The organism is Brachybacterium sp. GCM10030268 (assembly GCF_042666305.1).
Classification (GTDB): Bacteria; Actinomycetota; Actinomycetes; order Actinomycetales; family Dermabacteraceae; genus Brachybacterium.
Genome location: NZ_JBHTCW010000008.1, coordinates 113,039 through 154,625 on the forward strand (window position 1 = coordinate 113,039; position 41,587 = coordinate 154,625).

A 41,587-nucleotide genomic window follows, 5' to 3' on the forward strand; every position below is an offset into this window, starting at 1 on the left:
TCCTGTCCTCCGCCGAGGCCGGGGGCCTCCGCGGCGAGACGCTGCGGGTGTGCGGACAGAACCTGGTGGGGAGGTGAGCGCTATGACCTCCGCCTCGTCCGAGCCCTCCCGCGAGCGGGTCAAGGACCTCGCCGACGTCCCCTCGTTCCCCGCCGTGTACGCCGCCGCGCTGGATCCTCGCTCGAACCGCGGCCGCGCGCGAGGCCCGCGGAGCCCCCGGAGCTCGAGGGGCGCGGCGGGCGCGGCCGCCCCTGCGGCTCTCCCCGAGGTCACCTACCGGGTGCGCGGCGTGCGACTGGACGCCGAGCGCGCCCGCGACTTCGACCATCTTCTGGGCGGGCCGGCCACGGATCTCGTCCACCCCGGCGTGCTGCACGTCCTCGCCTTCCCGGTCTCCCTCGCCCTGATGGCCCGGCGCGACTTCCCCTTCGCGCTGCTGGGCCTGGTCCATCTGCGCAACCAGGTCCTCCAGCACCGCCCGGTGCGGGTCGGGGAGCTGGTGGACGTCGAGTGCCGGGTCAGGGACCTGCGGCCCCACCGCAAGGGCCGGACCTTCGAGGCCGTCTCCACCATCCTCGGCCAGGACGGCGAGATCATCGCCACGGACGTCTCGACGTACCTGGCCAAGGGCGACGGCGCCGCGGACGGCGACCGCGACCAGGGCGGCGGGAGCTCCGGCGAACCCACCGCGCGCCGGGACTTCGAGCCGCCGCGGCCGACCGGGCGCTGGCGGCTGCCGGCGGACACCGGTCGCCGCTACGCCGCGGTCTCCGGTGACGTCAACCCGATCCATCTCTCGGCCCTCAGCGCCCGGGCGTTCGGCTTCCCGCGGGCGATCGCGCACGGGATGTACACCGCCTCGCGTGCCTTCACCGAGTCACGCGTGGACCTCTCCCGTCCGCTGCGCTGGGACGTCTCCTTCGACGCGCCCGTCACGCTGCCGGGCACCGTGCTGGTGGCCTACGAGGATCACGACGAGAGCGGCTCGGTCCGCTGCGTGGGCTGGCGCGCGGCGTCCTCGGGGAAGGGGCCGCGCCGCTGCTTCGAAGTGGAGGTCACGACGCTGGGCTGAGCGTTCCGTCCCCGCCGCTCAGAGCGACCGGCTCCCGCCGCTCAGAGCCTCCTGCAGCACGTGGAGCAGGTGGTCGATGAACTCCTCGGGACGCACGTCCGTCAGCACGTCCACGTTCGGTGTGCGTCCCCACCGGCCCAGCTCGTCGCCGACGGTCTGTCCCCTGGTCAGCATGCCGGTCAGCTCCACATCCACCGCCAGCGGTCTCGTGCGCGCGAAATCACCGGTGGCCGCATGAGCGGCCACCAGCGGGTCGTGGACGTGCGCTATCCAGCCGAACCCGTCGGCCTGATGGAACTCGAAGTACCAGCGCAGCGCGTCGACCAGGATCGTGGCCACCGGGTGACCGGTGCGGTCGGCGGTCCCCTGGAGCCGGCTGAGGGTCGCGGAGGTGAAACGGACCGTCTCCGTGGCCTCGAGGGAGCCCAGCACCGGCCGCTGCGGGGCGCCGGTGAACGCCGCGAGCACCTGCTGTGCGGCCTCGGGATCCACGGCGATGTTCCACTCGCTGGTCGGGCCGGTATTGCCGCGATGATTGATGGCCCCGCCCATGATGTGCAGCCTCCGCAGCAGACGGGGCAGCTCCGGGTCCAGTTCCAGGGCGAGGGCGAGGTTCGTGTGCGGGCCGAGCACCAGGCCGACGAGCTCGCCCGGATGCGCCCGCGCCGTCTCGACCCACAGCTGCGCGCCCTCGCGCGGGTCGCCGCTGGTCGTCGGCTCCGGCAGATGCGCATGGCCGAGTCCCTGGGGGCCGTGGGTGTCGTCGGCCGTCATCAGGTCGGCGGTCAGCGGGGCGGCCGCCCCACGGGAGACCGGGGCGTCGATGCCGAGCAGCTCGGCCAGGACCAGGTTGTTGCGGTGGACGGCCGCGACCTCGACGTTGCCGGCGCTCGAGACGACCCCCGCGATCCGGACGTCGGGATGGCCGGCGAGGTAGGTCAGGGCGATCGCGTCGTCGATCCCGGTGTCGCAGTCGACGAGGACGGGGAGAGTCATGGCCTCAGCGTACGGACCCCGGCACGGGGAGCACCGTCAGGGGACTGGATCGGGCCGGGCTCTGTTCGGGCTCCGCCCGCCTAGACTCGACCCATGAGCCCGCTGACCGACTTCCTCCTGCTCAGCCCACGGGAGGTCCCCCTGGGCGGGCCGCGGGGGATGAGCGTGCACCGCACCCTGCCCGCGAAGGAGACCTCGCTGATCGGCGCATGGTGCTTCGCCGACCACTTCGGGCCCGACGACGTCTCCACCGGCGGCGGCATGCAGGTGGCGCGGCATCCGCATACGGGGCTGGCGACCGTGTCGTGGCTGTTCGAGGGCGCGATCACGCATCGGGACTCGATCGGCAGCCACGCCCTGGTGCGCCCCGGCGACGTCGACATGATGGCCGCCGGAGCGGGCATCACCCACTCGGAGTTCTCCACCAACGACACCACCGTCCTGCACGGCGTCCAGCTCTGGTACGCCCTGCCCGAACGCACCCGCTTCACCACCCGCGAGTTCGCGATGCACACCCCCGCCCCGCGCGCCACCGACACGGCTCGGATACGGGTGGGCATGGGGCGCCTGCGAGCGGTGGACGAGGCCGGCGACGTGCTCGAGGACCACAGCCCGCTGAGGACCGACACCGAGCTGTCGATGGCGCAGATCGATCTGGGCGCCGGCGCGTCCCTGCGCCTCGACCTCGAGCCCGGCCACGAGCACGGCGTGCTCGTCGACCGCGGCCGGGCGCTGCTGCGCACCGGGGCGCGCTCCCTCGACGCGGGCCGCGGCGAGCTCGCGGTGCTGCCCGACGGCGCCGATCACCTGGAGCTCCGCGCCGACGACGGGGAGGACCTCCGCGTGATGCTGCTCGGCGGTGAGCCGCTGGGGGAGGACATCATCATGTGGTGGAACTTCGTGGGCCGCACCCATGAGGAGATCGAGCAGTTCCGCGCCCGCTACCAGGCCGAGATCGGCGTCGAGCTCGGTCTGGAGGACGCCCCGATCGCCGGCATCGCCCGTGAGCGCGGCGGCCTCGGCGCCGAGGACGAGCAGTTCGGCCCCTTCGCCCCGCACACCCCACCGGCCATCCCGGCCCCACAGCTGCCGAACGGTCGCCTGCGTTCCCGCGGGCGAGCCGGCCGCCCCACCGCATGACGGAGCACCCCATGACACATCCCGACCCCGACCACGGCGGATCCCGTGCCGACGTGAGCACGCCTGCTCCCGCTGATCGGCCCGCCCCGGCCGCCTCCGGCGGCCCCGACCAGACCGACCGGGTGATCCTGCGGACGGCGGCCGACGAGCAGGGGCTCTCCGGTCCCGGCCCCGTGCTCGTCCTCGACGACGTCACCGGAGAGCTCACTGCGGCGGCGCTCGCCGAGCACGCCGAAGCGGCTGCCGACGGCTCGGCGCCGGTGATCTCCTGGGCCGGCTCGGACGCGACGACCGACGCCCTCCGCCGCCGGTTCCGCGACGAGATCGCCGCGGGCCGTCTCCAGATCCCCGGCGGCGACCGCCCGATCCCGGTCGCCGACGTGGCGGTCTCGGCCCGGCCCCACCTGGCCCTGATGCGACTGCCGAAGGCTCTGGCCGACCTCGAGCATCGCTGCCGTGACCTCGCCGGGGCCGGCGAGGTCACGCTGGTCGCCGGGGGCCGCGTCAAGCACATGACCCGCAGCCAGAACGAGGTGCTCGCCCGCGTCTTCGCCGAGGTCCACGCCTCACGAGGCCTGGGGAAGTCCCGGGCACTGGTCGCGTCCTCTCCCCGCGAGCACATCGAACCGGCCGCGACGGCGACCGGCATCGCGCGGGTCCGGGTGCGCGGCCAGGAGCGCGACCTCGCGGTGCGCGGCATCGGAGGAGTGTTCGGCGGGGCCTCGGCCGATGCCGGCAGCCTACTGCTGCTCGAGGCCCTGGACCGCAGCCTGCCGGGAGCGACGGGCCCAGCCGGGGAACCCGATGCCGCCACCACGATCAGCGCGATCGATCTGGGCAGCGGCAACGGGCTGCTGACCGCCTATCTTGCGGCGGCGCTGCCCGCGGCGCGGGTGCTGGCCAGCGACGACGATGCCGACGCCGTCGCCTCCACGCGGGCGACCCTGGCCGCGAACGGCCTCGCTCGAGAGAGCATCGCGGTGACCTGGGACGCATCCCTGTCCCGGGTGGCCGACGGCACCGCGGACCTGGTCGTGCTGAACCCGCCATTCCACGCCGGCACCGCCATCGACGCCACCCTGGTGCACGGGCTGCTGGATGCGGCGGCACGAGTGCTGCGGCCGGGCGGACAGCTGTGGTTCGTCCACAACTCCTACCTGCGCTATCGGCCGGAGGTCGAGCAGCGCGTCGGGCCGGTGCGTCAGCAGGCCCGCGACCGGCGCTTCACCGTGCTCTCGGCGACGCGCGCCTGAGCATCCCCGGTCTCAGGCGGCGAGGCTGCCCAGCACCGAGGTGAACAGGCCCAGCCCGTCGGTGCCGGTGCGGGTGCCCGCTCCGGGCTCGTCGGGCCCGAAGCCGGCCTCGACGGCGTGCTCGGGGTGCGGCATCAGGCCCACGACGTTGCCCGCGGCATTGGTGATGCCGGCGATGTCGTGGCGGGAGCCGTTGGGGTTGGCCTCGAAACCGGCCGGGCCGTGGGTGGCGCCGGCGGTGTAGCGGAAGACGACGCGCCCCTCCGCCTCGAGCTCGTCCAGGGTGCGCTCGTCGGCGACGTACTGGCCGTCCTGGTTCTTCAGCGGGATCCGGATCACCTCGCCCTGCTCGAAGGCGCCGGTCCAGGCGGTGCGCGTGTTCTCGACGCGGAGCGGCTGGTCACGGCACAGGAAGGTGCGGTGGGCGTTCTTGATCATGGCACCGGGCAGCAGGTGGGCCTCGCACAGGACCTGGAAGCCGTTGCAGATGCCCAGGACGGGCATGCCGCCGCGCGCCGCGTCCACGACACGTTCCATGACGGGGGAGAACCGGCTGATCGCCCCGGCGCGCAGATAGTCGCCGTAGGAGAAGCCCCCGGGCAGCACGACGGCGTCGACCTCGTGCAGGGAGTCCTCGCCGTGCCAGAGCGCGACGGGCTCGCCGCCGGCCAGGCGCACGGCCCGCAGGGCATCGCGATCATCCAGCGTGCCCGGGAAGGTCACCACACCGACGCGCATCAGGCCTGAGCCTCCGCGGCGGTCCGGTCGTCCTCGACCTCGAGGGCGACGACGTCCTCGATCACGGGATTGGACAGCAAGGTGGTGGCCGCCTCGCGGAGGGAGGCGAGCACCTCATCGGTGACCTCGCCGTCGACCTCGAGCTCGAACCGCTTGCCCTGGCGCACCGAGCTGATGGACGTGAAGCCCAGCCGCGGCAGGGCGGCGGCGACGGCCTTGCCCTGCGGGTCGAGGATCTCCGGCTTCGGCATGACATGGACCACGACGCGTGGCATCGGCATTCTCCTGGGGACGGCGGCCGCCGGACGGCGGGCGGAGCGGGGGACCGGGGCCCTCCCGTCCGCAGTGCATGCACCGGGACGGGGCGGCGATGCCGGCAGGCAGCTGGCATCCGGCCCCATCGTCTCCATCGTAGCCGGGTGGGACCTACCGAGCGTCCGGTGCCCGATGCGCGGAGAGGTGAACAATGGCCGCGGTGGCGCGGAGCGGAGAGGGCGAGATGGCCACAACGACGACGGGGGAGACGATGCAGGAGTCCGAGACGTCGGTGCGGAGCACGGCCCGGGACGTGTTCGGCCTGGAAGAGCTGCGCGAGGGCCAGGACGAGGCGATGACGGCCGTGGCCGAGGGCCGGGACGTGCTGGCCGTGATGCCGAGCGGGCACGGGAAGTCGGCGATCTACCAGGTGCCGGCCGTGATGCGGCAGGGCACTGCCCTGGTCATCTCGCCGCTGGTCGCCCTGCAGGCCGACCAGGTCGAGGGCCTCGAGGCCGAGCTCGGTCCGGGCCGAGCGGTCGCCGTGAACTCCTCGCTGCCGGTCTCAAGGGTCCGAGCAGCGTGGGACGCGCTGGCCGACGGCACGGCCACCTTCCTCTTCCTCGCCCCGGAGCAGCTCGCCCGGGAGGACACGATCGAGCGCCTGGCCGGCGCCGAGGTCTCCCTGATCGCCGTGGACGAGGCGCACTGCGTCTCGGCGTGGGGCCATGACTTCCGGCCCGACTACCTCGCCCTCGGGGAGACGATCCGCCGCCTCGGCCATCCGGCCGTGGTCGCGCTGACTGCGACCGCGTCCCCGGATACGCGGGCCGACATCATCGACCGGCTCGGCATGGACGATCCGGTCGAGGTGGTCCAGAGCTTCGACCGCCCCAACCTGCACCTCGCCGCGACCCATCACAGCGACCCCGACGAGCAGCACCAGGCGGTGCTCGAGCAGGTCGCCTCGCTGCCGGGGACCGGCCTGGTGTACACCGGCACCCGCCGGGACACCGAAACCTGCGCCGCCGAGCTCGCCGAGCGTGGTCTGACCACCGCGGCGTATCACGCCGGCCGCCGCGCCCGGGACCGTGACGCGATCCACGAGCAGTTTCTCGCCGGAGAGCTCGACGTGGTGGTGGCGACGTCCGCCTTCGGGATGGGCATCGACAAGCCCGACGTCCGATACGTGGTCCATGCCCAGGTCCCCGGCTCGCTGGACAGCTACTACCAGGAGATCGGTCGCGCCGGGCGCGACGGCGAGCCCGCCACCATCCACCTGCACTACCGCCCCGAGGACCTCGGGATGCAGCGCTACTTCGCCGGCGGCGCCCCCGCCTCCGAGGACGTGCGCACCGTCTTCGCCGCGATCGCGGAGCACGGTCCGATCCGGCCCGCCGCGCTGCGCGAGCACACCGGCCTGTCCGCACGCGCCCAGAAGCGCGTCACGAACCTGCTCGAGCACAGCGGCACCATCACCGTGCGCCGGGACGGGCTCCGCGCCCGCAGCGGGATCAGCGCGGATGAGGCCGAGCGGGCCGCCTCGGACCAGGCGGAGACCCGCGAGGCGATCGACGACTCCCGAATCGAACGCATCCGCGCCTACGCCGAGACCACCTCCTGCCGGCGCCGCGCGCTGCTGACCTACTTCGGGGAGGACGCCGAGGCGTACTGCGGCGCGTGCGACGTCTGCGAGAGCACGGGTGCCGAGGAGCTTCAGGAGGAACAGGCGCAGCGGCCGGACGATTTCCCGGCCGAGACCGCCGTGGTCCATCGGGAGTTCGGCAGGGGCACGGTGATGGCCGCGGAACCGGACCGTCTGACCGTGTTCTTCGAGGAGGTCGGCTACCGCGACATCGCCCTCGCCGCCATCCGGGAGGACGAGGGCCTCCTGGACCGCTCCGAGGAGGGAGCGCGCGGCTGAGGGACCCGCGCGGCCGATGCCCCGGGCCCGGTCGAACGGGTCCGCCGTCGGCCCGACGGGAGCGCCGCGATCTCACCCGGCCCCTGTGCACGGCCCGCGTGCGGCGTTAGATTCGAGGGGTCCGAGGACCCTGATGCCGGGAGGCAGCGATGAAGATCCGTCACCTCGTCCACTCGTGCCTGCTCATCGACGTCGCGGGACGCACGGTGCTGGTCGATCCGGGCGGCTTCAGCGGCGAGGCCGTCCGCGGGCTGGAGGCCGACCTGCTGTCGAGGATCGACGCGGTCGCCATCACCCACCAGCACCCCGACCATGTCGACCGCCGACTGCTCGCGGAGGTCCTCTCCCACGCCTCCGAGGCGATCGTGATCGCCGAGCCCGCGACCGCGCAGCAGCTCGCCGAACCCGCCGAGGACGCCCCGGCGGTCGAGGCGGAGAAGGTGCTGGCGCTGAGCGCCGGTACCGCGCACGAGTTCGGGCCCGTCGGTGATCACGCCTCGCTGCGCGTCCAGGCCGTCGGCGGCGATCACGCGATCATCCACCCCGACATCCCGCGGGTGGGCAACACCGGTCTCGTGCTCACCGCCGACGGCGAGCCGCGTCTGGGCATCACCGGCGACTCCCTGGAGCCTGTCCAGGAGTTCCACGGCATCGACGCGCTGGCCTTCGCGGTCGTCGCGCCGTGGTCGAAGATGGCCGAGACCATCGATTTCCTGCGCGCCGTGCGCCCCCGGCTCGCGCTGCCTGTCCACGACGCCGTGGCCAGCGACGTCGGCCGGCCCATCTACCTGCGCCAGTCCTCGAACCTCGCGCCCGAGGGCACCGAGGTGCGCGACTGGCCCGAGGACGGTGCGGTCGAGGTTCCCGCGAGCTGAGGGCGCTCGCGTGATCCGTATCCATCAGGAGGGAACGTCATGACACCCGACGACGACACCGGCACGGACGGCGCGGAGGCGATGGACGGCACGGGGGACCTGGATCCAGCAGATACCGGCGGTCGACGGGACCGCGTGGACGAGGCGTTCGAGGCCGTGCCGCGCGTCCCCTTCCTCCCCGAGGAGCTGCGCGGGTTCGCCGGTCAGGACGCGCCGCTGCCGATCGGCCACGGCCAGACGAACTCCCAGCCCTACACGGTGGCGGCCATGCTACGGCTGCTCGATGTGCGTCCCGGTCACCGCGTGCTCGACCTCGGTGCCGGGTCGGGCTGGACCACGGCGCTGCTCGCGCACCTGGTCGGCGGCGAGGGGCGCGTGATCGGGGTCGAGCGCCAGGAGGGTCTCATCGAACCGGCCCGGCGCGCCCTCGCCGAGGCGGCCCCGGAGGGCCAGGCGGAGATCCGCCCGGCCCTCCCCGGCGTGCTCGGCGCACCGGAGGACGGTCCGTTCGATCGCATCCTGGTCTCCGCCGAGGCGCAGGAGGTCCCACCGGCCTTGCTCGAGCAGCTGGCCGATCACGGCGTGATGGTGATCCCGGTGCGAACGACGATGCATCGCCTCGAGAAGCGCGGGAAGGACGTGCTGGACACCGAGCACGGCGGCTTCCGGTTCGTCCCGCTGGTCGAGGACTGACCCTCAGAACGTCCGGCCGGTGAGTCTCTCGTAGGCCTCCACGTAGCGTGCCCGGGTCTGCTCGACGACCTGGGCGGGCAGCTCCGGGGGCGGCGTGCTGGTGCCGCGATGCCAGCCGGAGGCGGGCGAGGTGAGCCAGTCCCGCACGAACTGCTTGTCCAGGCTCGGCTGCGGGCGGCCTTCGGCGTAGTCGGCGGCCGCCCAGAAGCGGCTGGAGTCGGGCGTGAGGACCTCATCGCCGAGCATGAGGGTGCCGTCGTGGCGGGAGCGGCCGAACTCGAGCTTGGTATCGGCCAGCAGGATGCCGCGCTCGCCGGCGATGTCGCGGGCCCGCTCGTAGATCGCCAGGGTCAGCGTCTCCAGCTGATCGACGAGCTCGGCCCCCAGCAGGTCGCGCGCCTGGGCGACGGTGATGTTCTCGTCGTGCTCCCCGGCCTCGGCCTTCGTCGAGGGGGTGAAGATCGCCGGATCCAGTCGCGAGGCCTCGACCAGGCCGGTCGGCAGCACGTGCCCGCCGACGGATCCGCCGGCCCGGTAGTCCGCCAGCCCGGAGCCGGTGAGGTAGCCACGGGCCACGCACTCCAGCGGCACCATGTCCAGGCCGCGGCACCGCAGCGCCCGCCCGGCCACGGGCTCGGGGACCTCCGCCGCGGAGAGCACATGGTGGGGGACGAGGTCGGCCAGCTGCTCGAACCAGAACATGCTGATCCCGGTGAGCAGGCGACCCTTGTCGGGGATGCCGGGCTGCAGCGAGTGGTCGTAGGCACTGATCCGGTCGGTGGCGACCACCAGCACTTCGGTGGCGCGCGCCGGATCGGTGCCCGCGGGCACGTACAGCTCGCGGACCTTGCCGCTGAAGGCGTGGTCCCAGCCCTCCAGCGGCGGAGCCTCGAGCAGCGGGGCGGACGAGGCGGCGCTCACGCGGCGGGTCCCTGCGCCTCGGCCGCGTCGCGGGCGATGTCGGTGCGGTGGTACGCGCCCTCGAGCTCGATCGCCTCGGCGCCCGCGAGCGCGACCTCGCGGGCCGCGGTGAGGTCCGCGCCGGTGCCGACGACGGTCAGCACGCGCCCGCCGGCGCTGACCAGGCGGCCGTCCTCGCCGAGGGCGGTGCCGGCGTGGATCACGTGGGCCCCCGCTCGTTCGGCGTCCTCGATCCCGCTGATCACGTCACCGGTGCGCGCCGCCGCGGGGTACCCGGCGGAGGCGACCACCACGGTGACCGCTGCGTCCTCGCGCCACTGCAGCGGGTCCGCGCCGGCCAGCTCGCCGCGTGCGGCGGACAGCAGCAGCGGGGCCAGGGGAGAGGCGAGACGTTCGAGGACCACCTGGGTCTCGGGGTCCCCGAAACGGGCGTTGAACTCGACCACGCGCACGCCCAGCGGGGTGAGCGCGAGGCCGCAGTAGAGCACGCCGACGAACGGGATCCCGCGGGAGGCGAGCTCGTCGATGGTGGGGCGGGCGACGGTGCGCACGACCTCGTCGGCAAGTCCCTCGGGAGCCCACGGGAGCGGGGAGTAGGCGCCCATGCCGCCCGTGTTCGGTCCCTCGTCACCGTCCAGGGCCCGCTTGAAGTCCTGGGCGGGAGCCAGCGCCACCACGTCGGTGCCGTCGCTGAGGCAGAACAGGGAGACCTCGGGGCCCTCGAGGTACTCCTCGAGGACCACGGTGCCGCCGGCGTCGAGAACGCTCCGGCCGTGTGCCGTCGCCTCCGAGCGATCACGGGTGACCACGACGCCCTTGCCTGCGGCGAGCCCGTCGGCCTTGACCACGTAGGGCAGGTCGCCGAGCGGGTTGGTCCGGTCGAAGCCGGCCTCGAGCTGGTCGATCGCGGTGACCGTCACGGAGGCGGCGGTGGGCACGCCCGCGGCGGCCATGATCTCCTTCGCCCAGGACTTCGAGCCCTCCAGGCGGGCGGCCGCGGCCGACGGGCCGAAGACCGTGAAGCCGGCCTCGCGCAGCTGATCGGCGGCACCGGCGACCAGCGGGGCCTCGGGGCCGATCACCACCAGGTCCGGGTCCAGGGTGCGGGCCAGCTCCACCTGGGCCTCGAGATCGCCGACGGCGACGTCGTGGCAGGTGGCGAGCCGGCCGATCCCGGGGTTGCCGGGGGCGGCGTGCAGCTCGGGGGCGGGGCGGTCGGCGGCGAGGCGACGGATGATCGCGTGCTCGCGGCCTCCGGAGCCGATGACGAGGATCTTCACGCGGGTCAGGGTACCCAGCGGGGCCTGCGCCCGGGCCCGTGCCCGCACTGCGACATGGCTGGGTGAGACCCGCCGCCCTCCCGGGGCTCCGGTGCCCGCCCTCGGGCATCGCGCCGTTACGATCGGCTCCATGCCCGCCGCGATCCCGGAACCGACCCGCGCCGCGACGCCGGAGGAACCGACCACCCGGCTGCGGCTGGACCTCTCCTACGACGGCACCGATTTCCACGGCTGGGCCGCCCAGCCCGGCCGTCGCACCGTCCAGGGCGAGCTCGAGGCGGCTCTGGCCCAGATCGCTCGCCGCGAGCTGCGGGTCACCGTCGCCGGCCGCACCGACGCGGGCGTGCACGCCCGCGGCCAGGTCTGCCATCTCGACGTGCCCGACACGGTCCTGGCGACCATGCCCGGCCGCTCCGATCGCAGCCCCGCAGACTCTCTCGTGACACGGCTGGCCGGGGTGCTGCCGCCCGACGTCGTCGTCCACGTCGCCCGCGAGGTCCCCTCCGACTTCGATGCCCGGTTCGGCGCGCTGTGGCGCCGCTATCGCTACCGCATCTCCGACGGTCCCGCCGTCCACGACCCGCTGCGTCGCGACGTGCTGCGCCACCGCCGCCGGCTCGACATCGACGCCATGACCGAGGCGAGCCGGCCGCTGCTGGGCGAGCACGACTTCCTCTCCTTCTGCCGTCCCCGGGAGGGCGCCACCACCATCCGCACCCTGCGGGAGTTCCACTGGGAGCGTCCCGACATCGGCCGGGCCGACGAGGGCCTGGTCGTGGCGACCGTCGTCGCCGACGCCTTCTGCCACCACATGGTGCGCTCGCTGGTCGGTGCGCTGATCGGCGTGGGGGAGGGCCGACGGGACGCGGAGTGGCCCTCGCGGGTGCTCTCCGCGCGCACCCGGGAGGCCGCCCGACGGGACGGCGCCGGGTCGGCGCCGATGTGCCCGCCGCAGGGCCTGACCCTCGACCACGTCGCGTACCCGCCCGATGAGGAACTGGCGGCTCGAGCGGCTCTCGCGCGCGCCCGCCGGGGCACTTCCGCCGGCGCAGCCCGGATGCGTGACGGAGCCGGAGATCACACCCCGGACCAGCCCTCTGTGCGTTGACGCTGCCAGCTGGTTCGCAGTATTGTTGGCGGTCGTTGTGCCTCGATGTGTGCCCGACTCCGCAGCCGATATCTCACGCCCGGCGCGATAAGGGCATCTCACACACATCCAGGACCGCCGTCGCCTCGTGAGCGGAGCGGGACGGGCGCAGCGACAGGGCCATGCTTTTACCCGAAGGAAGCGTGCCCACGGTCCATCGAACCGTGCCTGGACGGCGTCCCGCCGCCTGGGCACCATGACGAGAGAAGAAGGCACGAGTGCGTACGTTCACCCCGAAGCCCGACGATGTCGAGCGTTCCTGGTACGTCATCGACGCAACGGATGTCGTCCTCGGCCGGCTCGCTTCCCAGGCTGCACAGCTCCTCCGGGGAAAGCACAAGCCGGTCTTCGCACCCCACATGGATGCGGGCGACTTCGTGATCATCATCAACGCTGACAAGGTCGCGCTGACCGGCAACAAGCGGGAGGCGAAGCTGGCCTACCGCCACTCCGGCTACCCCGGCGGTCTCCGCGGCATCCCCTACTCCGAGCTGCTCGAGAACCGCCCTGAGCGGGCGGTGGAGAAGGCCGTGCGCGGCATGCTCCCCAAGAACAAGCTCGCCGAGCAGCAGCTCAAGAAGCTCAAGATCTACTCGGGTTCGGAGCATCCTCACAGCGCTCAGCAGCCCGTCCCCTTCACCATCGACCAGGTGGCGCAGTAAGCGGGGGCTCCCGCCACTCCGCCCTGCCGCACGGAAGAACCAAGGAGAACCGTGACTGAGACCACCCCCGAGTCCCTCGAGGCCGTGACCGAGGAGACGGACGAGAACGTCCCGTCGTCCTTCACCACCGAATCCACCGGCGAAGCCCCGGTCGGCAGCGGCCAGTCCGCCACCGCCCCGGGCTACGGCACCGGTCGCCGCAAGCAGGCCGTCGCCCGCGTCCGTCTGATCCCCGGCTCCGGCCAGTGGACCATCAACGGCCGCAGCCTGGAGAACTACTTCCCGAACAAGCTGCACCAGCAGGAGGTCAACGACCCGTTCACGGTCCTCGACCTCCAGGGCCGCTTCGACGTCGTCGTCCGCCTCACCGGCGGCGGCCCCTCCGGTCAGGCCGGGGCCGTGCGCCTCGGCGTGGCCCGTGCGCTGAACGAGATCGACGCCGAGCACAACCGCCCGACCCTGAAGAAGGCCGGCTTCCTCAAGCGCGATGCTCGCATCATCGAGCGCAAGAAGGCCGGACTGAAGAAGGCCCGCAAGGCGCCGCAGTACTCCAAGCGCTGATCATCCCGCGCTGCTGATTCGCGACCTCGCCGCCGGATCCGCGCACACGATGCCCCTCGACCCATGTGGTCGAGGGGCATCGTTGCGTTCGCCCCCGACGAGAGCCCGCCGTCGGACCACAGGCGTCGGGGCCACGGACTATCCTCACGGCATGGAGTTCGTGCCACGGCGATGGTGGAGCGGCCCCTTCGACGTCGAGCATCTCGCCTGGACGGCCGTCGCCCGGGTACGGGACGCGGCGCAGGAGGTCGCCATCACCCGCGGCCTGGATGTCACTGTCGACACCACGCCCGCACTGGTCGCCGCGTCGTTCGCGTCCTTCGAGAATCTGCGCGTCGACGGCCGTGCACCCGAGGCCTGGGCAGAGCTGTCCGGACTTGTCGCCGCCCGTGACGGCTGGGTGCGGCTGCACGGGAACTACCCGCATCACGCGGCTGCCATCCGCTCAGCGCTCTCCGTCTCGGATCGCGCCCAGCTCGACCGCACGGCGCGTCGACTCGGCGCGGAGGAACTGGAGGAGGCTGTCTGCGCGGCCGGGGGGATCTCGGTCGCCGTGCGGTCCCGGGCGGACTGGGCGCGGCATCCGCACAGTCTGGCCACGGCCTCGGCGCCGTGGTCCGAGAGGCACGACCGCGGGGACCGGCCCGTGCTGTCCCGCACCGCCGCCCCGCGGGAACTGCTCCGCGGGATCCGGGTCCTCGATCTGACCCGCGTGATCGCCGGCCCCACCTGCTCGCAGCTCCTGGCCTGCCTCGGGGCCGACGTGCTCCGCGTGGACCCGCCGCAGCGTCCGGAGATCCTCGACCAGTACCTCTCCACCGGGATGGGCAAGCGGTCCGTCGAGATCGATCTCCGTCGCGAGGCGGATCGGGTGCGCGCCCTGGCCTCGTCGGCGGACGTGATCCTCAGCGGGTACCGCCCCGGCGCTCTCGACCGATTCGGACTCGGCGACGAAGCCCTCGAGCAGCTCGCCCCACAGGCCGTCATCGTCACCCTCTCCGCCTGGGGCGAGGCCGGTCCCTGGGGCTCGCGAGCCGGGTTCGACTCCATCGTCCAGGCGGCCACCGGGATCGCGGCCGCCTGCGGCTCGCCGGACCGGCCCGGGGCGCTTCCTGTCCAGGCCCTGGACCACAGCAGCGGGCACCTCATGGCCGCCCACGTGCTCGAGGCGCTCGCCCGGGCACGCGCCCACACGGTGCGCGTGAGCCTGCTCGGCGCCGCCCGCACGCTGCTCGCCGCGACCCCGCCGCCGCCCCGGGAGCCGGCCGCGCTCGACGTGCCGCGGGTGAGGGTCCCGTCGGCCGAGGGCGTCCTCGACGCCGTCCCGCCGCCGCTGCGGATCGACGGTGCCACCCTCGAGCGTCCCGTCGGCCGGTACGGTGCCGCGAGAGCGGAGTGGAGCGACCGGAGCGGGTGAGGCCGTTCCGGCCCTCGCGACATATGGCGAGGCCGTTCCGGCCCTCGCGACATATTCGGACCCCTCGGTCTCCCTCCGTGCACTCTGCGCCCCGGCGCGCGCCCTCCCCGGCCCTGAGCCCGCCCCTGACGTCCACCGCCCACTGTGCAGGCGGCGGCGATGACGAGTCATTCCCACGGCGTCGGGTTACCGGACCGTGACCCCGGTGTCCGCCGCGGCCGTCTCCCGGAGCGGTGGCCGGACGGTTCGCGCAGGATCGGACTCGTGCGCGGAGCGTCCGTGCGCGGATCGTCGATCGCCTGCGCGTCCCGCCCAGGTGCGGGTGCGACGGAGTCGGCGACGTGGGCGGCGGGAGCGGGAGACGCTCCCTCAGGACGAGAGGACATTGCGGTGATGAGTGATCAGACGGAGACCGGCGGCGGAGCGGGGCAGGGGAGCGGGCGCGGACTCGTGAGCAAGCGCGTGGCCGGCGAGCTGATCGACGAGAAACGACGTGAGCTCGGGGTGACCTGGACGGACCTCGCCGAGCGCACCGGGCGGCCGCGCGTCTGGCTGGCCTCGGCCGTGCTCGGCGCCCAGCCCGTCCCCGCCGCCGAGGCGGAGATCCTCGGCGAGGCGCTGGGACTGGAGCCGGACCTGGTGGCAGCCCTGACGCGCCAGCCGTATCGGACCGTCGACCCCGAGATCCTCAGCGACCCCACGATCTACCGCTTCCAGGAGCTGATCCAGGTCTACGGGCCGGCGCTGAAGGCGCTCATCCACGAGGAATTCGGCGACGGGATCATGAGCGCCATCAACTGCAGCATCGATCTCGAGCGCGGGAAGCACCCCGGCGGTGATCGTGTGGTGCTCAGGATCGATGGGAAGTTCCTGCCCTACGACTGGGTCAGCACCGAGGCCTGATCCGGTCTGCCCGCCTCGGCGCGATCTACGAGAGCAGCTCGCGGATGTCATCGGCCGTGATGCCCTCGCGGAACGCCGACCCGGAGTCGGTCAGGGCGTCGAACAGGTCCGCCTTCTTCTGCTGCAGCGCGAGCACCTTCTCCTCGATGGTGTCCTCGGCGACCATCCGATAGACCATCAGGTGGCGCTCCTGGCCGATGCGGTGGGCGCGGTCGACGGCCTGGTTCTCCGCGGCGGGGTTCCACCACGGATCCAGCAGGAAGACGTAGTCCGCCTCGGTCAGGGTGAGTCCGAAGCCGCCGGCCTTGAGGGAGATCAGGAACACCGGAGCGTTCCCCTCGCGGAAGCCGCGGACCGCCGCCTCACGATTGCGGGTGGAGCCGTCGAGGTAGGCGTAGTCCACGCCGCGCTGGTCCAGCTGCTCGGCGACCCGGTGCAGGTAGGAGGTGAACTGGCTGAACAGCAGCACCTTGTGCCCCTCGCCGAGGACCTCCTCGAGCTGGTCGAACAGCGCGGCGAGCTTCGAGCTGTGCACGTCCCGATGCTCCTGCGCATCGACGATGCCCGGATCCAGCGCCATCATCCGCAGCAGCGTGAGCGAGCGGAACACGATGAAGCGGTTGCGGTCCAGATCGTCCTCGATCAGCCCCAGCACCTTCTTGCGCTCGCGCTGGAGCAGGGAGTCGTACAGCGCCCGGTGATCCTCGGCGAGCTCGACCTTCCACACCTGCTCCTGCTTGGGCGGGAGCTCCTTGGCGACCAGATCCTTGGTGCGGCGCAGCATGAACGGTCGCAGCCGGGCACGCAGCACCTCCATCCGCTCCGGATGCTCACCGCTCTCGATCGGCGTCGTATAGCGCTGACGGAACGCGGTGGCGGCGCCGAACAGTCCCGGCGCGGCCAGCGACATGATCGACCACAGGTCATCGAGCGAGTTCTCCATCGGCGTACCCGTGATGGCCAGGCGGAACGGGGCGTGCACGCCGCGCGCCGCCTGGTGTGTGCGGGCACGGCGGTTCTTCACGAACTGCGCCTCGTCCAGCACCATGCCCGCGAACTCCTGCTCGGCGAACTCCTCGGCATCGATCCGCAGCACCGTGTAGCTGGTGACCAGCACGTCGGCGCCGGCGGCCACCTCGGCGAGGTCGGTGCCGCGAGCCCGACGGGTGCGGTCGACGACCCGCAGATCCAGGCCCGGGGTGAACCGCTCCGCCTCGGAGCGCCACACGCCCACCACGGACGCCGGCGCGACCACCAGGAACGGTGGCAGCGCGGAGGAGGCGGCGTCCGAGCCGGTCCCGGCACGCTCGTGCGCATGGGCGATCAGCGCGAGGGTCTGGACGGTCTTGCCCAGGCCCATATCGTCGGCCAGCACTCCGCCCAGGGAATGCTCGTACAGGAAGGCGAGCCAGGCGAAGCCGTCGCGCTGGTACGGGCGCAGATCGGCGGTCAGCCCGCGCGGCGGCTGCGGCGGCGTGAGATCGACGCCCGCCTGCAGGGCACCGACGCTGCGCTGCCAGGCGTCGGAGGACACGGCCTCGTCGGCGATCTCCTCGAGCTCGTTCCAGATGTCGACCTGGTACTTCGAGATCGACTGCTGGTCGGGATCCCACTCGGCCAGCGCCTCGCCCTCGGCGATCAGCTCGCGCAGCGCATCGAAGGCTGGGTTCTCCAGGGAGAAGTACGTGCGATCGGGCATCAGCAGCCGCGACTTCCCCTGGGCCAGGGCCGTGAACAGGGAGGCGAAGGCGATCTGCTTGCCCTCGATGGTGATCTCGAAGCCGAGGTCGAACCAGTCGTTCTTCCCGCGGGACTCGTGCTGGGTGACGCGCACGTGCGGGGCCTCGTCCAGTTCCCGGTAGGCGTGCCGGGTGCCGGTGACCTTCGCGCTGACGTGCTCGAGCTCGTCGAGGGCATCGAGCACGTGGGTGGAGAACTCGGCGGTGTCGACGCCGCTGAGCCGCTCCGGCGTCCGGGAGCCGGCCGTCGGCCACAGCTGCTGAGCGCGGGCGAGGACCGCCTCCTCGTGCTCGTGATCGCGGCGCGGGCCGATCGCCGGGTCCATGGGGACGGTGCGTTCGGGATCGTGGTACCGCCAGGACCAGGTCAGGGTGAGCCGGTCGCCGTCGGCGTAGGCGGCGGTGACCTGCAGCGTCGCCGGCTCGATCGCGGGCATCTCCACGCTGCCGTCGGTACTGGTGACGGTGGTGATCTCCCGCAGCCGGGGGTAGGCCGAGCCCAGGAACTCCTCGCGCTCGGCGGCGGGGATGCGCAGCGGCTCGGGGCGTTGGAACAGTCGTTGCAGGGCGATCGGGACCGGGCTGTCCACAGGGGCGATGCGGGCGTGGAAGCGTTCGCCGCGCCGGCCGGCGTCGTCGCCGTCCCCGTCGGCCGGGATCGTGGAGGCCAGATCGATCACCCCACCGGTGCCCAGCAGCTGCGCAGACGGGGCCGGGTCGCCGCCGATGAGGATTCGGGGGCGCACGGCGAGTTCGGACTCGGCTGCGGGCGCGGAGAGGTCCAGCTCCACCTCGGCCGTCGGCGCGATCTCGACGCTCTCGAGGATGCCGCTGGTCAGGAACTGCACGCCGACGTCGGCGGCGTAGGAGAGCGACTGCCACAGCAGCGGCGAGCCGATCGAACTCAGCCACAGGTGCTCGACCGCCCCCGAGGTGTAGGAGCGCTCGGCCGTGGCCGCGGAGAAGATGCGGGTCAGGGCCTCGGCGTGCGCGGGGACGTAGTCGTGGCCGGGCACGCGGTACTCGAAGGTGCGCCAGGAGACACCGCCCTTGATCCAGCGCCCCTGCTTGCCGCGCACCAGCGGGCGGATGCCCAGGCGCAGCTCGGATCCGGCATGGACGTGCTCCGCGGTGGCGGGCTCGTGCGCATAGCGGGGCCGGCCCGACTCCAGCGGCGAAGCCTCCAGATCGAACCGCAGCGCGAGCGGCTGCGGGCCCTCGCTGCGCTGCTCCTCCTGCAGCAGCGGCCTCAGCACGCTGCGCCACTCGGAGACCTCCCGCTCGGACTTGGTCCGGTCAGCCATGGTGTTCAGCTCATACATCGCGGCCGCGGCATGCTTGCAGTCGGAGCCGACGGGGCACGTGCAGCTCGAGCGCACCGGCCGCCAGACGCCGCCCGGCTCCTCGGGCAGGAACCGGCGGGTGACCGCGGTCTGGTCGTACTCCTCCAGCTGCACGGTCACGCGGTACGGGGTGCTGGCCGCGCCGCGCACCTCTGCCCGGACGGAACGGGCCTCGTCGTCCCATCCCAGCTCCTGGACGCGGCCGCCGCGCGCATAGGCGAGGCCACGACCCGCGGAGCGGTCCCCGACGAACTGGGAGATCGCAGCGGGCAGGATCCGTGGGGGGAGATCGACGACCGGCATCCTCTCAGGTTAACGAGAGCGCAGGCCCCTCGTCCCGTCGCCGGGGCATAGTTCACCTCCAATTCGTCACCCGGGGAGCCACCGATGCCGTGTGCACCGCGGCCGCCCACCGCCGGAGCGTTACAGTTTCCCCGGACCTCAGCCGTGGTTGCTCATCTTCGGCGCCCCCCGACCCCTGAAAGGGCCAGCACATGGCACGACTGTTCGGAACCGACGGAGTGCGCGGACGCGCGAACGGGGACATCACCGCCGAACTGGCGGTCGAGCTCTCCGTGGGGGCGGCCCATGTCCTGGGCACCCTCGGCGCCTTCGGCGGCACCAAGCCGCGCGCCATCGTCGCCCGCGACACGCGGCCCTCGGGGGACTTCCTCTCGGCCGCCGTGTGCGCCGGGCTCGCCTCGGCCGGCGTCGACGTGCTGGACGCCGAGGTGCTCCCCACGCCGGGCCTGGCCCACCTGGTCCAGTCCACCGAGGCGGACCTCGGCGTGATGATCTCCGCCTCCCACAACCCCGCGCCGGACAACGGCATCAAGTTCTTCGCCCGAGGCGGCACCAAGCTGCCGGACGAGGTGGAGGACGCCATCGAGGCCCGCCTCGGCGAGGAGTGGGAGCGGCCCCAGGGCACGGGCGTCGGCACGATCACCCGCTACGAGGGCGCGGTCGAGACCTACGTCGATCACCTGGTCTCGACCCTCGATCAGTCACTGGAGGGCATCACCGTCGTCGCCGACTGTGCGAACGGTGCTGCCTGCGAATCCGGCCCGGAGATGCTCCGTCGCGCCGGCGCGACCGTCCACGTCATCGGTGACCGCAGCGACGGCGGTCTCATCAACGACGGCGTCGGCTCCACCCATCTCGGTCGGCTGCAGGAGGCCGTCCGGGAGAAGGGCGCCGACATCGGCGTGGCCTTCGACGGCGATGCCGACCGCTGCCTGGCGGTCGACGCCGACGGCGAGGTCATCGACGGCGACCAGATCATGGGCATCCTCGCGCTCGACCTGAAGGAGAAGGGTCGGCTGCACGACGACACGCTCGTGGTCACGGTGATGAGCAACCTCGGCCTCAAGCTCGCCATGCGCGAGCACGGCATCATGCTGGGCCAGACCGCGGTGGGAGATCGGTACGTGCTCGAGGAGATGAACCTCGGCAGCTACTCCATCGGCGGTGAGCAGTCCGGCCACGTCATCCTCGCCGACCACGCCACCACCGGCGACGGCGAGCTGACCGCCCTGCACCTGATCCAGCGCATGGCCAGCACCGGCCGCACCGCCCGCGAACTGGCCGACGTCATGACGCGCCTCCCGCAGGCGCTGATCAACGTCAAGAACGTCGACAAGGCCCGCGCCACCATCGACCGCGGCGTGCTCGACGCCGTGGCCGCCGCGGAGAACGAGCTGGGTGAGACGGGCCGCGTGCTCCTGCGCCCCTCCGGCACCGAGCCCGTCGTGCGCGTCATGGTCGAGGCACCGACCGACGAGCAGGCCACCGACGTCGCCGAGCGCCTGGCCGCCCTGGTCCGCGACCGCGTCGGGCTCTGACGGGGAGCGGGCAGGCGGCGTCGGGCTGTGACCGGGCCTGGGGCGCTGCGACCGCGTCGGGCTCTGCCGGGGAATCGCGCCTCGGCGGGGCCTGGGGCGCTGCGACCGCGCCGTCGTGACCATCGGCGGTAGTTCATTCGAGGGTGCCCTGCGATATGCGGGGCACCCTCGAAACACGTCCCGTTCGGGGACAGTAGCTCCACGAGCCCGAACAGCTTCTCCGTGCCGCGCGGCCGCCGGGGACACGCGCAGCGGGCCGCCGGGGACGTGCGCAGCGGGGCCGGCAGTGGGCGGCGACGGACGTCCGCGCTCACACCTTGCGCAGCAGCACCGAGTGCACGCGGTGCATCCCGTCCTTGCGCAGCACCAGGTCGGCGCGGCCGCGGGTGGGCAGCACGTTCTCGGTGAGGTTCGGCCCGTTGATGGTGCGCCAGATGCGCAGGGCGGTCTGCTCGGCCTCGTCGTCGGAGAGATCCGCGTAGCGGCGGAAGTAGGAGCGCGGATCGGAGAACGCCGTCCGGCGCAGCTGCAGGAACCGCTCCACGTACCAGCGCTGGACGTCCTCGGGCCGGGCGTCGACGTACACGGAGAAGTCGAAGAAGTCCGAGACGGCCATCCCCAGCCGCCCGTCGGGGCGCGGCCGCGCGGGCTGCAGCACGTTCAGGCCCTCGAGGATCAGCACATCGGGGTGCTCGACCACCGCCCGCTCGTCCTCGATGATGTCGTAGGTCAGGTGGGAGTAGACGGGGGCCTCGACCCGATCCTGGCCGGACTTCACGTCCGAGACGAACCGCAGCAGGCTGCGCCGGTCGTAGCTCTCGGGGAACCCCTTGCGATGCATGATCCCGCGGGCCTCGAGCTCGGCGTTGGGCAGCAGGAACCCGTCGGTGGTGACCAGCTGCACCCGCGGCGTCTCCGGCCAGCGCGCCATCAGCTCGCGCAGCACGCGGGCCGTGGTGGACTTGCCCACCGCCACCGAGCCGGCGATCCCGATCACGTACGGCGTGCGGTGCTGGCGCTGGGCGAGGAAGTCCTCCCGGGCACGGCGCAGCGTCTCGGCCGCGGAGACCTGGAGGTTCAGCAGCCGGGAGATCGGCCGGTACACGGCATCGACCTCCTGCAGGTCGATCCGGTCGCCCAGACCGCGCAGACGGATGACGTCATCCTCGGACAGGGGCAGGGGTGTCTGCTGCGACAGACGCGCCCAGTCGTCCCGCGGGATCTCCTCGAACGGGGTGACGGTGCTCGTCGCTGAAGCGGCCTTCATAGGGATGATTGTTCCGCACTCCAGAAGCAATCCGTGCACCGCCGCCCCGGGTGAGACCTGTGAGGCCCCAGAGGGCAGGTGCGCGAACGTGATCACTCCTGCGCAGGTTCGGCCAGTGCCGTGCACGCGGGCCCCGCGAGGTGAGGAACGACTCGCCGGGAAACCGCGCTGTGGCAGCTGAGCGCCGTGCGGGTCGCTAGCGTGAGCGGCATGTGTGGAATCGTCGGATACGCAGGCCCGAAGGCCTCAGCACCCTCCTCCCGTCCCGTGGACGTCGCCCTCCAGGGCCTCGCCCGCCTCGAGTACCGCGGCTACGACTCCGCCGGCATCGCCGTGATCGATGACGGCGCCGTCGACGTCACCAAGCGCGCCGGCAAGCTCGCCAACCTCCGTGAGGCGCTCGGTGAGGGCACCGAGACCTCCGGGCGCGTCGCCATCGCCCATACCCGCTGGGCAACCCACGGTGCCCCCACCGACGGCAACGCTCACCCCCACGTCGGCGGCCGCGACGGCGAGCTCGCCCTGGTCCACAACGGCATCATCGAGAACTTCGCCGCGCTGCGCTCCGAGCTCGAGGGACAGGGATACACCTTCACCTCCGAGACCGACACGGAGGCCGCCGCGCACCTGGTGGCCCGCGAGATGGAGACCACCGGTGACCTCACCGAGGCGATGCGCCGCACGGCCGCCTCCCTCGAGGGCGCCTTCACCCTGCTGGCCGTCCACCGCGACGCCCCGGACACCGTCGTCGCCGCCCGCCGCAACTCCCCGCTGGTCGTCGGCCTCGGCGACGGCGAGAACTTCCTCGGCTCCGACGTCGCCGCCTTCGTCGACTCCACCAAGGAGGCCCTCGAGGTCGGCCAGGACCAGGTCGTCACCGTCACCGCCGACGCCGTCTCCATCATCGACTTCGACGGCCACGAGGTCACCGACGCCAAGCGCTACACCATCGAATGGGACGCCGCCGCCGCGCAGAAGGGCGGCTACCCCTCCTTCATGGCCAAGGAGATCCACGAGCAGGCCGCCGCCGTGGCCGACACCCTGCTGGGCCGCATGGAGAACGGCTCACTGCACCTGGACGAGATGGACATCGACCCGTCCGTGCTGCGCAGCGTCGACAAGATCGTCGTGATCGCGTGCGGCACCGCCGCCAACGCCGGCGAGGTCGCCAAGTACGCCATCGAGCACTGGTGCCGCATCCCCACCGAGGTCGAGTTGGCCCACGAGTTCCGCTACCGCGATCCCGTCGTCACCGAGAAGACCCTGGTGGTGGCGATCTCGCAGTCCGGCGAGACCATGGACACGCTGATGGCGGTGCGCCACGCCCGCGAGCAGGGCGCGAAGGTCGTCGCCATCTGCAACACCCGCGGCTCCACCATCCCGCGCGAATCCGACGCCGCCCTGTACCTCCACGTCGGGCCCGAGATCGCGGTGGCCTCTACGAAGGCGTACCTGGGCCAGATCGCCGCCTGCTACCTGCTGGGTCTGTTCCTCGCCCAGGTGCGCGGCAACTTCTACCCCGACGAGATCAGCGCCCTCATGGCCGATCTCGAGAAGCTCCCCGAGCACATCCAGACGGTGCTGGACGACGCCGGCCAGATCGAGCGGCTCGCCGAGGACATGAAGGACGCCAGGAGCGTGCTGTTCCTGGGTCGCCACGTCGGCTACCCCACCGCGATGGAGGGCGCCCTCAAGCTCAAGGAGCTGGCCTACATCCACGCCGAGGGCTTCGCCGCCGGCGAGCTCAAGCACGGCCCGATCGCCCTGGTCGAGGAGGGCCAGCCGGTGTTCGTCATCGTGCCCTCCCCGAACGGCCGCCACTCGCTGCACTCCAAGGTCGTCTCCAACATCCAGGAGGTCCGCGCCCGCGGCGCCCGCACCCTGGTGATCGCGGAGGAGGGCGACGACGACGTGGTGCCCTACGCCGACGAGGTGATCCGGGTGCCCGCCACCCGCACCCTGTTCGCCGCGCTGCTGACGGTCATCCCGCTGCAGATCTTCGCCTGCGAGCTGGCCACCGCGAAGGGCCTGGACGTCGACCAGCCGCGCAACCTCGCCAAGTCCGTCACCGTCGAGTGACGGGCCCGGCAGGGCAGGGGCGCCGCGAAGCACCTTCCCTGCCGGGCGAGCCCCTCCCTGCTGAGGGTGTGATACTGCCGGGGTGATGAGCTTCCCCTTCGACCAGCCGACGCCCGGCCCCGAGGACAGCTTCGGGGGCCGGGCGTTCGCTCCGCGTGAGGACGGCACCGTGGCCGGCGTCGGCATCGACGTCGTGGACATCTCCCGCCTCGCCGAGATGACCGCGCGCACCCCCGCTCTGCTGGAGCGGCTGTTCACCCCCGGTGAGCGCGGACTGTCGGCCGCGTCCCGCGCCGCCCGAGTGGCTGCGAAGGAGGCCGTCGGCAAGGCTCTCGGCTCCCCGGGCGACTTCTCCTGGCAGGACGTCACCGTCGACCGCACCGCCGCCCGCCGCCCCTACCTGCGCCTGCGCGGTGCCACCTTGCGGGCCGCCGAGGCACAGGGCATCGTACACCTGCACCTGTCGCTGTCCCACGACGGGGACATCGCGACCGCGATCGTGGTCGCCGAACGTGAGCGGCCCTCGGGAGACCGGGGGCCCGGGGAAGGAGGCACCGCATGATCCGTGGATACACCGCCCAGGAGGTCCGCGAGGCGGAACAGCCGCTGCTGTCCGCCGGCCAGCCGCTGATGCTGCGCGCCGCCCGCGCCCTCGCCGACCGGGTCCGGGAACGGCTCGAGGCTGGGGCCGACGGGGAGCCGGACAGCCCCGAGCCCCACCGCGAGACCCCCGTCGGCCCCCGCGTCCTCGTGCTCGCCGGTCGCGGGTCCAACGGCGGGGACGGACTGCACGCCGCCGCGATGCTGCGCCGCGACGGCATCGCAGCCGAAGCGATCGCCACCGCCGACGGCGTCCACGCCGAGGGCGCCGCAGCGCTCCGGGACGCCGGCGGCACCATCCACTCCCTGGCAGAGAGCTCCGCCGACGACCTCCGCCAGGTGATCGCGGGCGCCGGTCTCGTCCTGGACGCGATCCTCGGCATCGGCGGGCGCCCCGAGATCCCCGCCGCTCTCGAACCCCTGCTGGAGGCCGTGCGCGCCGAGCAGGTCCCGGTGATCGCCGTGGACGTGCCCAGCTTCGTCGACGCCACCAGCGGCCGGGCGGCGCCCGGCGCCCTCGCAGCGAGCGAGACCGTCACCTTCGGCGCCGTCAAGGCCGGCCTGCTGCTGCCCGGCGCCGCGCACCTGACAGGGACCCTCCACCCCGTCGACCTCGGCCTCGGCGAGCATCTGCCCGCCCGGCCCGCCGCCGAACGCCTCGAGGACAGCGACCTGCGCGCGCTGTGGCCCCGCCCGGAGCGGGACGCCACCAAGTACTCCCGCGGCGTGGTCGCCGTCGTCGCCGGCAGCCCCCGGTTCCCCGGTGCCGCCGTGCTGACCTGCTCCGGCGCCGCCCGCGCCGGGGCGGGAATGGTGCGCTGCGTGGCGCCGCAGAGCGTCCTGGACCTCGTGCTCCAGACCCGGCCGGAGGTCGTCGGCCAGCCCACCGACACCGTGGACCTCGAGGAGATCGGCCGCACCGACGCCCTCGTCGTCGGCTCCGGGATCGGGGGCGAGGACCCCCGGGCCCGCGCCGGCCTCGACGTGCTCTCCCATGACATCGACCACGCCGGCGAGCACGGGAAGGACCGGGACGGCGACGGGGGAGCAGGCGGGCTGGAACGCGGCGTGATCGACGCGGGCGGCCTCGCCGCCATGACCGCCGAGCACCGCTTCGGGTCCGACGTGGTCCTCACCCCGCACCGCGGCGAGGCCGAACGGCTCGCCGATCGTCTCGGGATCGGCACCGACCTCCCCGGCCCCGAGCTCGCGGCCGCGCTCGCCGGCGCGACCGGCGCGACCGTGCTGCTCAAGGGCGCCGTGACCCTGGTCGCCCCGGGGGACGGCGGCCCCTTGCGCGCCCAGGACGACGCCACCTCCCAGCTCGCCACCGCCGGCACCGGAGACGTCCTGGCCGGCGTGATCGGAACCCTGCTGGCCGCCGGTCTGCCCGGACCGGATGCCGCAGCCCTCGGCGCGATGCTCCATGGTCGCGCGGGGCGCCTCGCGTCCCGGGACGGCCTCCGGCCCCTGGTCGCCCTCGACGTCGCCGACCACCTCCCCGCTGCACTCGGGGCTATCCTGGCGGGCGCCCTGCCGTGATCGAAGGAGTTCGATGACCATCCCGATGCCCGCCGAGGACCCTCGGCACGTGCCCAACCGTGTCGTGATCGACCCCGCGGCCATCACCGAGAACACCCGCGCCCTGACCGGTCAGCTCGAGGAGCACACAGCCCTGATGGCCGTGGTGAAGGCCGACGGCTACGGTCACGGCATGCTGACGGCGGCGCGCGCGGCGCTCGAGGGCGGGGCGACCTGGCTGGGCGTCGCCCATCCCGCCAGTGCACTGGCCCTCTCCCGTGCCGGCCTCGACGTGCACATCCTCACCTGGCTGTACGAACCGCACACCGCCGCCGAGGTGCTGCCCGACGTCCTCACCGCCGGCATCGACGTGTCCGTCGGGTCCCCGGAGATGCTCGAGCTGGTCGCCGCTGCCGCCCGCCAGGCCGAGCGCCGCGCCCGCGTGCACCTGAAGATCGACACCGGCATGGGGCGCAACGGCATCCTGCCCTGGCAGGTGCGCGAGATCGGCGCCGCCATGCAGCAGGACGACTTCGTCCAGGTCGTCGCCGCCTGGACCCACCTCACCAGCGCGGACGACCCCGCGGATCCGGCCACGGACCAGCAGGTCGACCTGTTCGACTCCGCGTGCGAGGCCCTGGCCGACGAGATCGGCCCGATCCCCCTGCAGCACATCGCCAACTCGGCGGCGCTGCTGTCCCGCCCGGACCTCCACCGCGACCTGGTCCGTCCCGGCATCGCCCTGTACGGCTACCCGCCGGTGCCCACCGACGTCCCGCTGCGGCCCGCGATGACCCTGACCAGCCGGCTGGCCATCGTCAAGGAGGTCCCCGAGGGGCACAGCCTGGGGTACGGGAGGATCCGCAGCACCAGCCGTCGCACCCGGCTGGGCCTGGTCCCGATCGGGTACGCCGACGGCCTGCACCGCGCCGGCAGCGACCGCTGCGACGTGCTCGTGCGCACCGGCTCCGGGGACCACATCGCCCCGCAGGTCGGCCGCATCAGCATGGACCAGATCATCATCGACTTGGGCCCCGACAGCGACGCCGTCGCCGGGGACGAGGTCTTCCTGTTCGGGGACGCCGGCGGTGAGGCCACCGCGCCGACCGCGAGCACCGCCGATGACTGGGCACTGGCCGCCGGCACCATCCCCTACGAGATCCTCACCTCCGTCTCCGGCCGCGTGATGCGGGAGACCCGCGCATGAGCCCCCTGACGATCCGCACCACCGACGCCGACGGCACACGCGCCGCCGCCGCCGCCCTCGCCGGGGCGCTGCGGGCCGGCGACCTGCTGATCCTGGACGGTCCGCTGGGCGCTGGCAAGACCACCTTCACCCAGGGACTGGGACAGGGCCTCGGGGTGCGCGGTCCCGTCGCCTCGCCGACGTTCGTCATCGAGCGCGTCCACCCCAGCCTCACCGGTGGGCCGGCGCTGGTGCATGTGGACGCCTACCGGCTCGGCGGGGGAGGCGACATCGACGACCTCGACCTGGAGGCCGACCTCGACCAGTCCGTCACGGTCGTCGAATGGGGCCGCGACCGCGTCGAGCACCTGGTCGACTCGACGCTCCTGATCGAGCTCGAGCGGCCCGACCACGTCGAGGACCCCGATGATCCCGACGAGCCGCGCACCCTGCGCCTGACCCCGCGAGGGCCGCGCTGGGACCGCGCCGCGACCGAGCAGCTCAGGGCCGTTCTGGGCCTGGAGGCTGCAGACCGCACCGCACCGACACCGGGGGAGGACCGCTGATGCTGCTGGGAATCGATACGTCCGGGGCCGTCAGCGTCGCCGTGGCCCGCGCCTCCTTCGGTGCCGGCCGGGACGCGACCGGCGCGGGAGCGGAGGCATCGCCCTTCGACGGCGCCCCCGCGCCCGAGGTCCTCGCTGTGCGCTCCGACCAGCGGGCCCGTCATCACGACGAGGTGCTCCTGGCCCTCATCGACGAGACGATGCGCGAAGCGGGCGCCACCCGAGCCGAGCTGACCGGGATCGTCGTCGGCCGCGGCCCCGGCCCGTTCACGGGCCTGCGCGTCGGCCTGGTCGCCGCCCGCAGCATCGCCGACATCCTCGGCATCCCGCTGTACGGGCTCAGCTCCCTCGATGCCCTCGCCGAACAGGCGCTCGCCGAGTACGCCCCCGCGGCCTCTGCTTCGCTGACCGTCGCCGTCGCCCTGGACGCCCGCCGCCGCGAGGTCTACCACGCCCGCTACCGGCAGGACGCCGACGGGACCCTGACCCGCACCGCGGATCCCGCGGTCGACGCCCCGGCCGCAGTTGCCGCGGACCTCTCCGCCTGCGACCTGCTCGTCGGCTCCGGGGCCGCGCTGTACCCGGAACTGCTGCCGGCCACCTCGCCGCTGGTCGACGCCGACGCCGGGTACCTGATCCGCGCCGCCTCCCGCCTGATCGGACAGGGAGAGGACCTCGCCGATACCGATCCCATGTACCTGCGCGAGCCCGACGCCGCCAAGCCCACCGCGCGCAAGAGCGCTCTCGGGCTGTGAGATGACGGCCGACCTGCCGCGGGAGGACCCGTCGGACCAGCCGGAGCCGACGGGCCGGCCGGACCAGCGCGACCAGCTGGGCCAGCCGGAGCAGGGGGATACGTTCCGCTGGGCACTGCGTCCCGCTGGCCTTCACGACGTCGAGGAGATCGCCTTCGCCGAGCTCGAGCTCTTCCCCGACGAGGCCTGGACCGTGTTCCAGCTCGCCGCGGAGATCGAGCACCGCGACCGCCGTTACGTCATCGCCGCGCGGGGCCCCGACGCGACCGGTGACCTGCTCGGCTACGCCGGGATCATGCTCGCCGGGGACGTCGCCGACCTGCACACCATCGGCACCCGGATCGAGGGCGTCGGCATCGGCCGCGCCCTGCTGGCCTGGTGCGAGGACCAGGCGCGACGGGCGGGGGCGACGCGGATGCTGCTCGAGGTCCGCGAGGACAACTCACGCGCCCGGACGTTCTACACCACGGCCGGATACCGGACCATCGACCGCCGCCGCGGGTACTACCGCATCCGCGGCCGGCAGATCGATGCGCTGGTGATGGAACGGGATCTCTGACCCGCCTTCACGCGAGGCCCTACAGGAAGTCGCGCACCTTCTGGAACAGGTCGGGGTAGCGGCTCTCCAGCCGGACGGTGCCGATCCGCAGTCCCACCAGGAACGCGACCACGCCCAGCAGGAGCGACAGCACACCCGCGACGAGCTGGATCGCGGGGCTCCCCACGATGAGTCCCCAGACAGCGACCCCGACCGCCGGGAGCTGGGGGACCACCACCGCGATCATCGAGATCGTCATCGACAGCATCGCATTGGTGCTCGAGGCGGACTTGTCCTTCATCGGGTTCGTGCCGGGAGGAGAGGCCGGGTAGGGCATGATCACCCCGACCGCGAGGGACACCCCCCAGCCGGTGATCGCGGTGCCCAGGGAGCCCAGCACCGTCAGCGGGACCAGGTGCCCCATCCCGAACAGCAGCGGCACGGCGACGGTGACCACGACGATCACGGGCACCATCAGCACCGCCATGGCGGCCACGCGGCCCAGCTGGTTCGCGCGGGCCGGGAGCCCGGCGGTGATGTTGACCCAGCCGGAGGGACCGTCGAACCCGATCTCGTTGGACAGGGTGATACCCGTCAGCCCGCACATCATGATCAGGATGGCCAGCATCATCGGCCGTGAGTCGGGGACGGCGAGCCCCATCGCGGCGAAGAACAGGAGCATCAGCGGGTACATCCCGATCGCGGCGAGATACCGGGTGTCGCGCCGCCAATAGCGCAGCGACTTGCCCATCACCGCGCCGAACGCGCCGGGCCGGACGAAGCGGGGCACCAGGGGAGAGACCTTGGTGGCACCGGAGGAGGCATCACCGCTGAGGGCGGAGGTGACGGACGCATCGATCGAACGTCGCCACCACAGCCATGTCGCCGCGATCGCGACGGCGCCGATCAGCGCCCGGGCCAATGCCGGCAGCACCTGGCCCTCGGCGAGATCCATCGGCACCGCGAACAGCGCCCCGAACGGGGTCCAGGCAGCGACCTCGACGACGGTGGGCAGCAGCTGCCTCAGCCTCTCCGCGTCGAGATCCTCGACCCTCTGCAGCAGCAGGGAGCCGCCGTAGATGGCGGCGAACATGATGACCATGCCGATGATCCCGCCGACCTCGCGGCCGCTGCGCGAGGAGGCCCTGCTCGCAGAGTGCGCGAACCAGGCGCGCGGCAGCAGCAGGCACAGGGCGACCGCGGCGAGGTTCGCCGGGATCAGAGCGACCATGGCCGCGGCGATCCACAGCGCCCCCTGACCGAACAGGATGAGCCACAGGATCTCGAACGCCGTCGCGATCAGGACGGCCAGGAGCGTGAACGCGCTGGGCAGGCTGAGCGCGGCGGCGGCGAAGAGCCCGGGCTGGAGCTGCTTGGCGCTGCGGGGGAGCAGGGCGAAGGCGCGCGGATCCAGCGTGTCGTCCAGCCCGAAGGCGAGCACGGGGATCGCCAGCCACATCAGGACCGTGAGCGCGCCCAGACCCCGGATGATCATGGGGAAGGTGGAGCCCTCTCCCGCCCACAGCGTCGCACTGAGGAACAGTGCCACCAGGGCGGCCATGCCGCCGAGCGCGTACAGGACGCCGAAGCAGGTGCCGATGATCTTGCCGACGTTCTTGCGGTAGGACCGCTTCCACAGGGTCCACTTCAGTCCCAGCAGCAGGCGCAGCAGGGAGCGCTGGGAGACGGAGCCGTGGTGGATCCCGGCCGCGGAGGCGGTCGCAGCGTGCTCGCTGCTCAGGACTCCAACCACGACAGGCTCCCCTCCTCGACGTCGGCCCCGCCGACGAGATCGATGAACGTCTGGACGAGGCTGCCGCCGCGGCGGACCTCGTCCAGCGTGCCGTCGGCCATCAGCTCCCCGTGCGCGATGATCGCGACGTGGCTGCACAGCCCCTCGACCAGCTCCATCACGTGGCTGGAGAGGACCACGGTGCCTCCGCCCTCGACATAGGCGGTGAGGATCTTCCGGATCACCTGCGCGGAGACCGGGTCCACCGCCTCCAGCGGCTCATCCAGCACCAGCAGCCGCGGGGCGTGCAGGAGGGCACCGGCCAACAGGATCTTCTTGGTCATGCCCGCGGAGTAGTCGACCACGAGCTTGCCGTCCTCGCCCGCGAGATCGAGGGCCGTCAGCAAGGACTGGGTGCGCTCCTCGACGACCTCGGGGTCCATGCCGCGGATCAGGCCGACGTAGGTGAGCAGCTCGCGTCCCGTGAGCCGGTCGAAGGTGCGCAGGCCGTCGGCGAGCACGCCGAGCCGGGCCTTGGCCTTCTCCGGCTCCGCCCACATGTCGGTGCCGAGCACATGGGCGGTTCCGCCGCTGGGCCGCAGCAGGCCGGTGGCCATCGACAGCGTGGTGGTCTTGCCGGCGCCGTTGGGGCCGACCATCCCGTAGAACGAGCCGCGGGGCACGTCCAGGGATATCCCGTGGACGACCTCGGTGCCGGAGAAGGACTTCCGCAGTCCACGGATCGACAGCGCCGACTGCGGCGGGACGGCGGCGCTCTCGGCCACGGGAGCGGCGGGGCCGGTGCTCGGTGACGGGGAGGAGGGCGGGACGGAGTGCATGTGATCACGGTATCGAGCGAACGGTCGGCGGTGCTCCGTCCCTCGGTCACCGGCACGTCGACCTTCGTCGGCCCTGATCAGGTACCGCGGGCTCGAGCCGCCAGCTAGAGTGACCCGGAGTCGAACCGGCTCTGACGGAAGGAGCCCCATGTCGAAGCTGCGCCCGACCCCTCGTGCCCCCGGTCTCGCACCGGAGGTCGAGGAGATCCCCATCGGTGTGCGCCGGCTGGCGTCCTGGTCCTGGCGGGTGATCGTCATCGTCGCGGCCTCAGCCCTGATCCTCTGGGCTCTGCTGAAGATCACCACCCTCGTGATCCCGGTGCTCATCGCCGTGCTGCTGGCCGTGATGCTGATGCCGATCGTGAGGGTCCTGACGCGCTACACGTTCCTGGGCCGGGCCGCGGCCAGCGGCATCGCACTGATCGGTCTGCTGCTGCTGGTCGCCGGCATGTTCACCCTCGCCGGGCGTCAGCTGATCGCCCAGTTCTCGGACATCCAGGACAAGGCCGTCACCGGCTTCCAGTCCGTCATGGACTGGGCGACGACGACGTTCCAGATCGACGCCCCCATGATCGACAGCGCCATCAACGAGGGCCTCACGCAGCTGCAGGAGAACGCGGATGCCCTGCTGAACTCGGCGCTGAGCACCGCTGCTGTGATCGGCAACCTCGCCACCGGCATCGTGATCTGCCTGTTCACGCTGTTCTTCCTGCTCTCCAGCGGGTCGACGATCTGGCGCTGGGTCGTGGGGCTGCTGCCGCCGGCCGCCCGTGAGGACACGCACGAGGCCTTCCGCCGCGGCTGGAAGGCCCTGTCGGCATACGTGCGCACCCAGATCCTGGTGGCGGCGGCCGACGCGGTCGGCATCGCGATCGGGATGGTCTTCCTGGGACTGGGCTCCTACGCGGTGCCGATCTGGCTGCTCGTGTTCCTGTTCTCCTTCATCCCGCTGGTCGGTGCGATCGCCTCCGGGATCATCGCGGTGCTGCTGGTGCTGGTGCTGCAGAACTGGATCTTCGCGCTGATCATGCTGGGCATCGTGGTGGCCGTCCAGCAGATCGAGGGCAACGTCCTCCAGCCCTTCCTCATGGGCAAGGCGGTCGAGCTGCATCCGCTCGCGGTGTTCCTGGGCGTGGCCGCCGGCGCCATGATCGCCGGGATCCCGGGCGCCCTGTTCGCGATCCCGCTGATCGCCTTCGTCAATGCGACCCTGCTGTACATCGTCGGCCGCGATCCCAGCCCGGAACTGGGCCATGACGATGCGGCCGCCGACCATTTCGCGGCCCTGACGGGCGGCAAGGGCGCCCAGCGGAGCACCCGCTCCCAGGACGATGCCCAGAAGCGGTCCCCGGCGAAGTCGTCCCGGGAGGGATCCACCGCGGAGGTCTCCTCCGGAGGAGCCCGCCCGGACAGCGCCACGGGATCGGCGGGGGAGGAGCCGGCGCCGTCGAGCTGACCGGGCCGTCCGCCGGCGGGCGGCGGATCGTCCGGGGCCCTGCCCGCGACAGGCGGCGGATCGCCGTCGGACCTCTCGGAGCGCCGAGCCCCACCCGGAGCGCTGATCACCTCTCGGAGGCGGGCACAGCGCGGCAGACACAGCGCGGCAGACACAGCAAGGACCCCTCTCCGGCCATCGCCGGAGAGGGGTCCTTGCTCGTGCGAGACGGCTCGTCGGTCGGGGACCGGTCTGCGGGCCTCGCAGGGAGGTGTCGGTGGCGCGGCGCTCGGAGAGCGCCCGCGGGTCACGGACGGTAGGGCTTGGCCTCGAGGATGTCGACCGGGAACGACTTGCCGTTCGGTGCGGTGTAATCGACCGTGTCGCCCACCTTGGAGCTGTGGATCGCGCTGCCCAGCGGCGACTCGGTGGAGTAGACCTCGAGGTCGGAGTCCTCGGCGATCTCGCGGTTGCCCAGCAGGAACGTGCGGTTCTTGCCGGCCAGCGTGATCGTGACGACCATGCCCGGCTCGACCACACCGTCGTCCTTGGGGGACTCGCCCACCACGGCGTTCTTGAGCAGACGCTGGAGGTCGGCGATGCGAGCCTCCATCTTCCCCTGCTCCTCGCGGGCGGCGTGGTACCCACCGTTCTCCTTGAGGTCGCCCTCGTCGCGGGCGGCGGCGATGCGCTCGGCGATCTCCGTGCGACCCGGCCCCTCCAGCTCAGCGAGCTCCTTGGCGAGGCGGTCGTACGCGTCCTGGGTGAGCCAGGCGCCATTCGGCTGGCTGCTCATGGGTTCACTCCTGTCGTCTTCGGTGTGCGCATGCGGGACCGCGGAAAAGGGCCCCCGTACGCGAATCACGGGGCACATGACCTCATGCGCCCCGTGTGCGGATGATGATGACCGGCGCGTCGCCGGTATCGGAATACCTTACACCGCGAGATTCCGAGTTCCGGGACCCTGTGCGCTGTTTCGCGATCGGAGAACCCGGGTTCTCCCTCGACGGCTCACGGATCAGGCCGGTTCGCAGCCCACCACTTCCGCGGAGACCGCCTCGCCCTGGGTGGCGATCTCCACGTGGTGGGCGCTGCGCCTCTCGGACTGCGCCGCGATGGTGGTCTCGACGAAGCCGACCTGCGCGCGCCCCTTGTTCAGGGCCTGGATCTGGCAGACGGCCTCGGTTCCCGGACGCATCGTCACCACGTAGTCGACCCCGATGAGGTCGTCGTCGAGATGCTCATAGGCGAGCACCTCGGACTTGATCGGGTTGCTGGCGACCTGCATGCCGACGTAGACGACGACGGCCAGGAACACGGCTGCGGCCGCGGCCAGGAGCACTCGTGCCGTGCGCTTCGTGACGATCGGGCCGCCGTAGCGATCCGTCGGACGATGCGTGGAACCATTCATGCCCTCAGTCTTCCAGACCCCGGTGGGCCCGTTTCTCAGACGGCCCCGCAGGTTCTCCTCCCGGTCGCGCCCGCAGGCTCTCACGCTGCCCCTCGGGCGAGCCCCGGCCGACGGTCACGGCGCCGCCGGAGAGCTCCCGTCCCGTTCCCGTGTGACCGTGCCGGGCACTGGGATCCTTCAGTCGGGGTGGCGTACGATCGGGCGCTGGTGCCCCACGCGATCCGGTGCCCGCACCGGGCCCGTCCGGGGCCGTTCCCATCCCGCCGCTTCCGAGGAGTGCCGTGTCCGTCCAGCTTCCCGCCCCTGATGAGACCCTGCGGATGGTGGCCGTCCACGCGCACCCGGACGACGAGTCCTCCAAGGGCGCCGCGACGACCGCTCGCTACGTGCGAGAGGGGGTGCAGGTCACCGTCATCACCTGCACGGGCGGCGAACGCGGTGACGTGCTGAATCCCAAGCTGCGCGACGATGCCTCGCTGATGAGCGACCTGCCGGCGGTCCGCCGCCGCGAGATGGCTGAGGCGCAGCGGATCCTGGGCGTGGATCACGAGTGGCTGGGCTTCATCGATTCCGGACTGCCCGAGGGCGACCCGCTGCCGCCGCTGCCCGCCGGCAGCTTCGCCACGCTCTCCCCGGAGGAGGCGGCCAGGCCGCTGGTGGAGGCCGTGCGCCGACTGCGCCCGCATGTGATGACCACGTACGACGAGAACGGTGGCTACCCCCACCCCGACCACATCCAGGTCAATCGCGTGAGCCTGGCGGCCTTCGACCTCGCCGCGGATTCCGATTTCGCGCCCGAGCTCGGCGAGCCCTGGGAGGTCGCGAAGCTCTACTACATCAACGGCTTCCACCGGCAGCGGTTCTCGGCGATCAACCGTCATCTGCGCGCCGAGGGCACCCCCAACGAGGAGCTCGAGCAGATGCTGCAGCGGCTCGACGAGAGCACAGACCGGCTCCTGACGACCCGGATCGACGTGCGCGACTACCTGGGGGTGCGCGATGACGCACTTCGTGCCCACGCCACCCAGGTCGACCCCGACGGCCCGTTCTTCCGCATTCCGCACGAGGTCGAACTCGCCGTGTGGGGGACCGAGGACTACGAACTGCACATCTCCCGCATCGGCGTGAAACTGCCCGAGAACGACCTTTTCGCCGGGCTGCGTCCCGACTCCCTCGAGGCCCGGCCATGACGGGCACGGGGCTCATCCCCGCCCTCGGCGCCGGCGTCTCCGGGACGGTGGGGCGCCTTCTCGCCGATCCCGCCCCCTCGGACGGGGAGGATCTCAACGCCGTGACGGTCTCCCCGGGGCTGCCCGGGTTCCTCGTGGTGTTCCTGCTCGCCGTCGTGGTCGTGCTGCTGGTGCTGGACATGTCGCGGCGCACGCGCCGTGTCCAGGCCCGCGCACGGGTCCAGGAGCGGATGGAGGCCAAAGCGGCGGAACAGTCCGCGAAGGGCGAGCGCGCCCGCGAGGATTCAGACGCCGCCGGCCGGGAGGATCAGGGCGGTCCGGAGGGTCAGGGTGGCCCCGAAGGCAGGGGCGGTCCGCCGCAGTCCGGCCCGTCGGCCGACGGGGATCCCAGCCGCGGAAGCGACGACCAGCGCGACCAGCGCTGAGGCCCGGGCCCGTCGGCCGGCAGCGGCCCGGTGCCCTCACGGGCGGCGCGGAGCTGGCACCTGACGCGAAGCCTGCACAGGGCCCGCCGCCCGCACGCGACGCGAGGCCCGCCCGCGTGCCGTCGGCGAGCGCCGGGGGAATGCGGCTCTCCTGAGCGGCGGGGTGGTCCGCCGCGTGATCAGGCGATGGAGACGGCGACCGCGGCGAAGTGGCAGCCGAAGCCCGCCAGGGTGCCCGCGTGGAAGATCTCGTGGAAGCCGAACCAGGCCGGTGAGGGATTCGGTCGTTTCAGGCCGTAGACCACTGCGCCCGAGGTGTAGGCCAGACCGCCGGCGACCAGCAGCACCACCACGGCCCAGCCGCCACCGGCGTAGAGCTGCGGCATGTAGAAGATCGCGATCCAGCCCAGCGCGACGTACGCCGGCACGTACAGCCAGCGCGGGGCACCGGTCCAGAACAGGCGGAAGCAGACGCCCACCGCCGCGCCGCCCCAGGCGATGGCCAGCAGGGTCAGCGCCTGGCGCGGCTGCAGCAGGGCAACGGCGATCGGCGTGTAGGTCCCGGCGATGATCAGGAAGATGTTCGCGTGGTCGAACCGCCGCAGCATGATGGCGCGCTCCGAGGACCAGCTGCCGCGATGGTAGGTGGCGCTGACCCCGAACAGCATGCCGGCCGTCAGCACGAACACGGCGCACGAGAGCCGGATCGCCGTCGTCTCGCCGAGAGCGACCAGCAGCAGACCGGCCACCAGGGAGGCCGGGAACGCGATCAGGTGCAGCATCCCGCGCAGGCGCGGCTTGGGCAGCTGCACGCCGAGCCGCGTGGCACGCGCAGCCATGGACCGGGTCAGGCTCCGGGGCGCGAAGGTGTGCTCCGCGGCGGTGGGGATGTCGGCATCGTCCCCGGTGTCCGCCGGGCCCTGGTCCCCGGCGGTCTCGGAGACCGCCTCGACGGCTTCCTGCGCGGCGCGGTCCTCGCGCCGCCGAGCGCGCGCCTCGGCCCGGGGTGGCTGCCCGGCGGGCGGAACATCGTTCGAGGGCTGCGAGGAATGCTCGCGGCGAAGGCCGTTGGTCATGACGGAGAGCCTAACCTACGGGTGCGTAACTTAGTGCTGCGGCACCCTGTGTCGATCCGGTGATGATCCCTGTGGATTGCAGGGACCGCGTGTGGATGTCACCGATAATGGCAGGGGGCCGCGAGCCCGGTCGATCCCCTCCGGGCGCGCGATCGGGTACGCCATGCGGTGCGGCCATGCCATTCTGGCGGGGGACCTCGCGCGGATCGACGGAAAGGGAGGCTGCTGTGGACGACGACGGCCTTCTCTACCGCGTCTACGAGAGGCGGCTGACCAAGGAGCTGGAGGCCTACCAGCTGCCCCAGCACCTCGGCGTCATCGTCGACGGCAACCGGCGCTGGGCGAAGGCGGCCGGTGAGACCACCGAGCACGGTCATCGCGTCGGGGCCGCCAAGATCGTCGAGTTCCTCTCCTGGTGCGAGGATCTGCGCATCCCGCTGGTCACGGTGTGGATGCTCTCGACGGACAACATGCGCCGGCCGCCCGAGGAACTGGTGGCCCTCTACGAGATCATCGCCTCCACGGTCGAGGAGATCGTGGAGGCCGGCTACTGCGTCAGGCTGACCGGCAACGCCGAGGCGCTGCCCGAGGACGTCCGTGCCGGCATCGCCCGCACCCAGGAGCGCGCAGCCCCGGATTCGCCGCTGACGGTGAACGTCGCCATCGGCTACGGAGGCCGCGAGGAGATCGTCGATGCCGTGCGCGAGCTGGTCCTCGACCTCGGCGGGCAGGGGAAGACCCCCGAGCAGATCGCCGCGGAGGTCAGCGTCGGCTCGATCGCCGATCACCTCTACACGCGAGGCCAGCCGGACCCGGATCTGATCATCCGCACCTCCGGCGAGCAGCGGCTGTCGGGCTTCCTGCTGTGGCAGTCGGTCCACTCGGAGTACTGGTTCTGCGAGACCTACTGGCCGGGGTTCCGGCGCGTGGACCTGCTGCGCGCCCTGCGCGATTTCTGCCGACGCGAGCGGCGCTACGGCGCGTGATGATCAATCCCGTCGATGCCGCCGTGGCGGTGGCAGACTGGCCGTACCGGAGCTCGTCAGAACTCCGGATGACGATCGGGTGAACGTCGAGCCCGCCGACGGCGGGACTCGCCCGGCGCCGGGTGCCGGCGCGGTTAGTGTCCTGGCATCCGCGAGATTTCGGGAGGCTCCTATGGATGAGACCACCATCGCCCGTGAGACGGCGCCGGCCGACGGAGGCCTGGCACCGGATGGCTCGAGTTCCGGGCGGGAGGTGATCGAGTCCCCGAACCGGGACGGCTCGCCCGTCGTGCCCTCCCTGCAGCCCGGCGTCGCTCAGCAGGTCCTGGCCGACATCGAGACCGGCGTGATCACCTACGTGCTGGACACCTCGGTGCTGCTGTCCGACCCGCTGTCCCTGCACCGCTTCGCCGAGCACGACATCGTGCTGCCGATCGTCGTGGTCACGGAGCTGGAGTCCAAGCGGCACCACCCCGACCTCGGGTACTTCGCCCGGCAGGCGCTGCGCCTGCTCGACGACCTGCGCGAGCTGCACGGCAACCTCGCCCAGCCGCTGCCGATCGGCAAGGCCGGCGGCCATGTGCACGTCGAGCTGAACCACATGAACTCGGCGTCGCTTCCCGACGGATTCCGCCTGGGCGACAACGACACCCGCATCCTCGCGGTGGCGAAGAACCTGCAGCTGGAGGGCAAGCACGTCGTGCTGGTCTCCAAGGACCTGCCGATGCGCATCAAGGCCTCGGCCTCCGGGATCCACGCCGAGGAGTACCGGGCCGAGCTCGCCCGCGACCGCGGCTACACCGGCATGGTCTCGGCCGGCGTCGACGAGCAGACCATGAGCGATCTCTATGCCGGCAAGACCGTGGAGATCCCCGAGGTGGCTCACCAGCCGGTTCACACCGGGCTGACGATCACCAGCCCGCGGGGCTCGGCCCTGGGCCGCATCACCCGGGACAAGAAGGCGCGACTGGTCCAGGGCGACCAGACGGTCTTCGGCGTCGGTGGCCGCTCCGCCGAGCAGCGGGTGGCGATCGACCTGCTCCAGGACGAGTCCGTCGGCATCGTCTCGCTCGGTGGCCGTGCCGGCACCGGCAAGAGTGCGCTGGCACTGTGCGCGGGGCTGGAAGCGGTGCTTGAGCGCCGCACCCAGCGCAAGATCATGGTGTTCCGTCCGCTGTTCGCGGTGGGCGGGCAGGAGCTCGGCTATCTGCCCGGTGACCAGTCCGAGAAGATGGGGCCGTGGGGACAGGCCGTCTTCGACACCCTCGGATCGATGGTCTCCCAGAACGTCATCGACGAGGTGCTCTCCCGCGGCATGCTCGAGGTCATGCCGCTGACCCACATCCGCGGCCGCTCCCTGCACGATGCCTTCGTGATCGTGGACGAGGCCCAGTCGCTCGAGCGCAACGTGCTGCTGACGATGCTCTCGCGCATCGGGCAGAACTCCCGCGTGGTCCTCACTCACGACATCGCCCAGCGCGACAACCTCCGCATCGGCCGGTACGACGGGATCGCCTCGGTCGTCGAGGCGCTCAAGGAGAAGGAGCTGTTCGGGCACATCACCCTCCAGCGCTCCGAGCGCTCGAAGGTCGCCGAGCTGGTCACGCACGTCCTCGACGAACCGGTGCTCTGACGCCGGCCGGGCGCACCTGGCTGGGCCCGGGTGCGCCTGGCCGGGCCGGAGTGCGCCTGGCCGGGCCGGAGTGCGCCTGGCCGGGCCGGAGTGCGCTCGCCCGCGGCCGGGGTGCGCGGGAGATCGTGCTACAGGGTCCGGCTGGGCTGAGCCACGATTGGAGCCAGCATGTGCACAGCTAGGCCCATATAGCGCCTAGCTGTGCACATGCTGGCTCCAATCTGACCCGGCCCATCCCGTGCAGGCCCGCGCAGAGCGGGGACGGTCCGCGACCGCCCGGCCCATCCCGTGCGGGCCCGCGCAGAGCAGAGCCGAGGCCACCCCGCACGGTTCTGCTCGCAGGCTCGTCGGGACGGTCATCCACAATCGGGCGACAGTGCTTGTCCGAGTGCGACGGGTGACGTCTTCTTGGGGGCATGCAGATCAGGGGCGTCCGGCACCGAGACCAGCTCCGTGGCGAGGACGGGGTCGGCACGGAGGATGTCGCGCGGTGGCGTCGTCGCGGAGCGCTGCGCAGCGTCCAACCGCGGTACGTCACCCCAGAGGCCCCGGAGTCCCTGGTCGTTCTCCTCGAGCACGGTCTGCGCCCCACCTGCATCGATGCCGCAGCATTCCATGGCCTCTGGACGCCGCTCCACACCGGCGTGCACGTATACCGACCGCGGGCCGATCGACGTGCCGAGCTGCTCGAACCGATCCGGCTCTCCCCGGTCCGGCGAGAGGAGGGCCAGGTGATCCGGCGGGGAGCGCCGGAGCCGCTGATCCTCCACGGGCGAGGGATGTCCGCCTGGCCGGACGATGATCCTGTGCCGTCGATCGAGCTGGTGCTGGAGCATGCCGCACGATGTCTGCCCACCGTGAAGGCGGCGATCCTGTTCGAGTCCGCTGTGCATCAGAGAAAGCTCACGCTTGCCGCAGCGCAGGCTCTCGTGGCGAGATTGCCGACCCGCCCACGGCGCCCTCTCTCGCGCATCCGCGGTGACGCCGAGTCCGGGACGGAGACAGCAGTGCGCTGCTGGCTGGAGGAGCGACGCATCGAGGTGCGGCCCCAGGTGCGCTTCGTCGACGGCGCCGGTGACGAGCGGCGGATGGATCTGCTGGTCGGTCACAGCTGGGTGATCGAATGCGACAGCCGGAACTTTCACGATGATCCCGCCAGCTACCAGGCGGACCGTCATCGAGATCTGTTCCTTCGTGCGAAGGGCTACACCGTCACGAGGCTGACATGGGAACAGGTCTTCCTCGAGTGGAAGGCGACGGAGGTGATGCTCTGTGCGGTGCTGGGGCGCGGCGATCACCGTCTCCCGGTCGCCGACCGCATTGAACGGTGGGCAGGTTGAGCCATGCGCCGAGCCGGGGCGCGCCTGGCTGGGCCGAGGGTGCGCCAGCTGGGTCCGGGGCGGGCCTGGCTGGGCCGGGGGTGCGCCAGCTGGGTCCGGGGCGGGCCTGGCTGGGGTGGGTGAGCGGCGATCGGAGCCAGCATGTGCACAGCTAGGGCGTGTCTCCTATATGTGAGGCGGTTTCACTTGAGAGCCTGTATGCATGGCTACCGCGACGACTCGACATCAGGTCCTGTCCGACGAGCAGT

At 72.2% G+C, this 41,587-nt stretch carries 39 protein-coding genes (1 of these 39 only partly in view); 26 read left to right on the plus strand and 13 right to left on the minus strand.

The window, feature by feature from the left end:
- Together ACFQRD_RS12265 and ACFQRD_RS12270 are read left to right on the plus strand one after the other, a co-directional pair.
- Positions 1–77: the final stretch of a 3-oxoacyl-ACP reductase gene (locus ACFQRD_RS12265; RefSeq protein ID WP_377793097.1), read on the plus strand. 1,264 nt of this gene lie to the left of the window's left edge; 77 of the gene's 1,341 nt are visible here — the last part of the coding sequence; the start codon falls outside the window, past its left edge; the stop codon is at positions 75–77.
- 5 nt (positions 78–82) lie between these two features.
- Complete coding sequence (locus ACFQRD_RS12270) at positions 83–1,072, plus strand: MaoC/PaaZ C-terminal domain-containing protein (RefSeq protein WP_377804366.1); 990 nt, start codon at positions 83–85, stop codon at positions 1,070–1,072.
- A gap of 18 nt (positions 1,073–1,090) precedes the next feature.
- On the opposite strand, the gene ACFQRD_RS12275 is transcribed toward ACFQRD_RS12270, so the two are convergent.
- The gene (locus ACFQRD_RS12275) at positions 1,091–2,068 is read right to left on the minus strand and encodes a nucleoside hydrolase (protein WP_377804368.1); all 978 of its coding nucleotides are present in this window, start codon (positions 2,066–2,068) and stop codon (positions 1,091–1,093) included.
- Positions 2,069–2,161: 93 nt separating this feature from the next.
- Here ACFQRD_RS12275 and ACFQRD_RS12280 point away from each other — a divergent pair, with 93 nt between their 5' ends.
- Together ACFQRD_RS12280 and ACFQRD_RS12285 are read left to right on the plus strand one after the other, a co-directional pair.
- Positions 2,162–3,208 (plus strand): pirin family protein, encoded by a 1,047-nt coding sequence (locus tag ACFQRD_RS12280; protein ID WP_377019949.1) that lies wholly within the window; start codon positions 2,162–2,164, stop codon positions 3,206–3,208.
- Between the two features lie 11 nt (positions 3,209–3,219).
- Complete coding sequence (locus ACFQRD_RS12285) at positions 3,220–4,461, plus strand: class I SAM-dependent methyltransferase (protein ID WP_377804370.1); 1,242 nt, start codon at positions 3,220–3,222, stop codon at positions 4,459–4,461.
- 12 nt (positions 4,462–4,473) lie between these two features.
- On the opposite strand, the gene purQ is transcribed toward ACFQRD_RS12285, so the two are convergent.
- Both purQ and purS read right to left on the minus strand, forming a co-directional pair.
- A complete protein-coding gene (purQ, locus tag ACFQRD_RS12290) occupies positions 4,474–5,199 on the minus strand; it encodes a phosphoribosylformylglycinamidine synthase subunit PurQ (RefSeq protein WP_377804372.1) in 726 nt (241 codons plus the stop codon).
- Positions 5,199–5,474 (minus strand): phosphoribosylformylglycinamidine synthase subunit PurS, encoded by a 276-nt coding sequence (purS, locus tag ACFQRD_RS12295; protein WP_377019946.1) that lies wholly within the window; start codon positions 5,472–5,474, stop codon positions 5,199–5,201. The genes purQ and purS overlap by 1 nt, the downstream gene beginning before the upstream one ends.
- Positions 5,475–5,698: 224 nt before the next feature.
- On the opposite strand from purS, the gene ACFQRD_RS12300 reads away from it, so the two are divergent.
- The 3 genes from ACFQRD_RS12300 to ACFQRD_RS12310 all read left to right on the plus strand — a co-directional run bounded on the left by ACFQRD_RS12300 (position 5,699) and on the right by ACFQRD_RS12310 (position 8,946).
- Entirely contained in the window at positions 5,699–7,378 is a 1,680-nt protein-coding gene (locus ACFQRD_RS12300) for a RecQ family ATP-dependent DNA helicase (protein ID WP_377804374.1), read from the plus strand.
- Positions 7,379–7,527: 149 nt separating this feature from the next.
- The gene (locus tag ACFQRD_RS12305; RefSeq protein ID WP_377804375.1) at positions 7,528–8,253 is read left to right on the plus strand and encodes an MBL fold metallo-hydrolase; all 726 of its coding nucleotides are present in this window, start codon (positions 7,528–7,530) and stop codon (positions 8,251–8,253) included.
- Between the two features lie 39 nt (positions 8,254–8,292).
- Complete coding sequence (locus ACFQRD_RS12310; RefSeq protein WP_377804376.1) at positions 8,293–8,946, plus strand: protein-L-isoaspartate O-methyltransferase; 654 nt, start codon at positions 8,293–8,295, stop codon at positions 8,944–8,946.
- A gap of 3 nt (positions 8,947–8,949) precedes the next feature.
- Here the strand turns inward: ACFQRD_RS12310 and ACFQRD_RS12315 are convergent, their stop codons facing one another.
- Entirely contained in the window at positions 8,950–9,867 is a 918-nt protein-coding gene (locus tag ACFQRD_RS12315; protein WP_377019941.1) for a phosphoribosylaminoimidazolesuccinocarboxamide synthase, read from the minus strand.
- Complete coding sequence (gene purD, locus ACFQRD_RS12320) at positions 9,864–11,147, minus strand: phosphoribosylamine--glycine ligase (RefSeq protein WP_377019939.1); 1,284 nt, start codon at positions 11,145–11,147, stop codon at positions 9,864–9,866. Before purD ends, ACFQRD_RS12315 begins: the two co-directional genes overlap by 4 nt.
- A gap of 130 nt (positions 11,148–11,277) precedes the next feature.
- Here purD and truA point away from each other — a divergent pair, with 130 nt between their 5' ends.
- The 5 genes from truA (at position 11,278) to cynS (ending at position 15,837) form a co-directional block, all read left to right on the plus strand.
- Complete coding sequence (gene truA / locus ACFQRD_RS12325) at positions 11,278–12,255, plus strand: tRNA pseudouridine(38-40) synthase TruA (RefSeq protein WP_377019938.1); 978 nt, start codon at positions 11,278–11,280, stop codon at positions 12,253–12,255.
- Between the two features lie 257 nt (positions 12,256–12,512).
- Positions 12,513–12,956, plus strand: coding sequence for a 50S ribosomal protein L13 (gene rplM / locus ACFQRD_RS12330; protein WP_377019937.1), 444 nt, complete (start codon positions 12,513–12,515; stop codon positions 12,954–12,956).
- 51 nt (positions 12,957–13,007) lie between these two features.
- The gene (rpsI, locus tag ACFQRD_RS12335; RefSeq protein ID WP_377019936.1) at positions 13,008–13,517 is read left to right on the plus strand and encodes a 30S ribosomal protein S9; all 510 of its coding nucleotides are present in this window, start codon (positions 13,008–13,010) and stop codon (positions 13,515–13,517) included.
- Positions 13,518–13,668: 151 nt separating this feature from the next.
- The gene (locus tag ACFQRD_RS12340; RefSeq protein ID WP_377019934.1) at positions 13,669–14,934 is read left to right on the plus strand and encodes a CoA transferase; all 1,266 of its coding nucleotides are present in this window, start codon (positions 13,669–13,671) and stop codon (positions 14,932–14,934) included.
- A 393-nt stretch (positions 14,935–15,327) separates the two neighbouring features.
- Positions 15,328–15,837 carry a cyanase gene (cynS, locus tag ACFQRD_RS12345; RefSeq protein WP_377804377.1) on the plus strand — a complete coding sequence of 170 codons (510 nt, stop codon included), beginning with the start codon at positions 15,328–15,330 and terminating at the stop codon, positions 15,835–15,837.
- Between the two features lie 25 nt (positions 15,838–15,862).
- Here cynS and ACFQRD_RS12350 read toward each other — a convergent pair whose 3' ends face one another.
- On the minus strand, positions 15,863–19,222 hold the full coding sequence (locus ACFQRD_RS12350; RefSeq protein WP_377019932.1) for an SNF2-related protein: 3,360 nt from the start codon (positions 19,220–19,222) through the stop codon (positions 15,863–15,865).
- Between the two features lie 191 nt (positions 19,223–19,413).
- On the opposite strand from ACFQRD_RS12350, the gene glmM reads away from it, so the two are divergent.
- On the plus strand, positions 19,414–20,760 hold the full coding sequence (gene glmM / locus ACFQRD_RS12355; RefSeq protein ID WP_377019931.1) for a phosphoglucosamine mutase: 1,347 nt from the start codon (positions 19,414–19,416) through the stop codon (positions 20,758–20,760).
- Positions 20,761–21,070: 310 nt separating this feature from the next.
- Here the strand turns inward: glmM and coaA are convergent, their stop codons facing one another.
- Positions 21,071–22,027, minus strand: a complete 957-nt coding sequence (coaA, locus tag ACFQRD_RS12360; RefSeq protein WP_377019930.1) for a type I pantothenate kinase — start codon at positions 22,025–22,027, stop codon at positions 21,071–21,073.
- A 210-nt stretch (positions 22,028–22,237) separates the two neighbouring features.
- Between coaA and glmS the strand changes: the two genes are divergently transcribed.
- The 7 genes from glmS (at position 22,238) to ACFQRD_RS12395 (ending at position 29,293) form a co-directional block, all read left to right on the plus strand.
- Positions 22,238–24,106, plus strand: coding sequence for a glutamine--fructose-6-phosphate transaminase (isomerizing) (gene glmS, locus ACFQRD_RS12365; RefSeq protein ID WP_377019929.1), 1,869 nt, complete (start codon positions 22,238–22,240; stop codon positions 24,104–24,106).
- Positions 24,107–24,191: 85 nt separating this feature from the next.
- Entirely contained in the window at positions 24,192–24,668 is a 477-nt protein-coding gene (locus tag ACFQRD_RS12370; RefSeq protein WP_377019928.1) for a holo-ACP synthase, read from the plus strand.
- The gene (locus ACFQRD_RS12375) at positions 24,665–26,248 is read left to right on the plus strand and encodes an NAD(P)H-hydrate dehydratase (protein WP_377019927.1); all 1,584 of its coding nucleotides are present in this window, start codon (positions 24,665–24,667) and stop codon (positions 26,246–26,248) included. The genes ACFQRD_RS12370 and ACFQRD_RS12375 overlap by 4 nt, the downstream gene beginning before the upstream one ends.
- A 13-nt stretch (positions 26,249–26,261) precedes the next feature.
- Entirely contained in the window at positions 26,262–27,434 is a 1,173-nt protein-coding gene (gene alr, locus ACFQRD_RS12380) for an alanine racemase (protein ID WP_377019925.1), read from the plus strand.
- The gene (gene tsaE, locus ACFQRD_RS12385) at positions 27,431–27,979 is read left to right on the plus strand and encodes a tRNA (adenosine(37)-N6)-threonylcarbamoyltransferase complex ATPase subunit type 1 TsaE (protein WP_377019924.1); all 549 of its coding nucleotides are present in this window, start codon (positions 27,431–27,433) and stop codon (positions 27,977–27,979) included. The genes alr and tsaE overlap by 4 nt, the downstream gene beginning before the upstream one ends.
- Complete coding sequence (gene tsaB, locus ACFQRD_RS12390; RefSeq protein ID WP_377019923.1) at positions 27,979–28,734, plus strand: tRNA (adenosine(37)-N6)-threonylcarbamoyltransferase complex dimerization subunit type 1 TsaB; 756 nt, start codon at positions 27,979–27,981, stop codon at positions 28,732–28,734. Before tsaE ends, tsaB begins: the two co-directional genes overlap by 1 nt.
- Position 28,735: 1 nt before the next feature.
- The gene (locus tag ACFQRD_RS12395) at positions 28,736–29,293 is read left to right on the plus strand and encodes a GNAT family N-acetyltransferase (protein ID WP_377019921.1); all 558 of its coding nucleotides are present in this window, start codon (positions 28,736–28,738) and stop codon (positions 29,291–29,293) included.
- 19 nt (positions 29,294–29,312) lie between these two features.
- Here the strand turns inward: ACFQRD_RS12395 and ACFQRD_RS12400 are convergent, their stop codons facing one another.
- Together ACFQRD_RS12400 and ACFQRD_RS12405 are read right to left on the minus strand one after the other, a co-directional pair.
- The gene (locus tag ACFQRD_RS12400; protein ID WP_377019920.1) at positions 29,313–31,025 is read right to left on the minus strand and encodes a hypothetical protein; all 1,713 of its coding nucleotides are present in this window, start codon (positions 31,023–31,025) and stop codon (positions 29,313–29,315) included.
- On the minus strand, positions 31,010–31,843 hold the full coding sequence (locus tag ACFQRD_RS12405) for an ABC transporter ATP-binding protein (RefSeq protein WP_377019918.1): 834 nt from the start codon (positions 31,841–31,843) through the stop codon (positions 31,010–31,012). Before ACFQRD_RS12405 ends, ACFQRD_RS12400 begins: the two co-directional genes overlap by 16 nt.
- Before the next feature lie 148 nt (positions 31,844–31,991).
- On the opposite strand from ACFQRD_RS12405, the gene ACFQRD_RS12410 reads away from it, so the two are divergent.
- Entirely contained in the window at positions 31,992–33,299 is a 1,308-nt protein-coding gene (locus ACFQRD_RS12410; RefSeq protein ID WP_377019917.1) for an AI-2E family transporter, read from the plus strand.
- Between the two features lie 286 nt (positions 33,300–33,585).
- On the opposite strand, the gene greA is transcribed toward ACFQRD_RS12410, so the two are convergent.
- Positions 33,586–34,074, minus strand: coding sequence for a transcription elongation factor GreA (gene greA / locus ACFQRD_RS12415; protein WP_377019916.1), 489 nt, complete (start codon positions 34,072–34,074; stop codon positions 33,586–33,588).
- Positions 34,075–34,296: 222 nt separating this feature from the next.
- Positions 34,297–34,689, minus strand: coding sequence for a DUF4307 domain-containing protein (locus ACFQRD_RS12420; RefSeq protein ID WP_377019915.1), 393 nt, complete (start codon positions 34,687–34,689; stop codon positions 34,297–34,299).
- A 281-nt stretch (positions 34,690–34,970) separates the two neighbouring features.
- Between ACFQRD_RS12420 and mca the strand changes: the two genes are divergently transcribed.
- Both mca and ACFQRD_RS12430 read left to right on the plus strand, forming a co-directional pair.
- Positions 34,971–35,879: a mycothiol conjugate amidase Mca gene (gene mca, locus ACFQRD_RS12425; RefSeq protein ID WP_377019914.1), complete on the plus strand. Its 909-nt coding sequence runs from the start codon at positions 34,971–34,973 to the stop codon at positions 35,877–35,879.
- Positions 35,876–36,304, plus strand: coding sequence for a hypothetical protein (locus ACFQRD_RS12430; RefSeq protein WP_377019912.1), 429 nt, complete (start codon positions 35,876–35,878; stop codon positions 36,302–36,304). The genes mca and ACFQRD_RS12430 overlap by 4 nt, the downstream gene beginning before the upstream one ends.
- A 179-nt stretch (positions 36,305–36,483) precedes the next feature.
- Here ACFQRD_RS12430 and ACFQRD_RS12435 read toward each other — a convergent pair whose 3' ends face one another.
- The gene (locus ACFQRD_RS12435; protein WP_377019911.1) at positions 36,484–37,380 is read right to left on the minus strand and encodes a hemolysin III family protein; all 897 of its coding nucleotides are present in this window, start codon (positions 37,378–37,380) and stop codon (positions 36,484–36,486) included.
- 227 nt (positions 37,381–37,607) lie between these two features.
- On the opposite strand from ACFQRD_RS12435, the gene uppS reads away from it, so the two are divergent.
- Both uppS and ACFQRD_RS12445 read left to right on the plus strand, forming a co-directional pair.
- Complete coding sequence (gene uppS, locus ACFQRD_RS12440) at positions 37,608–38,366, plus strand: polyprenyl diphosphate synthase (protein WP_377793119.1); 759 nt, start codon at positions 37,608–37,610, stop codon at positions 38,364–38,366.
- A gap of 172 nt (positions 38,367–38,538) precedes the next feature.
- Positions 38,539–39,999, plus strand: coding sequence for a PhoH family protein (locus tag ACFQRD_RS12445; RefSeq protein WP_377019909.1), 1,461 nt, complete (start codon positions 38,539–38,541; stop codon positions 39,997–39,999).
- Between the two features lie 356 nt (positions 40,000–40,355).
- On the opposite strand, the gene ACFQRD_RS12450 is transcribed toward ACFQRD_RS12445, so the two are convergent.
- A complete protein-coding gene (locus ACFQRD_RS12450; RefSeq protein ID WP_377019907.1) occupies positions 40,356–40,769 on the minus strand; it encodes a hypothetical protein in 414 nt (137 codons plus the stop codon).
- Between the two features lie 36 nt (positions 40,770–40,805).
- Between ACFQRD_RS12450 and ACFQRD_RS12455 the strand changes: the two genes are divergently transcribed.
- Complete coding sequence (locus ACFQRD_RS12455) at positions 40,806–41,339, plus strand: hypothetical protein (RefSeq protein WP_377019906.1); 534 nt, start codon at positions 40,806–40,808, stop codon at positions 41,337–41,339.
- The last annotated feature ends 248 nt before the right edge of the window (positions 41,340–41,587 follow it).

Excerpts from the sequence above, each read along its gene's own strand:
- ACFQRD_RS12270 (WP_377804366.1), top strand. The coding sequence starts at position 83 with ATGACCTCCGCCTCGTCCGAGCCCTCCCGCGAGCGGGTCAAGGACCTC.
- ACFQRD_RS12275 (WP_377804368.1), bottom strand. The coding sequence starts at position 2,068 with ATGACTCTCCCCGTCCTCGTCGACTGCGACACCGGGATCGACGACGCG.
- ACFQRD_RS12280 (WP_377019949.1), top strand. The coding sequence starts at position 2,162 with ATGAGCCCGCTGACCGACTTCCTCCTGCTCAGCCCACGGGAGGTCCCC.
- ACFQRD_RS12285 (WP_377804370.1), top strand. The coding sequence starts at position 3,220 with ATGACACATCCCGACCCCGACCACGGCGGATCCCGTGCCGACGTGAGC.
- purQ (WP_377804372.1), bottom strand. The coding sequence starts at position 5,199 with ATGCGCGTCGGTGTGGTGACCTTCCCGGGCACGCTGGATGATCGCGAT.
- purS (WP_377019946.1), bottom strand. The coding sequence starts at position 5,474 with ATGCCACGCGTCGTGGTCCATGTCATGCCGAAGCCGGAGATCCTCGAC.
- ACFQRD_RS12300 (WP_377804374.1), top strand. The coding sequence starts at position 5,699 with ATGGCCACAACGACGACGGGGGAGACGATGCAGGAGTCCGAGACGTCG.
- ACFQRD_RS12305 (WP_377804375.1), top strand. The coding sequence starts at position 7,528 with ATGAAGATCCGTCACCTCGTCCACTCGTGCCTGCTCATCGACGTCGCG.
- ACFQRD_RS12310 (WP_377804376.1), top strand. The coding sequence starts at position 8,293 with ATGACACCCGACGACGACACCGGCACGGACGGCGCGGAGGCGATGGAC.
- truA (WP_377019938.1), top strand. The coding sequence starts at position 11,278 with ATGCCCGCCGCGATCCCGGAACCGACCCGCGCCGCGACGCCGGAGGAA.
- ACFQRD_RS12340 (WP_377019934.1), top strand. The coding sequence starts at position 13,669 with ATGGAGTTCGTGCCACGGCGATGGTGGAGCGGCCCCTTCGACGTCGAG.
- cynS (WP_377804377.1), top strand. The coding sequence starts at position 15,328 with ATGAGTGATCAGACGGAGACCGGCGGCGGAGCGGGGCAGGGGAGCGGG.
- ACFQRD_RS12350 (WP_377019932.1), bottom strand. The coding sequence starts at position 19,222 with ATGCCGGTCGTCGATCTCCCCCCACGGATCCTGCCCGCTGCGATCTCC.
- glmM (WP_377019931.1), top strand. The coding sequence starts at position 19,414 with ATGGCACGACTGTTCGGAACCGACGGAGTGCGCGGACGCGCGAACGGG.
- coaA (WP_377019930.1), bottom strand. The coding sequence starts at position 22,027 with ATGAAGGCCGCTTCAGCGACGAGCACCGTCACCCCGTTCGAGGAGATC.
- glmS (WP_377019929.1), top strand. The coding sequence starts at position 22,238 with ATGTGTGGAATCGTCGGATACGCAGGCCCGAAGGCCTCAGCACCCTCC.
- ACFQRD_RS12370 (WP_377019928.1), top strand. The coding sequence starts at position 24,192 with ATGAGCTTCCCCTTCGACCAGCCGACGCCCGGCCCCGAGGACAGCTTC.
- ACFQRD_RS12375 (WP_377019927.1), top strand. The coding sequence starts at position 24,665 with ATGATCCGTGGATACACCGCCCAGGAGGTCCGCGAGGCGGAACAGCCG.
- alr (WP_377019925.1), top strand. The coding sequence starts at position 26,262 with ATGACCATCCCGATGCCCGCCGAGGACCCTCGGCACGTGCCCAACCGT.
- tsaE (WP_377019924.1), top strand. The coding sequence starts at position 27,431 with ATGAGCCCCCTGACGATCCGCACCACCGACGCCGACGGCACACGCGCC.
- tsaB (WP_377019923.1), top strand. The coding sequence starts at position 27,979 with ATGCTGCTGGGAATCGATACGTCCGGGGCCGTCAGCGTCGCCGTGGCC.
- ACFQRD_RS12395 (WP_377019921.1), top strand. The coding sequence starts at position 28,736 with ATGACGGCCGACCTGCCGCGGGAGGACCCGTCGGACCAGCCGGAGCCG.
- ACFQRD_RS12405 (WP_377019918.1), bottom strand. The coding sequence starts at position 31,843 with ATGCACTCCGTCCCGCCCTCCTCCCCGTCACCGAGCACCGGCCCCGCC.
- ACFQRD_RS12410 (WP_377019917.1), top strand. The coding sequence starts at position 31,992 with ATGTCGAAGCTGCGCCCGACCCCTCGTGCCCCCGGTCTCGCACCGGAG.
- greA (WP_377019916.1), bottom strand. The coding sequence starts at position 34,074 with ATGAGCAGCCAGCCGAATGGCGCCTGGCTCACCCAGGACGCGTACGAC.
- ACFQRD_RS12420 (WP_377019915.1), bottom strand. The coding sequence starts at position 34,689 with ATGAATGGTTCCACGCATCGTCCGACGGATCGCTACGGCGGCCCGATC.
- ACFQRD_RS12430 (WP_377019912.1), top strand. The coding sequence starts at position 35,876 with ATGACGGGCACGGGGCTCATCCCCGCCCTCGGCGCCGGCGTCTCCGGG.
- ACFQRD_RS12435 (WP_377019911.1), bottom strand. The coding sequence starts at position 37,380 with ATGACCAACGGCCTTCGCCGCGAGCATTCCTCGCAGCCCTCGAACGAT.
- ACFQRD_RS12445 (WP_377019909.1), top strand. The coding sequence starts at position 38,539 with ATGGATGAGACCACCATCGCCCGTGAGACGGCGCCGGCCGACGGAGGC.